This window comes from Bacteroides pyogenes DSM 20611 = JCM 6294 (assembly GCF_000428105.1).
Taxonomy (GTDB): Bacteria; Bacteroidota; Bacteroidia; order Bacteroidales; family Bacteroidaceae; genus Bacteroides; species Bacteroides pyogenes.
Map to the genome: position 1 here is coordinate 1 of NZ_ATZH01000038.1, position 44,343 is coordinate 44,343.

Genomic DNA, 44,343 nt, shown 5'->3' on the forward strand with positions numbered 1-44,343 from the left:
GGGCTTTGATGAGCGTCTCCGATAAGCTCTTGCTCAGAAAGAGGGCTATTATAGAAACCGTGAATGATGAGCTGAAGAATATTGCACAGATAGAGCATTCCAGACACAGATGCTTTGATAATTTCATCGTCAATCTGCTCGGTGCTATTGCTGCATATTGCTTGTTCCCAAAGAAGCCGTGCATCAATGTACAGAGGACACTGGATACACAACTTGCACTATTCTAAATTCGTCGAACTCACGTTAATATACGGAAAATCAATAGCCTTATTTTTATTCTGTATAAATTCTAACGGATTTTTCCTTATTGGTGCAAGAATAACTCATATATATCTTCTTTTTCACCCACTACCCAAACCACATCACCTTGCTCAAAGGGAGCATTTACGTCGGGACTCATAAGTACTCCGTCTTCGCGTTCGACACCGGCAACCAAACAACGGAACTTATCGCGTATTCCCGAATTTCGAACAGTTTTTCCCAAGAAAATGGAGTTTTCGTCAATCAAAAGCTGCTTCAACACCATTTCGCTTTTTTCGTACACATCAGTATCGATAGCCGCCCCGCTAGACATCGCCGAGCTAAATACATTGAGCAATTCGTCGGTACCTATGACCTGAATTTTATCGAAAGGAAAAAGACGAACCGAACCTCCCGGAATATTTATCCTTCTTTTTCCACGAAGGATTGAAACGATATGAATTCCGTATCTCTTACCGAAGTTCAAATCAGCCAGAGTTCGCCCTGCCCAAGGCGACTCTCCCGGTATTTCCATATCTGCCAGGTGCAAATCGTGCGACAACAAACGTCCCGCATAAGCCGGTTTTTTTTCTCCCAGATATTCAGCGCGTACTTCTCTTGAACGCAGGTTTTGAAAGAAACGGCGTTCAATCAAAATAGACTGCTTCTTCAGCCGGCGCGACCATACCATAAGCAAAACAGTCAACACCGCAACTCCAATCATCAGCCCGACAGAAGCCTTAAACAGGCCCGCTATAACAAAAGCGACAAACAAAGCGGCTATTACTACCCGAATAACAATGGTAGCAATCAGAGGCGCGCGGTTGGCACGATTATCATGCCACAAAGTCGTAAATTCAACCGAGTGGTTTTTCTTTACCATAATGGCACGCAGAAAAGGCGAAATACAGAGAATAATAAAAACAGCCCCCAATAACGAAGCCCAGAAATGAGGCAAACTATTTTTAAATAAAGGAACAACAAAACGAAAAGAGAGTGTGATAACCGAAATGCTGACAATAGAATAAACCACTGTAATGCGTGTCATAGCCAAGAGCAGATTTTTCCACAAACTTTCATGATTGAGTACGGTTTGTGACCCTGAAGAGTAGCGTCTCAACACTCTTTGCCACGATACCGGCAAATGATTGTCAACGAAAGTAGAGACCGGATCGGCTATACGAATCATGTATGGAGTAAGAAATGTGGTAATGACAGAAACTGCAACTACTACAGGGTACAGAAAATCACTCGTTACCCGCAAAGAAACCCCGAGAGAAGCGATAATAAAAGCAAACTCCCCGATCTGTGTCAAACTGAAACCGCACTGCATTGCCGTCTTCAGAGGTTTCCCCGACAAGATTACTCCCAGTGTCCCGAATACGGCTTGTCCCAGAATCACGGCAACAGTTATCACAAAAATAGGCAACGCATATCTTATGATCATTTCCGGATCTACCATCATTCCCACAGAAACAAAGAAAATAGCGCCGAAAAGGTCTTTCACGGGCTTCACCAATCGTTCGATAGACTCCGCTTCAATCGTCTCGGCCAAAATAGATCCCATGATGAACGCCCCGAATGCCGCAGAGAATCCGGTATGTGAGGCCAGTACCACCATACCGAAGCAAAGCGCCAATGAGGTAATCAGCAGAGTCTCTTCGCTCATCAGCTTTCTGGCACGCCTTAAAAGCAAAGGAATGAGATAAATGCCCACCACGAACCATAAAATGAGAAAGAAAACGAGTTTTGCGATGCTCCCCAGCATTTCGGAACCCTCGAAGTTATGACTGGCTGCCATCGTAGAAAGCATTACCATTAAGACAATAGCCAGAATATCTTCTAAAATCAAAATGCTCAAGACCAGGCCTGTAAATTGCTTCTTTCTTAATCCCAAATCATCAAAGGCCTTGTATATGATAGTAGTGGAAGACATCGCGATCATGCCGCCCAGAAAAAGACAATCCATGCGATGCCAACCAAAGCTCATTCCCACACCGATACCCAACAGTATCATGCAAAAGATAATCGTGCAGGCGGCTATGACAGCAGAGCCGCCTACTTTCACTATCTTCTTAAAACTAAACTCCAGACCGAGTGCGAACAACAAAAATATAACACCGATATCCGCCCATATCTTGATATTTGCAGTATCCATTACCGAAGGGGTAAAAGGCATATGGGGACTTGCCAGAAAACCGGCGACCACATACCCCAGCACCAAGGGTTGTTTCAACTTCTTAAACAGCAGTGTCATGACACCCGCACAAATCAAAATCAGCGCAAGGTCGGCTATAAGTGTAGGCAAATGAGACATGCAGGTTTTATTTTCTAAAAGGAGGCTTCACAACCATTGCTTTCAATTTCCGTCCGCGCAAATCTATATAGATTTCGGTTCCAGATTTACTGTATTCAGGTTTCACATATCCCAGTCCGATTCCTATTTTTCGAGTCGGAGACATGGTTCCGGAGGTTACAACTCCGATTTTTTCTCCTTCCGCATTTACCAAATCATAATCTTTGCGGGGGATTCCGCGGTCGATCATTTCGAATCCGACAAGCTTACGCAAAACTCCTTCCGCTTTTTGCTTCTCGAGCATCGGGCGATTGATGAAATTCTTACCTTCCACAAACTTAGTGATCCAACCCAACCCGGCTTCTATCGGCGAAGTTGTGTCATCCAGATCGTTGCCGTACAAGCAAAATCCCATTTCGAGACGCAATGTATCGCGGCAACCCAAGCCTACGGGTTTTATACCATACTCTTCACCGGCTTCAAAAACAGCATCCCATATTTTATCGGCGGCATCGGGATAGAAGTATAGTTCAAATCCTCCGGCGCCCGTATATCCGGTATTGGAAACGATGACATTCTTCTCTCCGGCAAATTCGAGTACCTTGAACGTGTAATAAGGTATGGATGCCAAGTCAATGTCTGTCAGTTTCTGCAAAGCCAGAATGGCTTTTGGCCCCTGCACGGCAAGTTGCGCCATGCGATCCGAAGCGTTTTCCAGCTCCGCGCCTTCCGTATTATGAGCAACACACCAATCCCAATCTTTTCGGATATTGGCGGCATTTACCACCAGCAGATACTTCTCCGGCTCGTACTGATACACCAGCAAATCGTCTACGATTCCGCCTTTATCATTGGGGAAACATGTATATTGCACCTTGCCGGGCGCAAGAGCGAAAACATCGTTCGATGTAATCTTCTGCAGGAAAGCCAATGCATTCGGTCCTTTCACCCAGAACTCTCCCATATGCGACACATCGAACACGCCTACGTCCTGACAAACCGTCAAATGTTCGTCGATGATACCGGAATATTCGATAGGCATGTTGTAACCTGCAAATTCATGCATTTTCGCGCCGAGCGCAATGTGTTTCTCTGTAAACGGAGTGGTTTTCATGATTTAAGTTTTTTGATTTTTGATTTTTAAGTTTATCTCATTGTTATCAGGGATCTTTATTACCGGCAAACAAACGGAACGCTGCCCCGAAACGCCGGAAAGCATCCCGTCCTACATTGTTCGCTATCAGCGGGCTGCTACCAGTTCGGCTATTTTCACAATCACTGCCATTGCTTTTTCCATGCTTTGCACGGGAATGAATTCGTAGCGCCCGTGAAAGTTCAGCCCCCCCGCAAAAATATTCGGACAAGGCAAACCTTTGAAAGAAAGTTGGGCTCCGTCCGTACCTCCCCGAATGGGTTTCACGTTCGGCTTCACACCAACCGCCTCCATCGCCGCGAAAGCGACATCGATGATGTGCATCACCGGCTCGATCTTCTCGCGCATGTTATAATATTGGTCACGCATCTCCAGAGTAGCCGTTGTTTCTCCGTACTCGGCATTGATCCGGGCAACGAATCGCTCCATTTCTTTCTTGCGATGTTCGAACTTATCACGGTCGTGGTCGCGGATAATATAACTTACCGTACTTTGTTCCACTTCGCCCTGAACACCGATGAGATGATAAAACCCCTCGTAGCCGGAGGTATGTTCGGGAGCTTCTTGTGCAGGCACCATTTCGATGAAACGTTGAGCGATCCGGATGGAGTTGATCATCTTGTTTTTGGCATAACCGGGATGTACGTTACGTCCTTGAAAAACTATTTTAGCAGAGGCCGCATTGAAGTTTTCAAACTCCAGCTCTCCAACTTCGCCGCCGTCCATCGTATACGCCCATTCGCAACCGAACTTTTCCACATCGAACTTATGCGCACCCAAACCGATTTCTTCATCGGGATTAAAGCCGACACGTATTTTCCCATGTTTAATTTCAGGATGCTCTTTCAAGAACTCCATAGCCGATATGATTTCGGCAATTCCCGCTTTATCATCAGCTCCCAACAAAGTTTTGCCATCGGTCACAATCAAATCTTCTCCCTTATGGGCAAGCAATTCGGGGAACTGCGCAGGAGAAAGAACAATGTTTCCTTCTGCGGAAAGAGCAATGTCTGTCCCGTCATAATTTTCGACGATACGCGGAGAAACATCCTTGCCCGTCATGTCGGGGCTGGTGTCCATGTGGGAAATAAATCCGATGACCGGCACTTCTTTCTCAACGTTCGACGGCAGAGTGGCAAACAGATAACCGTGTTCATCCAACGTTATTTCTTCTAAACCTAAAGCCTCTAATTCGGCTTTCAGATATTCCGCAAACACCATTTGCTTGGGAGTACTGGGGGTAACGCCAGTCGACTCGTCAGACTGCGTATCGAAGCTTACGTACTTCAAAAATCTATCTACTAAGTTCATGTGATCTCTATTAAAATTAAGCGTTTTATATGTTTACAATGCCGTAAAGTTAGTAAAAGAGCTGTGAACTGACAAGCAATTCACAGCTCTTTTTTATAATGAGACTGTTCGTTAAAAATGGCTGCTGGCATCGAAACAGTGTGTGCATACTTTGCATTTAGGCAACCCGATTGCTTCTATCAAAGTTTCCAGCGTATTGAATTTCAAAGTAGTGAGACCGAAACGTTCGGCAATAATCCCTACCATTTTTTTATATTCGGGTGAATCGGTCGTTGCGTATTTTTCAAGATTCTTATTTTCGTCCCCTTCCAACTCTTTGATTATCCGGCGAGTAATCAGTTCCAAGGCATTCTTGGAAGCCGTAAATCCTAAGAACGGACAAGTGTAGATCAAAGGCGGACAAGCGATACGCATGTGAATTTCTTTTGCTCCATAATCATACAACACTTTTACATTGTCGCGCAACTGTGTACCCCGAACGATGGAGTCGTCGCAAAACAGCAAACGTTTGCCCTGCAACATGGAACGATTCGGTATGAGTTTCATTTTAGCCACAAGCGAGCGGAGTTCCTGAGTGCCCGGTGTAAAGCTGCGAGGCCACGTAGGCGTATATTTCGAAATGGCCCGATGATACGGAATACCTTTCCCTTCGGCATACCCCAACGCCATACCGACTCCCGAATCGGGGATGCCGCAAGCGCAGTCCACCTCCGATTCATCTTTTCGTCCCATCTTCACGCCGCTGTTGAAACGTACTTCTTCCACATTAATTCCTTCATAGCATGAAGTAGGAAAGCCGTAATACACCCAAAGAAAAGAACAGATCTGCATTTCTTCGCCGGGTTTTCGGAGCTGTTCCACACGATCGGAGTAAAGACGGATAATCTCTCCCGGTCCCAAAAACGTTTCTATTTCATAGCCGAGATTCGGGAAACAGGTCGACTCACTGGAAACAGCATACGCTCCTTCTTTCTTTCCAATCACTACAGGTGTGCGCCCCAAGCGATCACGGGCTGCGATCACACTGCCGTCTTCAGTCAACAAAAGCATGGAGCATGAACCTTTGATGTATTTGAAAACATTCTCGATGCCTTCGACAAAAGTTTTCCCCTGAATGATGAGCAAAGCTACCAACTCCGTAGGATTGGTATTTCCCATACTCAGCTCCGCAAAGTGCATATTCTTCTTCAGCAGTTCCTCTTCCAGTTCGGCAAGATTGGCTATTTTAGCTACGGTAACAATAGCGAAGCGTCCCAGATGAGAGTTGATAACGATAGGCTGTGCATCTGTGTCACTGATGATACCAATACCGGCATTTCCCTTGAAGTCGACAAGTTCACCTTCAAACTTAGAGCGAAAATATGCACTTTCCAGGTTATGAATGGAACGGATAAATCCCTGTTCCTCACTATACGTTGCAAGTCCTCCCCGCTTGGTTCCCAGATGCGAATTATAATCTGTACCGTAGAATAAATCAGTCACGCAGTTTTTTTTCGAGACTGTTCCGAAAAAACCTCCCATGTTATTTGTTTCTCTTGTTTATATTTTCAATATCCTCGTAAAACGATATTTTTAAAAAGATGGTACAAAAGTATAAAAAAGAATTTGTCCTGTAAAAAAAGTAACCTGCGAAGTTTCAGATTTTCCGTTCAGTTTTTTCACATAAAGAAAAAAGGCAAAGAAATTACCATCAAAATTAAAGAAAAACCAAATATCTATGTTCGTTTTCTTGCAAATTTCTAGAAAAAATCCTATTTTCGAGATCTATGATTAAGAAGTGTAGCAATGTAGATGATATTTTCTTGTTGCATCGAGTATCATTAAAGTTTGAATATTAATCAATAGTAAAAAGAATATGAGGAGCTCTCAAAAAACTGATCATAGCAATGGCAAACCTCTTCGGTTTGGTCGATGAGGATATCTATGATGTTATGATTAACAGATCGGATGAGATGAACCATATCTACGATATTTGCAAATTAAAACTAGCAGGTTGAACTTGCGAAACTTAAATCAATAAAGGACTAAATCTTTTATTTCTATATTGTTTAATTCAAATTTATGCATCATGAAAAAGAAAATGTTATTATTGCTCTTAATTACAGTTTGTTGTGCTTGTGATAACTCTAAGCATTCAATTTTGGATAATGTTCAACTTGAAGTGAATAGCACTGCTCAAATGTTTCAAACTTTCAATGATTCTCTTCTCAACGCACCCCATTCTTCAACTGATTATGTCTCAACTAGAGGTTTCTGGGATTCATTTAAAAAAGCGTTAATTGTTACCGGGGCTGACATTGCGGGTGCAGGTGCAGGTATTTCGGCAACGAAAGAAATTGCAGGATTAATAGGGATAGCGACTGGAGGTACAGGTGGGGTTGTTGCCTGTGCTGTAGGAGGAATTATATGCGGAGCAGGTGCTTCTTTTGCTGCTTTTGATGCTGTTGCCAATAAAGCCTCTATATCAAACTTTTCTTCTAGCATACTTATGAATGCATATGCTCAAATAAAAGAAGAAAAAATTACTTATATTAAATTGGACTTTCCTGAAAAATTCAAATATATTAATATTATGGGCGGCTTACATAATTCAATCTTAGAATATACAAATGAAACTCCAGCTATCATTACGAGATGCTCAACAACGACCAATCCGGCAATACAACTGGACAATGAAAGTCTTTTGGTACACGAAAGCCTTCAAACTACTACAAATGTAGTTTCTAATGATTATCAGAAAATGGAAAGTGCAGTATTAAAAAATGAGCACTTTTCTCAATTATGTGACAATGTTATGAATGAAGTCTCGACCTCTTATGTTAATAATACATTTGAAAGTAGTACTCTTTTTGAAGATACTAATACATTATTAACTGAAAACGAAAAAATTATATATGATTTATATACAGAAATATATAATACTTATCCTAGCAATATAAATGAAGTAATTTTTATTGCAAATAGTTATATTAAGAGGATAGAGAGGTTGGAAAATTTAACGGATACAGAAAAAGAAAAACTATATATGATGATTTCTGTATCTGTTAATAGTGCCTATTTCTGGAACAAGTAAGTAACTCTTATGAAAGACAATGTTTGGCATAGAATTATGAAATTATTCCTATACTGGAGTTTTTTGGGGATTATAACAACGTTTCATGGTACTTTTTTCATTGTGATCACAATAGTTTTAGGTTTCATAATTATTGGATTAACAATCAAACAGTTGTTTCTAAAAAGAAAAAACTAACAATGTTCTTCTTCAAATTGGCACTATAAAATCTTTTGTGTAAATGGGAAATACTGCCGTTAAGGATGATACATTACTCTTCGCACTGCAACAGCTTACTCTTTTTATAGTAAAAGTTATTCGTCTGCCGATTGTGTCCCATTCGTCTTTCGTCTGTGTTTTATTCGTCTCTCATTCGGCAGACGAATAAAACACAGACGAAAGACGAATGAATTGTTTAAGGGAACGTCTTGATTTTACTAATGCAACGAAAACAAAAACTCTCTTTTACCGTTATTTATATAGCGCGACTAACCATATATAATGAAAGCGAACGAAGACAATACCTATTTATAGTGATTTGCACCTCGCTGTTTAGCCCGTACTTTTGCAAGAAGTTTTATTAAAAACAATAGAAACGATGAAAATAGAAAAGATTGTAGCCCGGGAGATTCTCGATTCGAGAGGCAATCCCACAGTAGAAGTGGATGTAATGTTGGAATGCGGTGTGATGGGACGCGCGTCTGTCCCGTCAGGTGCTTCCACAGGTGAACATGAAGCGCTAGAACTCCGCGACGGCGACAAAGGCCGTTATTGCGGAAAAGGCGTACAAAAAGCGGTTGAAAACGTGAATAAACTGATTGCTCCGAAACTGGCGGGCATGTCGTCACTCAACCAACGCGCCATCGACCATGCCATGCTGGCTTTGGACGGCACGCCGACGAAATCGAACTTGGGAGCCAACGCCATTCTCGGTGTATCTTTGGCAGTAGCCAAAGCCGCCGCCAACTATCTGGACATTCCTCTTTACCGTTACATCGGCGGAACAAACACATACGTAATGCCTGTTCCGATGATGAATATCATCAACGGAGGTTCGCACAGCGACGCTCCTATTGCCTTTCAGGAGTTTATGATTCGCCCTGTAGGCGCTTCTTCTTTCAAAGAAGGGCTGAGAATGGGCGCCGAAGTTTTCCATGCCTTGAAGAAAGTGTTGAAGGACCGCGGACTGAGTACGGCCGTAGGTGATGAAGGTGGCTTCGCTCCCGAACTGGAAGGAACAGAAGATGCCCTGAACTCTATTCTCGCCGCTATCAAGGCAGCCGGATACGAACCGGGCAAAGACATCATGATCGGTATGGACTGCGCTTCTTCGGAATTCTACAAAGACGGCATCTACGACTACAGCAAGTTTGAAGGCGCCAAAGGCAAGAAACGTACGGCAGAGGAGCAAATCGACTTCCTTGAAGAACTGATCAACAAGTATCCCATCGACTCCATCGAAGACGGCATGAGCGAAAATGACTGGGACGGATGGAAGAAACTGACAGAGCGCATCGGTGACCGTTGTCAGCTGGTGGGCGATGACCTGTTCGTAACCAATGTGGACTTCCTGGCAAAGGGTATTGAAAAAGGTTGTGCCAACTCTATCCTCATCAAAGTAAACCAGATTGGTTCGCTGACAGAAACGCTGGATGCCATCGACATGGCTCACCGCCACGGCTATACGTCCGTTACTTCGCACCGTTCCGGCGAAACCGAAGACGCTACGATTGCGGATATCGCCGTAGCAACCAACAGCGGACAAATCAAGACCGGTTCGCTGAGCCGTTCAGACCGTATGGCGAAGTACAATCAATTGCTCCGCATCGAAGAAGAGCTCGGCGATTTAGCTGTGTACGGATATAAGAGAATCAAGTAAATCCGCTTCTCCTCACATTAGAAGAAGATAAATCTATCGATTATATTCTTCAGACTGCCTCCTGTCAAAAAAGACGGAGGCAGTTTTTTTATATATTTCGTATATTTGAGCGTTCTGCAATCGACTTGTCGCATTTTACCGCGTATCATATAATAGAGAAGAACAAAAAACGATGAATCAGGAAAAAATACAAGAGCTGATAGACCGTGGGAGGAAAGGAGACAAAAAAGCATTCGCTTGTTTGGTTGCCGAATACCAAGCATTGGTATTTGGGTTTGCTTTCCGGTTACTTTGCAACGAAGAAGAAGCCAGAGACGCCGTACAAGAGACTTTCATAAAAGTATGGCTCGCTTTGAAAACATACGACAGAGCATACCGATTTTCCACTTGGATCTATAAAATAGCTTCCAACACCTGCTACGACCGCTTACGTTCATACCATCGTTTTCCCATAGAACCGGAACATTCTTTTGCCTCCGTTACAAACATTCCATCGGGCGATGACATCGAGGAAAACCTCCACAACCGACAATTGAAAGAGCTCATTTTGCGATACACCGGCGAGTTGCCTCCCCGACAAAGACAAATTTTCATTCTGCGCGACGTCGAAGAACTCGAAGTGCAGGAAGTAGAAGCCATCACCGGATTATCTGCCGAAAAGATAAAAAGCAATTTATATCTGGCTCGGAAAAATATACGCGAAAAAATGAATCAACTATCTATGGACATATGAAAGAGAAAAAAGAACAATATGAAATCTGGCTGTCCGAAATCAGAAACAGACAGCCTGTGGTAAAGAATCCGGAGGAGCTGATAAAAAGTATTTCCGACGCTATTTCCCGCACAGATGAGAAATGCAAGAAGCGGAAGCTTTTTCTTACCGCAAGTTGGATAGCGGGCATAGCCGCAACACTATTGATATTGCTGTTTGTCCATGGCGTTTGCTTCCCTCCGCTTTCGCTCGATATAGAGAAACAAAGCATACAAAACTACAGGAGAAGCAATCCGGGCATTTCTTTACCGACCAATTGGCAAAAGATGAAACTTGTGGAAAAAAACTCTTACCTGTGGGAGCGATATGCACAGCAGCACAAACTGCGCGAAACACAGAAAAAAATCTTTTTAAAAGAAAACCGTTTAAAACAGGAGGACAGATGAAAACGAATATTCTTATCACAGCTACATTGTTATGCCTTATGGTTTCGTGCGACACTCACTACCGGATGGTTTCACGAATAGCGGGCGACGGAAGCATGTATAGAGAGGTGTACACACATACCGATTCGGTTCGCCAAACAAAAGAAGGGGTCCACAATCCATTTCTGTTTCAAACAGGAGCCAATTGGCAAGTAGAAGGTTTGGATTCCGGCATTGTATTCGATTTTTGGGGAGCACAAGAGAAATTGAATATAAAAGCATATAGAAAAATCTCCGCAGTAAACGGACAATGCTTTTCCGTATCTAAGGACAAAGAATATGCGTATCCATTGGCAGTTCCGCAAGAACAACTAAAAAAAAGATTCAAATGGTTTTATACCTATTATACATATACGGCTACCTACAAAGAACTTCCCGACAAAGGTCCGGTTCCTCTCGACAACTATTTGAACAAAGCGGAACAAACTTTATGGCTTCGAGGAGACAATACATTCTATACCAGTTTAAACGGCATGGAAGCAAACGAGCATTTGAGCCATATCGAATCGAAGTTCATGGCATGGTATATCCGAAACCTTTATGAAATCAGTAGTGAAGTCATTCGTCACTTCGCGCTCGCCCAAAACGATACCACATATACGCATCAATGGGAAAAGCTGAAAGAAGTTGTTTACAAAAAGCATCTGGAAGGAGTAGATCAGTTGGAAAAAACAGCACCTGAAGCAATATGTGGTTTTCTCGATCAAACCTGCCAAACAGACTATTTCTCCCGACTTTATAAGGTCAAACAAGAAGAAATAGAGACAACGTATGAAAAAAGAATCGGTTTCATCAATGTCTTCTATCACAATATACGATTCGAGCTAATCATGCCCGGCAAGCTTATTTCCTCCAATGCCGGGATTATAGACAAAGATACGGCCGTCTGGCGAGTAAACGCTTTCCGCCTTTTGGCAGGCGATTATATGCTTACAGCCAAGTCGAGAGTGGTTAACTATTGGGCATTCGGGATTACATTACTTATAATACTGGCAGCCTTAGGTGTTTTCATAACATTATACAGGCGGTGCACATAAAAAAACAGTTTACATAAAAAAGAAGAGAGAAGAAAATAACGGAATAATACGAAAAAAGCATCCCGATACATTCGGAATGCCTTTTTTGAGCCTCTTGTCGGATTCGAACCAACGACCCCGAGATTACAAATCACGTGCTCTGGCCAACTGAGCTAAAGAGGCGGGTGGGTAAGCTGACTATATCGCGCCGCTACAACCAACTACCTTTGCTGCGATCAAGCCCTGGAGGATTCGAAGGGAGCTGGCCGTATAGGACTTACCCGTTTTGCGGTTGCAAAGGTAGACATTTTTCTTTAAATTGCAATACCTTTCGTTCATTTTTTCATCTTTTATAAACTAATCAATTACTTTTCAACCGATTAAAGAAAATAAAACTCTCTCAATGCCCTTTAATATCTGTCTGTCAACTTTAATAAGCATATTTTTCTCATCAACCGATATTATTTGTATCTTTGTGCCCTATTCAAATAATTAAAGATGACAGAGAACAGAAGCCATTTACAAAAATATGCCATGCATTTCGGCACCTATATGGGAGTGTATTGGATACTGAAATTCACCTTATTCCCCTTAGGATTCCATATTCCTTTCCTCTCTCTTTTATTCATAGTGCTTACTCTGGCTGTCCCATTCATCGGCTACCATTATGCCAAAACATATCGGGATAAAATATGCGGAGGAGTAATCACTTTCACCCATGCCCTTCTCTTCAGCTTATTCATGTACATGTTTGCTTCATTGCTTGTCGCAGTAGCACATTACGTTTACTTGCAATTCATTGACCATGGATTTATTATCAATTCCTATGCTCAGCTATGGGAAGAGTTGGTGATAAAAACACCCGCTTTGGCAGAACATAAAGAAATAGTAGAGGAAACAATCAATACAGTAAGTTTGCTCACCCCCATCAATATCACCATGCAACTTTTATCGGGCAATCTGTTTTGGGGGAGTATATTGGCCATTCCTACCGGATTGATGGTGATGAAAAAAAAGCAACCGGGTAACAGCAAATTGCCACATAATTAATTCCCTTGCAACTCACGTTTTCTAGAAATAAACGAATAAACAGTAATTAGCCCAATGGATATATCAGTTGTAATCCCATTATTCAATGAAGAAGAATCGCTTCCCGAACTATATGCTTGGATAGAACGAGTAATGAATGCCAACGGCTTCTCATTCGAAGTAATCTTTGTAAATGATGGAAGCACAGACCATTCGTGGAACGTGATAGAAAAACTTAAAGCAAATTCTGATCACGTAAAAGGAATCAAGTTTCGCCGTAACTATGGCAAATCACCTGCTTTGTTCTGTGGATTTAAGGAAGCGAAAGGCGATGTCGTAATCACAATGGATGCCGACTTGCAAGACAGTCCGGACGAAATACCCGAGCTATATCGCATGATTGTTGAAGATGGTTTCGATTTGGTTTCGGGATGGAAGCAAAAGAGATATGATCCGTTGTCGAAAACGCTGCCTACCAAACTTTTCAATGCTACAGCACGCAAAGTATCGGGTATAAAAAATTTGCACGACTTTAACTGCGGTTTGAAAGCTTATCGAAAGGAAGTGGTGAAAAACATCGAAGTATATGGCGAGATGCATCGTTACATTCCCTATTTGGCAAAGAATGCCGGATTCAAGAAGATTGGTGAAAAAGTAGTACATCATCAGGCACGAAAATACGGAACGACTAAATTCGGGCTAAACCGCTTTGTAAACGGATATCTCGATTTGCTTTCTCTTTGGTTTCTCTCGAGATTCGGAATCAAGCCGATGCACTTTTTCGGTTTATTAGGCTCACTGATGTTTATTATCGGTGTGATCTCGGTCATCGTTGTAGGAGCCAGTAAACTATATGCCATGTATAACGGACTTTCTTACCGATTGGTAACCGATTCTCCTTATTTCTATCTGTCACTTACGGCCATGATTATTGGAACTCAACTGTTTCTTGCCGGATTCTTAGGCGAGTTAATTTCACGTAACTCTCCGGAACGGAACAAATATCAAATAGAAAAGATAATTTAAAAATTATTCGTGGCGACAAGAAGATTGTGGATTATGGATTATAACTTAATAATTGGTACACTGTAATTATGATGAAAAACCTAACTTATCTATTGCTGTGTTTGCTCATCTTCCCGGGCATTATGATTATCAACGGATCGTGCTCGGACGAGAATGACTGTTCACTGACCGGACGCCCGATGATGTACTGTGCACTATACACCATCGACCCTGAGACACAAAAGGTTCTGAAGGACACACTCGAACAACTCACTGTTACCGCTTTGGGAACCGATGAAGTGATTATCAACCAAGAAAAGAATGTACACAAATTACAGCTTCCTTTACGATATACCGGTAACACTACGGTATTTGTTTTTCATTACGATCCTGCACAACCCTCTCTCTATACAGATACATTGTATATCACCCAACAAAACACTCCCTACTTTCAGTCGATGGAATGCGGCTATATGATGAAACAAAGCATTCTTACTGCCCAAATAACAAATGGAAAACAAGCCGACCAACCGGAGAAAATGGAGTCAGTGGAAATAAAAAACAAAGAAGCTAACACCAATGAGATACAGAATTTGCAGATTTTCTATAAGTACCGCGATCGTGCCGAGACTAATTAGTTTTCTGATCATCTTATGGATAGGCCTTCCGGCGACCGGACAACAACGTTACCAGAACCCGACGCCTAAAAGAGACCAAAAGAATAAGAAAAAAGAAGTTGCAGCAGTCGATACCATTCCGTTATATAACGGTATATATATGGGTGTCGACTTGTATGGCATGGGCGCAAAACTTTTAGGGAGCGACTTTATCAGCTCCGAAATCAGCGTAAACATCAATCTTAAAAACAAGTTTATCCCTGCTTTTGAGTTTGGTATGGGAGCCACAGACACATGGAACGAAACGGGAATACATTACAAAAATAAACCATCGCCTTTCTTCCGCATAGGTATAGACTACAACACAATGGCGAAGAAAGCAGACAAAAGCAGCTTTCTTTACGCAGGATTCCGTTATGCTTTCAGTTCTTTTAAATACGATGTATCAAGCATGCCCGTCGATGATCCGATTTGGGGAGACGAACTTCCGAATCCCGCACTTGAAGATGAGATCTGGGGCGGAAGCGCTCCTTTCGACTATCAGGGAATGAAGGGATCTATGCAATGGTTGGAATTCGTATTGGGAGTAAACGTTCGCATATACAGGAACTTTCACATGGGGTGGACTCTCCGGATGAAATACAAAACGACGGTTTCTTTCGAAGAAAACGGCAACCCATGGTACATACCCGGTTATGGCAAATACAAATCGAACAATATGGGAATAACATATTCTCTTATCTATAAACTGCCTTTTTAAACAACAATGAGAGGATTGGAAATATGGCTGCTTGCAATAGGCTTGGCGATGGATTGTTTCGCTGTATCTATTGCAAACGGAATTCTGTTGAAACGTATCCGATGGAAACCGATGTTGGTTACGGCTTTTTCATTCGGGCTGTTTCAAGCCGTCATGCCTTTCATCGGCTGGATGTGCGCCCGAACATTCAGCCACTTGATAGAAAGCATAGATCATTGGATCGCATTTATTATCCTCGCATTTCTGGGAGGAAGAATGATTTACGAATCTTTCAAAAACGAAGAATGCCGATATGAATTCGACCCTACAAGTTTAAAACTGATATTTACCATGGCTGTAGCAACCAGTATAGATGCTTTGGCAGTCGGTATTTCATTTGCCTTTTTGGGGATTCGAGATTACAAGGCAATCGTCCCTCCTACCCTTATTATCGGTTTAGTTTCATTCATTATGTCTCTTATCGGAGCATCTTTCGGCATTCTATGCCGAAACGGATATGCCCGAAAAATAAAAGCAGAACTATGGGGCGGGATTATTCTTATCTTTATCGGAATTAAAATATTAATCGAACACCTATATTTACAATAAAAAGAATATCTTCTAAATAATAAAAACAACAGGTATGAAAAGTAAGAAAAGTTTTCTCTGGTTGGCTTTCCTGATTTTGGCAAGCATATGGATATTAGTTAGAAAAAACCGTGAAGCAGATTACAAAAGCATCACCGGGCTTATATTCGGCACTGTATACAATATTACCTACCAAGACCGAAACGATCTCAAACCCGAGATTGAAGCTGAATTGAAACGGTTCGACCAATCGCTCTCGACTTTTAACGACAGCTCAATCATCAGCCGAATCAACCGTAACGAGGACGTTGTAGCAGACAGCCTTTTCTTGAATTGCTTCAACCGTTCTCTTGAAATCTCGCGCGAAACCGAAGGGGCTTTCGATATCACGGTAGCACCCTTGGTCAATGCATGGGGATTCGGATTCAAAAAAGGGAATTTTCCGGATTCATGCACGATAGATAGTTTACTACAAATCACCGGCTTCCGGAAAGTTGAGCAGAGAGAAGGAAAAATCATCAAACAAGATCCCCGGGTGATGCTCGATTGCAGTGCTATAGCCAAAGGATATGCAGTAGATGTAATAGCAGATTTCCTCAACAGGAAAGGCATAAAAAATTTCATTGTAGATATTGGCGGGGAAGTCGTGGTGAAAGGCAAGAACCCCAAGAACGGATTATGGAGAGTAGGTATCAACAAACCGATAGACGACTCTTTATCAGCAAAACAAGAGATTCAAACAATTCTGGAGCTAACCGACCTCGGCATGGCTACATCGGGCAACTATCGTAATTATTATTACAAAGACAAGAAAAAATACGCCCATACTATCGACCCGCTGACCGGCAATCCGGTACAGCACAGCCTTCTATCTTCAACCGTAGTTGCCAAAGACTGCATGACGGCAGACGCGCTTGCCACAGCTTTCATGGTTATGGGATTAGAAAAAGCCATGGTTTTCTGTCAAACTCATCCGGCAATCGAAGCCTGTTTTATTTATAGCGACGAAAATGGGGAGTTAAAAACTCACTTTACGGAAGGAATGAAGAAGTTTGTATCCGTTGCTAAATAAGTCGGATCTTCATCATACCGACCAATCGGTTCCTTCACAAATCAATCTCTTCGCGCGGCATTAAGCGACTAAGCTTTCATGCCGCACGAAGAGACCGTTTTACCCAAATCCGTTATTGAAATATTTATCGATAACGACTTATAGCCGCAATAACAGCTCGGGGCTTGCCCGTAATCCGTTATTTGCAGTATTTACCAATCAGATCATCCGTATTCGTATCGCCCAGTTCTTTGGCTTTCTTAAAGTTGGCGCAAGCCTCATCCATGCGCTTCAGCTGCACAAGGCAAACCCCTATCAGACGGTAAGCTTCGGCATACTGGGGTTCCGCTTTCAGCACACGGTTGAGCATCTCTATGGCTTCTTCATAGCGACCTACCCGCAGATTGATCACCGCCTGATCTACCTGATAAGCCAATTCTTTGGGATTCAATTCCACCGCCTTCGCTATATCGTCCAACGCTCGTTGGTACTGACGGGCTTTCATGGCTGCCTGATGGCGGTAATAATAAAAAAGGTCGTTCACAGTGCCGTTCACCGCCTTATGGTATGCGTCGTAATCAGCCAGCGCGTCCCTTCCCCGTTCGGCGTTCATGTACATCGCCGCCCGTTCGAGCAGATAAGGAGCCTCATCGGCGGTGACCGGCTGCGGGCAACGAGCAATGCAACTGTCCATCAATGCTATTACCTCTTTCGGATCGGCTTTCAACAACTCTTTCGTTTTAGCAGCGCTAAAGAAAGTGGCGGGCGAAGCAAGATTGCCGGCATTCACCCTCTCGTAGCAGGCCAATGCCCCCGCATAATCCTGTTTTGCAAACAGGATATCCCCTTCCAACTGAACGTAAACGGGCAGATCGTTGATAGCCCGCGCTTCACGCACATTCGCCAGCGCCGTGTCGTATGTCCAGTCTTTATACGTTTCCTCAGGCTTGCCCAACCGGTAGCCATACTGTAGCTTGGCGATGCCGTAATACACATCATCTTTCTTTCCGGCAGTCTTCAACGCCCGTTCCATATCCGCCGAAGCTTTATCGAGCAGCGAGGGATCGTTCTGCGCGTTTCCCGCATAGTAATTCGCTCGACGCATATAGCCGTCCGCGCTGTTGGGATACTGAAGCACAAAATCATCAAGCACCGCCTCATACTCCGGAGCAGAAAGTTGCGTAGACGCCATAAACAGATACACCAACGCCTGATCCTCCGTGTCGGGCAGTCCCTTGCGGATGCCGATGCTTCTCAGCGTAGCGTCTGCCAATGACAGAGCGTTGGTTTTCTGCGCCATCGCAAAGTCTGTCCCTACGGCATAAGACACGGTAGCAGTATCCGCTCCCGATGATTTTTGGGCAATGCCGAACACGCGACCGGCGGCATCGACCACCGGACAGCTCACCATTTTCTCTTTCAAAGGCAGATCCAGCGTATAGTAATGATATTCCCCGCCGACTTTGCTCACCTCTTTCACCTTACCCGAAACACAGGCAATGCTTTTCTGCGTAGAATAAGGAAGCAACCATACAGCCGCCCCCTCAGCGGGCATATCCTCTGCCGGTTTCAACGCCGGCACTTTCTTGCCGACAATATCGACGCGGAATTTAACGACATCGTACATGTCATCCGCCCCCAGAATCCGGCCGACGGGCATCTGCTTTCCTTCGGCAGAGATGATAACGGCACGCTCCGCACCTTTGAAAAGTGTGTAGTCGGACAAAGCCAACCCCTCTTCCGATACGAAAAAACCGTTGCCGGTATTCAGGATTTTACCCTCTTTATCGTAAGTCACTACCGAAAAAACCGCTTGTTTCGCCTTTTCCACCCATTTGGGAGTTTGCGCGTGGCTCCCCTCCGCCAAGAAGAGAAGCACAAGAGGCAACACCAATAACTTTCTCAACTTTATCATAATCATTCCATTCTTTGTTTCACAGCTTCATAAATCAATATACCGGCAGCTACCGATACGTTCAGCGATTCGATACTCCCCAGCACCGGAATCTTCACCCATTCATCGCACAAGGCCAGATTATCGTACGAAACTCCTGTATCCTCTGCTCCCATGATGATGCACAGCGGACCTTTGTAATCAGCTTTCGAGTAGTCGTAGTCGCCTTTTTCGGTGGCAACCACAATGCGGAAACCACTATCCTTGAGGTATTGCAAGGTAGTGCGTAGGCTCTGTTCACGGCACACGGGAAGCGTATGCAACGCCCCGGCCGAAGTCTTCACGGCATCGGCATTTACCGTCACACTTCCGCGCGCGGGAATAATCACGGCATCCACAGCCGCGCACTCGCAAGTGCGGGCAATAGCTCCGAAATTGCGCACATCGGTCACACCGTCGAGCATCACGAAGAAAGGGTTCTTTCCCTCTTCAAACAAGAACGGCACGAGGTCTTCCGTCTTCTGATACGTCACGGAAGAGATGAAAGCGACCACTCCCTGATGATTTTTCCGGGTGATACGGTTGATCCGCTCCACCGGTACGCGCTGAACGGGAATCAGCGTTCCCTTCAGAGCGGCAAACAGTTCTTTCGACAAATCGCTTTGTATATCCTTCTTTACCAGAATCTTGTCTATCTCTTTTCCCGCCTGAACCGCTTCTATCACGGCACGTACGCCGAATATCATCTGCGGTTCCTCATGGCTGCGAAGCTCCCCTTTCACCTCTTTCGAGGATCCGGCAGACGAGTTACTTTTGTTGTTTCTTTTATATTCCATATATCTATATCCTTAATTTTTTATTATTTCACTCTTACCGGACCATTTGTCCGCAGCCTCTCAAAGTGTTGTTCTTGCGGCAGGCGGATTTTCCGGCTACCGAAACAAGATCCTGGCTTTCAGCAGGTTGAAAGGAAGACCATTATCACCTCACTGCAAATACATCGCCGGCAACATCTTACACCGGATTTACACAAAGGGCCTCCCGCTTTCATCAAAAAGGAGAGTCAGTCTCAACACACTGCAAATACCTGCCTGACAACATTCTGCATCAGCTCCTTCGAAAGACTTCCCGCTCTCATCAAAAAAGAAGAAGCCGGCCTCCTCCCCTCTGCATACGAACCCGGAATCTGCGAAAAAACATATCGCTTTTGAGGACTTTCAATCCCTAACCGAGTTTCAACAATGCTCTCGCGTTATCGAGCGCGGCGTCCGTCAACGTCGCCCCGCTCAGCATGTGCGCGATTTCCTCTACCCTTTCTTCATCGGTCAGCCTGCGGATGTGGCTGTTTGTTTCCGTATCGCTGTCTTTCTTATATACTTTGTAGTGCGCCGAACCCCGCGCCGCTATCTGCGGCAAATGCGTAATGCTGATCACCTGACGGTTGCTGTCGCCCATCTCCTGCATAATATCCGCCATGCGGTCGGCTATCTCGCCGGAGACTCCGGTATCTATTTCATCGAATATGATCGTTGGAAGCTTCACGGCTCCCGCAATCATCGCCTTGACGGAAAGCATCACACGAGCTATCTCGCCCCCCGAAGCCACGGAAGAGATATTCTGCAACAAACCGTTCTTGTTGGCAGAAAACAAAAACGCCACCGTATCCTCCCCCTGCATGCCGGGCTCTTTCCTGAGTCCCATCTCCACTTGGAAACGTACGTTGGGCATACCCAACGGAACGAGCCGAGCAGCCAACTGCCTCTCCGCCTCACGGGCAGCTTCCGTGCGCGAGCGAGTCAGCAACGCCGCCTGCGCCTTCACTTGTCCGTACTGCGAGTCGCGAAGCGCGGTAAGCTCCGCAATGCGGTCGTCATACGAAGTGATGTCCGACAACCTCTTACGGTATTCGTCCGCCAGCGCCATCAACTCCTCCAGCGTTTGCACCCGGTGCTTCTGCTGCAACGAATAAATCAGGTTCAAACGTTCGTTCGCCTCTGCGAGCCGTTCGGGGTCGAACTCCACATTCTCCGCCCGTGACGATATTTCCTGCGAAAGGTCTTTCAGTTCGATGTAAGCGCTTTCCATACGCCCGTGCAATTCTTCGGCGGGCTGATACACCTTCCGCAAACCATGCAGTGTGTTCAGGTTTTCCTTCAACAGAGAAAGCATCCCTCCCTCATCCGAAGCGAACATCTGTTCAATGCCGTAAAGCCCCGCCTTGATTTCTTCGGCATGGCTCAGCAATTCCACCTCCTGTTCCAATAATTCCTGCTCCCCTTCCGTCAAACGGGCTTCATCGAGCTGCTCCAATTGGAAACGGATATAATCCTCGTCCGCCCGGTTCTGTCCGGCAAGCGCATGCAGTTCCGCCAATTCGCGCTCCGTCCGTTTCCATTCTCCGTACAGCGAACGGTACTTCTCCAACACGGCGTCATTGCGCGCCAATATATCGAGCACATTCAACTGGAAACCCTCCTGATTGAGCAACAGGTTCTGATGCTGTGAATGCACATCGATCAAGAGTTCGCCCAACTCCTTCATCTGTGCCAGTGAAGCCGGCGTATCGTTGATGAACGCCCTGCTCTTGCCGGAAGCCTGAACTTCGCGGCGCAAAATACACTCCCCGTCGTACTCCAGTTCGTTTTCTTCGAAGAAAGGACGCATCCCGTAGGCGGAAATGTCGAAACGCGCCTCGATGACACACTTCGACGCACCCAGACGGATGGCTTTCACATCGGCACGCTGGCCGAGCAGTAAGCCGATGGCTCCCAGCATGATGGATTTTCCCGCTCCCGTTTCGCCCGTAACAACCGAAAAACCGGAATCGAAACCGATATCCAGCTTTTCTATCAACGCATAATTTTGGATGTATAATGAACGTAACATACACTCTGCACCGTTAGAACGACTTTACCAAACGGTCTATAATATCCCGCGCCACTTCTTTTTTGCTCTTCAAAGGATAATCCGTCCGCCCCTCCCTGTCGATGATGCTGATGCGGTTGGTATCGTGCCTGAAGCCCGCGCCCGCATCGTTGAGCGAATTGAGCACGATGAAGTCGAGGTTCTTGCGCTCGAGCTTTCCTTCGGCGTTCCGCTGTTCGTCATCGGTCTCAAGGGCAAAGCCCACCAGCAGTTGGTTTTCCTTTTTCTCCCGTCCCAGACAGGCGGCGATATCCTTTGTCGGCTGAAGATGAAGCGTCAGCTCTCCCTCCTTTTCCCGTTTTATCTTCTTACCCGCTGCCTCAACGGGACGGAAATCCGCCACTGCCGCACAGAGAATAGCCGCGTCCGACTCCCGGAAATGCTCCGAAGCGGCTTCGTACATTTCGGCCGCCGACTCCACATCGATCCGGCGAATGCGCGAATGACGCGCCTGCATCTGCACGGGGCCCGCAATCAACGTTACGTCGGCTCCGCGACGGGCACACTCTTCGGCGAGGGCAAAACCCATCTTACCGGAAGAGTAATTGCCGATAAAGCGGACAGGGTCTATCTTTTCGCAGGTCGGACCTGCCGTAATCATCACCTTCTTGCCTTGCAATTCGGGCGTGGCGGAGAAAAATTCATCCAGAACACGAATGATGTTTTCGGGTTCCTCCATCCGCCCCTTTCCCACCAAGTGGCTGGCCAGTTCGCCCGTACCCGGTTCGATGATACGGTTGCCATAAGAACGCAGTGTATCGAGATTCTTTTGTGTGGAAGGATGCGCGTACATGTCGAGATCCATAGCCGGCGCCACGAACACGGGCGCTTTGGCTGAGAGATAAGTCGTAATCAGCATATTGTCGGCAATTCCGTTCGCCATCTTGCCGATGGTGGCTGCCGTGGCAGGCGCAATCACCATTGCGTCCGCCCATAAACCCAGATCGACGTGACTGTTCCAAGTCCCGTCGCGCTGAGCGAAAAACTCGCTGATCACCGGTTTGCTCGTCAACGCCGAAAGAGTAATGGGCGTTATAAATTCTTTTCCTGCCGGAGTAATAACGCCCTGTACCTCCGCGCCCTCCCTGATGAGCCCGCGAATAAGGTAACAGGCTTTATAAGCGGCAATACTCCCGGAAATTCCGAGAATGATCTTTTTTCCTTTAAGCATTTTCAGTTCGCAGTTTTACGTTCTCCGGTTCATTTCGTAATCAGATTGCTCATTTCACGCAAACGTATCTTCGTAAGCATCGCCTTCGTGTGGAGCGTAAAGTCGCTCCCCAGTATCCACCCGTAATATCCGGGATCTTTCTTCAACACCTCGGCTACGGGCATTCCCTTGTACTTTCCGAAGTTGAATACCTCCACCCCGTTGTCGTCGTAAACCATCCGTCCGGCAAAATCCACATTCCGCGTAAAGTTGGAGTACTCCGCCAGAAACGCCATATCGTTCTGAAGTTCGGGGTAGCGGTCGAGCTGTGCTTTCAGCACCTCATAGGTCGCCCGTGTGTCGGCTTCCGCCGTATGAGCGTCCTCCAGACTCTTGTTGCAGTAAAACTTATAAGCGGCGGAAAGCGTGCGTTGCTCCATCTTGTGGAAAATGACCTGCACGTCGATGAATTTACGCTTCGACATGTCGATGTCCACTCCCGCGCGCAAGAACTCCTCCGCCAGTACGGGAATGTCGAAGCGGTTGGAGTTGAATCCCGCGAGGTCGCACCCCTCTATATCCCGGGCAATGTTCTTCGCTACGGCTTTAAAAGTGGGGCAGTCGGCCACATCGGCATCATAAATGCCGTGTACGGCGGAGGCTGACTCCGGAATAGGCATTTCGGGGTTGATGCGCATCGTTTTCGATTCTTCGTTGCCGTTGGGATATACCTTGAGATAACAGATTTCAACGATACGATCTGTATTAATGTTGGTTCCGGTGGTTTCCAGATCGAAAAAAATGATCGGGTTCTTCAGATTTAGCTTCATATTCGGGTATTTGATTTTATGCTCTTATCAGAGCAACGCAGAGTTCCGCTAAAGAGGAAAGGGCTGATGACCGGATCTGCCGAACAGCAGGCAATCGCCTTTGCGCCGGAACTCCGGCGCCATTCCTTCTTGGTGGAACTCTGCGTCAGTTTATGAAAAATATTGTATAATACACTTAGTCATTCAACATCATCGGCATCAACAGCATCAGCAAGTCTTCGTTCTCTTCCTGTTCCACAGGAATGATAACTCCGGCGCGCGAAGGATCGGCAAGTTCGATCACGACCTCCTCCGCCGAAATGTTGTTCAGGATATCGATGAGGAAGGTCGATTTGAAACCGATGCTCATCGGAGTTCCGTCATACTGGCAAACCTGCGTTTCCTCAGCCGAAGTAGAGAAATCGATGTCCTGCGCCGAAATCACCATCCGGTTCTCCTGCAGGCGCAGCTTAATGAGGCTGCTGGCTTGTGAGGAGAATATGGATACACGGCGCAACGCTCCGAGCAGTTGGAGGCGGTCGATGGTCGCCTTATGCGGGTTGTTCTGCGGAATCACGGAGTTGTAGTTCGGATAACGCCCTTCGATGAGGCGGCAGACCATCCGGTATCTTTCGAGCATGAACACGGCGTTCCGCTCGTCGAACTCCACAACCACCGTTCCCTGCTCTTTCGGAAGCAGGTTTTTGAGCAGTGTGGCAGGTTTCTTCGGAAGAATAAACGCCGCACGTTCGTTCCCTTTGGCAGCCAGCGTCTTGTACCGGACAAGCTTGTGTCCGTCCGATGCCACCATCGTAATATCTTCGGTCGTAATATCGAAATAAATACCGTTCATCACCGGCCGTAGTTCATCGTCGGCGGTAGCGAACACCGAACAGTTGATGCCGTTCATCAGCACCTCCGCTTCCATCTCCACGCGCACGGCGTTCTCTCCCAGAGAAGCCGCTTGCGGAAACTCGTCGGCGTTCTGCCCCATCAGGCTGTACTTACCGTTCTGATACTGTACGGTAATCTCGTATGTATCCGGATTGATATCGAAAGCCAGCGGTTGCTCCGGAATCTCTTTCAAAGCATCGAGCAACGTTTTCGCCGCTACGGCGAACCGTCCGCCGGTATCGCTATCGGTCACCTCCACCGTGGTCACCATCGTCGTTTCACTATCGGAGACTGTTACAGACAACGTTCCGTCTTCCAACTCGAAGAGGAAGCAATCAAGAATAGGCAGCGTATTTTTGGTGTTTATCACACGACTGACAGCCTGTAAATGGCTGGAAAGCGCAGTACTTGAAACGATAAATTTCATATATTTCCCGATATTTAAGTTTTAAATGTTCAATTGCACAAAGTTACGAAAAAAGATTCGGGCATCACAACAAAACGGAGAAAAAACCGCCATAATATCAAGGATATTCCCAAAAAATCGTAACTTCGCCGCAGAATATTAAATTTATTGCAATGGAATTTACTGGAAAAATTATCGCTATCCTGCCCCCGAGAGGCGGAGTATCAAAGACAAGCGGCAACGAATGGAAATCACAAGAATACGTTATCGAGAATCACGACCAATATCCGCGTAAAATGTGCTTCGACGTATTCGGCGCCGATAAAATCGAACAATTCAATATCCAAATGGGCGAAGAGCTGACCGTATCTTTCGATATCGACGCCCGCCAATGGAACGACCGTTGGTTCAACAGCATACGCGCATGGAAAGTAGAGCGTGTAAGCGCAGGCGCAAGCATGGCTCCGGGCGCTCCGGTTCCTCCTCCGCCCCCTACCTCCGTTCCGGAATTCACTCCGGGCGACGAGAAAGACGATCTTCCTTTCTGATGTTTGCGCGGCAGGTCGGGTAAACACGAAGAAAAGCCTGCCGAAAGAAAGTGTTTTTGTCCGCCGGACGGTTGCCGCCTATCTGCACGGCAATCGCCCGGCGGATGCGTATAAACGCTTCGCTTCCGCCTGCCGTTTACAAAAACAGAGGCTCCATCGATGCCAAACAGAGGTTCTATCGGGGCGAAACAGAAGCTCTGTCGAAAAGAAACAGAGCCTCTAATCGAGACGAAACGGAAATCTCACCCGAACGAAACAGGCTCTCTCCAAACGTTTGCGGCACTGCGCCGAACGGCTGTGCCCTACTCCGCCTGATACTTCAAAACAATATTCGGATACACCATCCCGTCGGAACAGCTGATCTGTCCGAAAAGCAGGAAGTTGCGGAAGAAGTCGGCATTGCGGAAGAAGAAATCGGGCACAAGATGAATCCCCTTGTCGAACCGGCGGAATATTTCGGTCAAATCGGCCATTACGATGAGTTGGTACGAATCCGACAGACCGTCCATTCCCGCCCGATAAGCCGACGATTCATCCAGGACTTCGCCCTGTTCGAGCATACGGACATACTCCGAAAGGCTCTCTTCATCGGGCGCCAGCAACAGGCAACCGGCATGAAATGTGGCGTAGACCTCCGATACCCTGTCGGCAAAATGGGTCAGTTGGCCCAGAAACTCCGTACACGACAAGCGGTAGACCGGATAGTACCTCCCCTGATGATAGAAGTAGCGGATACGGGAGGGCTTCTCCATAAACGACCTCAGGAAGCTGTCCGCATCGGCTGCATCGGGCATGGAGAGGCTCGACACCATAGCGCATCCTTTCAAAGTATCCGTTCTCTGGAAAAGACATGTAAAAAGCTCCTGCCCGTCCTCGGCCGTCAGGTGCGACAAAAGTTGCCCGTGCCGGATCCGGCTGTCTTCGCGCAAATCGGCCAGCAATTCTTTCATCTTTCCGTTTTGGGCGGACAAAGAAGTCCAGTCACTGACTCCCTGTTTGACGAAATAGAAAGCGGTGGAAGGTATTTTCTTTCCGGGAAATCCCTTGACAGGCTCCTGCCTGTTGAGCATGTGGATAAAGGTAAAGCAAGAGTCGGGCTGCGGAGTGGTTCCCGAAAGGTAGATAAATTCTTCCCTCAGCTTCATGTCGAACTCCGTCCACCCGATCACTCCGTTCAAGCGGGCATAGAGCGTGGCCGTCGAAGTGCTCTTTTTAGGCGTGCATACTTTCCTGAATTCGGGGTCGGCAGCCAGCGAACGTCCCGCTTTATAGGCGTCGATCACCTCTTCAACCAACTTCTTTTGATAACTGATGGCCAAAAAGTCGGATTTCAGGTAACAAGCCAGAAAATCGCCGTCGAGCATCGGATAAATCACAATATCTTCGCCTTGATAACGAAAAGTTTTGGGAGAGTAGGACGAAGATACGTATTTCTGTATAAATGTGCCGATCAGTTCCGAGTCTCCTTTGCCCAGCGTACAGTAAAGCACCTGATTGCGATCATTGTCCGGTTCGTGGAAACTGATGATGACTTGGTTCATCTGGCGGCTCAATCCGTGCGGGGTATCCTCGGCAAGCTCATAAAGATACTTCTTAAGATAAGAAAAGAGTTTGGACACACGAAGGTATTGCCCGTTCTTGCTGCACGCCAGCCCGTCTACTTCTTCGACAAGCTCGGCGGCGTCGTCCGTCATCAATACCACGGAGGCAGAAGGGGGAACCAGAGAAAAAAGATTGAAATCCTTATTGCTTTCGGCGGCAGAAAGCCTGAAAAAAGAGTATAGGGCGAAACCTGCGCACAAAAGTACCACAGAAGAAGTGATTGCTATTTTCACTATTGTACGAAGTTTCATAACGCTCTTGATTATCTTTACCGACTGTCGGACAAAAATAATAATTTCTACAAAGAAAACAAAACTTTTGCAAAAAAAGATTGGAGATCAGAGAGATATTTCCAAACCGTCGGATGCCAAGCATACATTTTCGGGGAGCATTTTCATTACTTCGGCATGCAATCCCATATCATGGCTCATGTGTATAAAATAAGTTTTCCGGGGGCCGATACGCGTCACGACATCCAATGCCGCCTGCAAATGCTGATGAGTGGGATGAGGCGTGATGCGCAAAGCATTCATTATCAGAAGATCCACCCCTTCCAACAGTCGGTAAGAGTCTGCAGGAAGCGTCAGCATGTCTGTGATATACGCCATTTTGCCTATGCGATACCCCAAGATAGGCAAACGCCCGTGCATCGCTCGTAAAGGCAAAATCTCCGTTCCACAGACAAGGAAAGGCTGTCCGGGCTTTATCTTTTTCAGAAAAATATCGGGCACTCCGGGATAATGATGATCGATGAAACAATAGGGCATACGCAGGGAAAGGGCCCGCGCAACACTATCCTCCGCAAAAACGGGAATCGGGCCGAAGCGACAGAAAGGGCGCAAATCGTCCAATCCGCCTACATGGTCGTAATGCTCGTGGGTGATAAGCACGGCGTCTATCTTTTCGAAAGGCATGCCAAACGCTTGTGCCCGGAAGTCGGGGCCGCAATCGATGAGGATGCGGGCATCTTCCGTCTCCACAAGAGCGGAAGTACGCAACCGCCTGTCCCTGGGGTCGTTCGAAGTACAGACAGCGCAAGTACAGCCGATCTGGGGTACGCCTGTCGATGTTCCGCTTCCCAATATCCTGATTTTCATTCCTCGTCAAATAAAGTTTACCTCCGGATGAATTTCGATTCCGAACTTTTCGAAGACGGAAACCCGTATGGCATCCGAAAGTGCCACGACATCGCTCCCGCTTGCCCCGCCGAGGTTGACCAGCACCAGCGCCTGTTTATCGTGCACAGCCACCGGTCCCAACGCTTTTCCTTTCCAGCCGCAGCAATCGATCATCCAACCCGCCGGAATCTTCACCCTTCCGTCTTCCAGGTCGTAGTAAGGCATCTGCGGATATTCCTTCTGCAAGCTTTCCAGTTTCTCACGCCCTACGACCGGATTCATAAAGAAACTTCCGGCATTTCCCCTCACTTTCGGGTCGGGCAGTTTGCTCTGCCGTATATCTATAATCACCTGACGGACGACAGGCAAAGAAACTGTCGGGTATTTCGCCAACTCCTGCCGGATGCTTCCGTAATCGAGCATATAGCGTTCCTCTTTGCCGAGCCGGAAGTGGACGTATGTGATAAATACGGGTTTGTTTTCGGGGCGTTTGAATATGCTGTCGCGATAGGCATAGCCGCATTCCTCTACCGGGTAAACGCGCTCTTTCCCATTGATATCGACTGTTTCCACAGATGTGATGAGGTCTTTTACCTCCACGCCGTAGGCTCCGATATTCTGCACCGCGCTTGCCCCCACCTCTCCGGGAATGAGCGAAAGATTCTCGGTCCCGTACCAGCCTTTCGCCACGCAGTAGGCTACGAAATCATCCCAAACGACTCCGGCCCCCACTCTCACCTCCACATGCTTTTCCGTCTCTCCGGTCACCTCGATGCCTTCGATGCGCGAATGGAGAACCACCCCGTCATAGTCTTTGGTAAAAAGCAGATTGCTGCCGGCGCCTATATGCAGAAAAGGGTTTGTAACACTCCCTCCGGAGATGTGTTTCTTCAGCTCTTCCACCGAAGCGTACTCCAGAAAACGGGCGGCATTCGCATCGATGCCGAAAGTATTGTGAGGTAATAGAGAATACATATACAGATTATAAAATGATTATACAAGATTATAAGGAAGCCATGTTGCCGGGATTACACCTGCGCAGCTTCCCGCAATTTTCTTTCCAAGCACTAAATGCTGGTATCTTCGAACTTATAGAGTTCCCACCCTCCGTTTTTCCGGCGGAAATAAAGGATGTTGGAGAATCCGTTTCCGATACCTTTCAATGCAAGGATTTTGATGGGCGACCGGTCGTCATTCCGTTGCCCGTAACTTATGTTAGAAAGGCGTTCGGTAGGCAATTCGGGTTTGAAAGCAAACCATTGGTTCAAATCGAGCGTGGTTTCCAAAATGGAGAAATCATCGTCCGGATCGGTAGTGACAAAAGCCAACGGCTTTTGTACACGCTGGCTCTGGAAAAGGCTGTCGGAGGCAAAACGGACGAAAAACTCCACGAAACCCTCGCCTTCGCCCCGCTCAGCAGGACGCATATTGACGGCTTCGAGTATCCACGCTCCCTTGATACGTTCGAAATAATACTTCTTCACCATCTTCGTTGCCATAAAAATCCATTCCACCTGCACGGAAGTGAGGGACGTATCTCCCACCAAATCCATGTCTTCTTCTCTGTCGAACAAGAGCGTATAGTAACTTTGTCCGGCAAACAAACTGTCGTGCTTCCAATACCGTTCCTCTATCTTAATCTTCTCGTCGCCCTTGTAATAAGACAAAGGAAACTTTATCCGCTTACGCTGCAACTCGTCATCGGAAGCAAAATTGTAAATAAAATCGTCGAAAGACTCGTCCGCCTCCGTCGGCTTCGGTTCTTCAGGCAATTTCTGTTGGCGGACGGTATCGGCCTTATGCCGGATAGAGTCCACCTCACGGGTAATAGATGCAAAGGGGTCGACGTTTGCTTTTTTGTTCCCGCAGGCAACAAGAAAGCCCAACATTGCAACCCCTGCAATTATTTTTTTCATTGTTTTAATTTGGCACTTAACTTTTCGAGCATATCCACCGTCATACTTTCCAAATCGTAAGCCGGCTTCCACCCCCATTCTTCACGGGCGCAAGTATCGTCCAGGCTATCGGGCCAGCTATCGGCAATGCGTTGTTTCAGCGGATCCACATCATAGATCATCTCAAAATCGGGCACATGCTTTTTGATAGCCTGATAGATGGCTTCCGGATCAAAACTCATGGAGGCGATATTGAAAGCATTGCGGTGTATCAGTTTCGACGGATCGGCCTCCATCAGCATAATCGCCGCGTTCAACGCATCGGGCATGTACATCATATCCATTAAGGTGCCTTTTTGAATAGGACACACAAATCTTTCCCCTTTCACCGCAGAGTAATATATGTCGACTGCATAATCGGTCGTTCCGCCTCCCGGAGGAGTCACATTGGAAATAACGCCGGGGAAACGCACCGCCCGGGTATCTACTCCGTATTTATTGAAATAGTAATCGCTCAGCAACTCTGTAGTCACTTTAGTGACACCATACATCGTCCTCGGCCGTTGAACGGTATCCTGAGGAGTTTTGGTATGCGGAGTGCTTGCGCCGAAAGAGCCGATGGAGCTCGGTGTAAAGACAGCGCAATTCTGTTCGCGCGCTACTTCCAAGACATTCCACAAACCGTCGATTCCTATTTTCCAGGCAAGCTTCGGCTTCGATTCGGCAACTACCGAAAGCAAAGCGGCCAGATTGTAGACAGTATCGATGCGGTATTCTTTTACCACCTTCGATATCATTTCTCCGTTTGTGACATCAACGACCGCCGACGGCCCCGAATCTTTCAATTCGCCCTTAGGCTCTGCTCCGGGTATATAACCGGCCACAACATTCGTGTTCCCATAGCGGTGACGTAGTTCCATCGTCAGCTCCGATCCAATCTGTCCGGTAGCTCCAATAATCAAAATGTGTTCCATTCTTTCTTTGTACTAAAGATATTAAGCTAAAATAGTGCACAAAGTAAATACTTTTTTTTCAGATTTAAATCAAAAAGATATTGTTTATTCCAATAAAAATAGTGTCCTTTGCATATAACTTAATAACTCAAACACTATGTACGGTAGAATGCAGAAACATCTCAGCCAGACATTGGCTGAAATAAAGGAAGCCGGGCTTTATAAAGAAGAACGGCTCATTGAAAGTTCACAACAAGCAACAATCACTGTAAAAGGGAAAGAAGTGCTTAACTTTTGCGCCAACAACTATTTAGGTTTATCCAACCATCCCCGCCTGATCAAAGCCTCGCAAGAGATGATGGACCGCCGCGGATACGGGATGTCGTCCGTCCGTTTCATCTGCGGCACGCAAGACATACATAAAGAGTTGGAAGCCGCCATCTCCGAATACTTCCGGACAGAAGATACCATTCTATATGCCGCCTGCTTCGATGCGAACGGAGGAGTATTCGAACCCCTGTTCGGCGAAGAGGACGCTATCATCTCGGACTCTTTGAACCACGCTTCCATCATCGATGGCGTACGGCTTTGCAAAGCGAAGCGTTACCGCTATGCGAACGCCGACATGCAGGATCTGGAAAGATGCCTGAAAGAAGCGCAAGCGCAACGTTTCCGCATCATCGTCACCGACGGGGTGTTCTCAATGGACGGTAACGTAGCTCCTATGGATCGAATCTGCGACCTTGCAGAAAAATACGACGCGCTGGTAATGGTGGACGAATCGCACTCGGCAGGCGTGGTGGGCGCTACCGGACACGGAGTAAGCGAATTGTTCAAGACTCACGGACGCGTGGACATTTACACCGGAACGCTGGGCAAGGCTTTCGGCGGCGCATTGGGCGGTTTCACCACCGGACGCAAAGAAATCATCGACCTGCTGCGCCAACGCAGCCGTCCGTACCTCTTCTCCAACTCACTGGCACCGGGCATCATAGGCGCGAGCATCGAAGTTTTCAAGATGCTGAAGGAAAACAACGACCTGCACGACAAGCTGGTAGAGAATGTGGCTTATTTCCGCGATAAGATGACAGCCGCAGGATTCGACATCAAACCGACTCAAAGCGCTATTTGCGCCGTCATGCTGTATGATGCCAAACTGTCTCAGGTTTTTGCGGCGCGGATGCAGGAAGAGGGAATTTATGTGACCGGATTCTATTATCCGGTGGTTCCGAAAGAACAGGCTCGAATCCGAGTGCAGATTTCCGCCGGACACGAAAAAGAACATTTGGATAAGTGCATAGCCGCATTTATCAAGGTAGGCAAAGATCTCGGAGTGCTATAACGCGAAGCTCCGGCAACATGAGCATACGGCAAACACGGGTGTCTCCCGCCTTCGCCGTATACTCATTATTTAATGTATCCGCCGAAACTCATATCCAAACCTCAAAAAAACGAACTCAATGGAAGAACTTACCCTCACTACCCCCGCACTTCTTTTTTCGGCAGTTTCGCTGATCCTGCTGGCATATACCAACCGGTTTCTATCTTATGCGCAGTTGGTTCGGCAATTACGCGACCGCTACATGGAAGATCCCGCAGACATTACGGTGGCGCAGATCGAGAACCTGCGGAAACGCCTGAACCTGACACGCACCATGCAAGGACTGGGAATAGCAAGTCTTTTCCTCTGTGTTGTCAGCATGTTTCTCATCTACATAGGACTACAAATCCTTTCGGCTTACGTGTTCGGAATCGCGCTGATCCTGCTGATAGCCTCCTTAGGAGTATCTTTTCACGAAATACAGATATCTACCCGCTCTTTGGAAATCTATTTGGGAACAATGGAAAAAGGGCAAACCAAAAAGCGTAAATAAAAAAAGCTGCCCGGAATTTCTTCCGGACAGCCCTATATAAATCATTCGTACTTAACGCGTCATCAACGTTGCGCCAGCTGTGAGTCGACAAAGAAGATACCGGCATCGCCCGCTTTCTTAATTTTGTCGACAATACCTTGTACAGTAGCTTCTTCTTCCACCTGCTCCCGAACGAATCCCCACAAGAAATCCTGGGCAGCCTTATCTTTCTCAGCTGCGGCAACATCTACCAACTTGTCTACCAATTCAGAGATGTGGCATTCGTGTTTGTACACGTGCTCAAACACTTCCAAGGGAGTGCCCCAACCGGTAGGCACCACGTCTATCTTGTCCAATTTGGCAGTACCTCCACGCTTGATAAGAAAATCGGCCATGGAGCAAGCATGCTGTACTTCTTCAAAATATTGTTTTCTCATCCAATGAGCGAAACCGCTATAGCCTTCTTTATCAAAATAGAAAGACATTGACAGATACAGGTTTGCAGACCACATTTCCATCGTGATCTGTTCATTCATTGCATTTTGTAACTTTTCTGAAATCATAATCGTTTTTATTTTAAAATTATCAACAATTCCTTTATTTGAACTAATTACAAAAGTAACAAGGTTCCAAAAAGATTTGTTTCATCTCATCCTTTTTTTTAAACTACATTCACATCTTCATATCAGTTCGGCAGAAGTATAGCTTTGGGGCAATTTCCGGCAATTGTAACCGGAAACCATCGCTTCTCCGTAAGCTCCGGCAGAGCGAATGGCGATCAGGTCACCCCGCCTTACCTTATTCAGGTCTATCGCCTTGCCAAACACATCGGAAGTTTCGCAAACAGGTCCCACTACATCATACGCTTGCACAACATCGTCGGAGGTAAGATTCTCTATCTTATGATACGCCTGATACAAAGCAGGGCGAATCAACTCCGTCATACCCGCGTCCAAGATAGCGAACTTTTTCTTCGTTCCCTGCTTGACATACAACACCTTCGATATCAATGAACCGCACTGACCGACAACAGATCGCCCGAGCTCGAAGTGCAACGTTTGATAAGGACGGAGCTTCAACTGCCCCGCATAAGTCGCGAAGTAATCTTTGAAGTTGGGAACGGCCTGGCGGTTAGGATGTGCATAATCAATGCCCAAACCGCCGCCGACATTGATATGCTCTACCAGAATACAACGTGCCTCCAACTTGTCTTGCAGCTCATTTACTCTGTTGCATAAAGCAATAAAATCGCCCATATCCATAATCTGAGAACCGATATGGAAATGAAGCCCGATAAACTTCACGTTCTTCATCTCCAAAGCCGTGTCGACAACCCGGTCCATATCTTCCATACTTATTCCGAATTTATTCTCGGCCAGCCCCGTTGTAATATTAGCATGGGTATGCGCTCCCACGTCCGGATTGATACGAAAAGCCACTTTCGCCACTTTATTCTGTGCGGCAGCCAATTCGTTGATCACTTCCAGTTCGGGAACAGACTCTACATTGAAGCAGAAAATGCCGTGCTCCAGCGCGAGATTGATTTCCCAATCGGCCTTGCCTACACCGGCAAACACAATCTTATCGGCAGAAAATCCGGCACGGATGGCGGCACGGATTTCTCCGCCGCTCACGCAATCGGCACCCAATCCGCTTTCACGAATCACAGAAAGCAGTTTGGGATTGACGTTCGCTTTCATGGCATAATGCACTGCATAATTCGGATATTTGATTGTCTCCCGGTGAATGGCAGCCAACGTATTGCGCAACACGTCCGTATCGTAATAATAAAAAGGAGTCGGTAAAGAACGAAACTTATCAAGAGGAAACACTCCTTTCATTGCCTGATATTTATTTGATTCATATTAATAAAGGTATGGCAAATCACACTCAAAAATCCCTATCCTACAAAGACTTATCGTTAAAGAGCATATCACTCAACGATTGCAGCGCCTTTTTCTTGTCACATTCACGAACAAGAAACGAAATATTGTAATTGCTGCCACCGAACGAAATCATCCGCACCGGAATATCTCTCATCGCATCCAACGCCCGGGCTTCAAAACCGACATTTTCCCATTCCAGATCGCCCACCACGCAAACAATGCACATGTCCTCATCCACAGTCACCGTCCCATATTTCTTCAGGTCGTCGAGTATCTCATTCAAATGCTTCGTATTGTCTACAGTCACGGAAACCCCTACCTCCGACGTACAAATCATATCGATGGAAGTCTGGTAGCTTTCGAATATCTCGAAGACCTTGCGCAAGAAACCATGAGCCAGCAACATCCGACTCGATTTTATTTTGATCGCCGTAATGTTTTCCTTGGCGGCCACCGCCTTTATCTTGCCTTTTTCCGTATCGTTGGATATCAATGTCCCCGGAGCTTCCGGCGCCATCGTATTCAACAGACGCACGGGAATATTAGCATATTTGGCAGGCTGCACGCAAGTAGGATGCAAAATCTTCGCGCCGAAATAAGCCAACTCTGCCGCTTCTTCGAAATGCAACTGACGAACCGGTGCCGTTTTATCCACAATCCTCGGATCGTTATTGTGCATGCCGTCGATATCCGTCCAAATCTGAATTTCGGACGCACCTACCGCCGCGCCTATCAGAGAAGCCGTATAGTCGCTCCCTCCCCGCTGAAGATTATCGATCTCACCATATGCGTTGCGGCAAATAAATCCCTGAGTAATATAAATTTCCGCATCCGGATAAAGCTCCAGCTGCATGTTCAGTTTTTCCTTAATATAGACAGGATCGGGCTCCGCATTCTTATCGGTACGCATATATTCCAAAGCCGGCAACAACACAGAGTTTACTCCACACTCCTGCAAATAAAAGTTCATCATCGCCGTAGAAATCAACTCACCCTGTGCCAGCACCACTTTCTCTTCAAATAAAGTAAAGAGGTCTTTGGTATAAGAGCGTATATAATCGAAATGGGCCTTGACGGTATCCATCCCTTTCTGTTTATACTCCCGAGTGGCGTAAAGCTCATCAACATGCTGCTTGTATTTAGCTTCCAGCTTATTGATAATCTCGTTGGCACCCTCCGGATTCTTCTTATACAGATAGTCCGAAATTTCCACCAATGTATTTGTAGTTCCCGACATGGCAGACAGAACCACTATTTTTCTTTCACCATCGGTAATCAATTTGGCTACTTCCTTCATGCGTTGAGCAGAACCTACGGAAGTTCCTCCAAACTTTAAAACTTTCATTTTCGTTACTGTTTTAATTATCTATATTTAAATCTATCTCTATGGTTTTCAACTCCGGAATATATTCGTCGGTCACATCGGTTATATAATGTTCCTTACAACAATATACCCTGCCGGGGTATTCTTTGAGCAACTGGAGATTATGCGTAGTGATAATGACAGAAGATCCCGTCTCACAAATGTTATGAAGTATGCCGACAATAGCCCTTCCGGTCTCTGCGTCCAGATTCCCCGTCGGCTCATCGGCAAGGATGATCTCCGGCGAATTGAGCACGGCCCGTGCTATCACAATTCGTTGCTGCTCGCCTCCCGAAAGCTCGTTCGGAAGTTTATACCCTTTATTCGACATTCCCACCAATTGCAGCACTTCATCAATTCGGTCTTTCATCTCCTGCTTGTTTTTCCAGCCGGTGGCCCGAAGCACAAACTCAAGGTTATCATACACCGTACGGTCTGTCAATAACTGGAAATCCTGAAATACAATACCCAATCTTTTTCTTAACTGCGGAATATGTTTCCGCTTAATAGAGCACATATCATACCCCAGCACTTCCGCTTCGCCGCTCAGCACATCCAGTTCGCCGTACAAAGTTTTCAGCAGACTTGTTTTTCCCGATCCTACTTTCCCTATCAGATAAACAAACTCTCCTTTATGCAACTCCAGATTGACCTCCTTCAGCACACAAAGTTCCTGCTGATGAATCTCTACATCTTTATATCGAATCAATGTCTCTTCCATGTGTCACTATGCCTGTCGCTCAACTCCCGGGCAAGGTCTTCAATGCGATACCCCTTTGAAGCAAGTAATACAATCAAATGATAAATCAAGTCGGCTCCCTCATAAATCAAGCGTTCATCGGTTCCGTTCGTGGCCTCAATCACTGTTTCCACAGCCTCCTCTCCTACCTTTTGCGCGATTTTATTTATTCCCTCGCGAAACAGGCTGGTGGTATAAGAGCCCTCAGGCATTTCTTCACGGCGTTTATCGATAAAGTCTTGCAGCAGTTTTAAAAACATGAGAGGTTCCTCGTTTTTCTCCCCCCAACAAGTATCCGTACCCGTATGGCAAACAGGACCCGCCGGGTTTACCTCAATCAAAAGCGTGTCATCGTCACAATCGGCTTTCACTGAAACCACCCGAAGGAAATTGCCGCTTTCTTCCCCTTTTGTCCACAAACGCTTTTTAGAACGGCTATAAAAAGTTACCTTCCCGGATTCCATAGTCCGGTCGTAAGCCTCCCTGTTCATGAACCCCAGCATCAGAACTTTTCTTGTCTCACTATCTTGTATGATAGCCGGGATGAGTCCATTCATTTTATCGAAATCCAGCATGCTATATTTACTATTTATAAATTACCGACGATGGATCACCGTTCGGCCATTTTGTTCTTATCGGAATATTCTGTGCGCAAAGATAAGATTTTAATTCGGGAATTTTTATTTCTCCGAAGTGAAAAACGCTGGCAGCCAATGCCGCATCCGCTTTTCCAATTACAAACGCGTCACGAAAATGCTCTTTGGTTCCGGCTCCACCCGAAGCAATCACCGGTATAGACAGTTGCCCGGCTAAAGCAGCAAGCACATTGTTGGCATATCCGTTCTTTACCCCGTCATGGTCCATACTTGTGAACAGCACCTCTCCTGCTCCCCGACCCTGCGCCTCTTTCGTCCATTCGCACAATTCCTTATCCGTCTCTATCCGTCCCCCGTTCAAAAAACATTTCCAACCCGAATCGGTTTGTTTGGCATCGACAGCCAACACACAAACCTGCGAACCGAAATGTTTGGCTATTTGGTCGATCAAGTTCGGATTGCGAATAGCGGAAGAGTTTATGGATATTTTATCCGCCCCGGCATTCAGAAGTCGGTCTACATCGCCAAGCTCATTAATTCCTCCTCCCACAGTAAACGGTATATTTATATTGGCAGAAATCCGCCTAACCAAGTCCGTAAAGGTTTTACGCCCTTCATGTGTGGCAGTGATATCCAAAAAGACAAGTTCGTCGGCGCCCTGTTCGCTGTAAGTGCGCGCCAATTCCACAGGATCGCCCGCATGCCGCAAATTCACGAAATTCGTTCCTTTTACGGTTTGCCCATCCTTAATATCCAAGCAAGGTATGATTCTTTTTGCTAACACGGTTTTATTTACATTTTATATTTCATAAAAATAATCCGGGACATCCGGAACAACTTATAAGAAAACACGTAAGTCTTTCAAAGAAATGCGACCCTCGTATAGCGCCTTTCCGAAAACAACCCCGGACACCTTCATCTCATTCAAAGCAATGATGTCATCCACTCTGCCCACTCCCCCGCTGGCTATCAGATAAAGTTCCGGGAATCGTTCCAACACTTCCTTATACAGATCGACGGAAGGTCCTTCGAGCATACCGTCGCAATCTATATCGGTACAGATCACTTTACGGATTCCCTCATCTACATAATCTCCGAGAAACGGCAAAAGTTCACGTTCGCTTTTGTCTTTCCATCCGTTCACTGCAATTTGGCGTCCCTTCACATCGGCTCCGAGGATAATCCTTTCACTTCCATAGACAACCAGCCAATGAGAAAAACACTGAGGGTCTTTCACCGCTATACTTCCTCCGGTAACCATCTGAGCGCCACACTCAAAAGCAATTCTTAAATCTTCATCGCTCTTTATCCCGCCGCCAAAATCAATGACCAACGATGTATGCGTGGCGATTCGTTCCAACACCCGGTAATTTACGATATGACGAGAAGCCGCCCCATCCAAATCGACCAAATGCAGCCTGCGGATACCATTTGCCTCAAACTCCTTGGCAACCTCCAACGGATCTTCATTATATACTTTTTTAGTATCATAATCTCCCTGAGAAAGGCGCACGCACTTCCCCTCGATCACATCAATAGCCGGAATAATTTCTATCATCTATACATCTATCGTTTATACTGTTTTGATTCAATAAACCGTTCCTTCTTTTCTGCAAAATCTATTTTTGAAAAAATCAGAAACCGGATCGCAATTACAAAGCCAGAAAGTTCTTCAAAATCCGTTCGCCCACTTCACCGCTTTTTTCGGGATGAAACTGGACAGCATAGAAATTGTCCTTATGCAACGCTGCGCTGAACGGATGGATGTAGCCGGTCTCGGCAACGGTAAATTCACAAACCGGTACATAAAAACTATGCACGAAATAAACATACTCTTCGTATCCGAATTTGTCGAACAATCGACAGTTGACATTCCGGATGGTATTCCATCCCATATGCGGCACCTTGTCTTCATGCTTCTGCGGAATGAAACGCCTGACATCGGCACCGAAAATATCAAGACAATCGGTCTCTCCTTCCTCTGAATACCTGCACATCAATTGCATACCCAGGCAAATTCCTAAAACCGGTTGGCGCAAAGACTTTATCAACTTGTCCAAGCCCGATGTCCGCAGATATTCCATAGTTGTTCCGGCCTCTCCCACACCCGGGAAAATCACTTTATCAGCAGACCGGAGCAATGCCTCGTCCGCTGTAATCAGAGTTTCCACTCCCAACCTCTTTAACGCGCAATCAACCGACCGTACATTTCCGGCGTTATATTTCAATATAGCTACTTTCATGAGCTAAATATCATTATTTTATCATTAGATATCACACACTCCGACCTATTCTGTCGCAAAAATAACAAATTATTGCTAAACAAGACATCTCCGAATCATAAAGTTGAAATAAACCCGAGTAAATCTTACGATTCGGAAGAAAACATTCACAGATATCCTAATCCGATACCCATCAAAGCCAAAAACTTTTTTCATAACAATATACTCAAAATGAGATAATAAACTTTTCTCTTATTTTCTTTCTAAAAAACTTTCTTTAAAAACGTTTGCAAATTTGCAAGAAATAGCTACCTTTGCACCCGCAATCGAGAGAGATTACTAAACAAAAACTTTTTGGTGCGTTAGTTCAGTTGGTTAGAATACATGCCTGTCACGCATGGGGTCACGGGTTCGAGTCCCGTACGCACCGCTCTAAATGAGAATCTAAAACATTTAGAAAGCTTCATTATTTTTGGGTGCGTTAGTTCAGTTGGTTAGAATACATGCCTGTCACGCATGGGGTCACGGGTTCGAGTCCCGTACGCACCGCTCTCCTTTCTTTTATGAAGCATACAGGAAACTCAGTACAAATAGTAATAGGCGACATCACCCAATTGAAGGTAGATGCCATTGTGAATGCTGCCAACACATCTTTACTTGGCGGCGGCGGAGTGGACGGCGCTATCCATCGAGCTGCCGGTAAAGAACTTCTGGAAGAATGCCGTACATTAGGAGGTTGCAACACAGGCGATAGCAAAATGACTGATGCCTACAAACTGCCATGCAAGAAAATAATCCATACCGTTGGTCCTATATGGCATGGCGGTAATTATAACGAGGCTGAACTGCTCGCTTCATGCTATCACACAGCGTTGCAGCTGGCAGAAGATAACAACCTACAGAGCATCGCCTTTCCCTGTATCAGTACCGGTATTTACCGCTATCCACGCGAAGCCGCGGCCAAAATTGCTTTAGATACCATCTTTAGTCATATCAAAAACGGGACTTACAAAGGCAATGTTATTCTCTGCTGCTTTATGGAAGAGGATGCAAAGATTTATAGGGAATTGCTATACAACATGTAAAACTCTTTTTTATTCTCCTAATTCAGACATACTTTTGAAACAGTATCCCGGATATACTTTATAAAGAAGAATACGGCCCTGATTATCCGCGTCGGCCCATACAAAACCCCGAGGTTGTGCCGGCATTTTGACTTTACCTTTGCATTATCACAACCTCCAACCAATCCGGTTTGGCAGTTGCCCGGCTTAGTCCATCGGCGGTGAAATATCGGGTCGTCCAAGGTAGATCGTCCAAGATACAGCCTCCGGAGCTCCTCCACTCTTGTGTTTATATTTCTCATGTCCTTTGGCGGAATTACATTAAGCACTGACAATCTTTCAATCTATTAACCACAAAAATGGGCAACCCGTCGGAAGAGTGAAAAATGACAGTGTTCCCGGTTTTTACAAAAGAAAGAAAAACTTAATCTTAAAAAGACTAACAAAACATACAAATCGACTGACAAATCATAGAAAGAAACCGTAGGGCTATCAACAGATATATAAAACAAACTTTGGAGAATCAGCTTAAATTAGCAGATTGATTTCATTAAAGTCCATATTGAACACTGATAAATTAGTTTCCGTGCTGTTTATTCCATTGCTTAGGGGTGAGTCCCGTATGTTTTTTAAAGATCCGGTAAAAAGACACTTCGTTTGTAAATCCGGACATTTCAAAGATTTCGAATGTTGAATATATTGGGTCTTTCGAGGTAAGCAATGATTTGGCATATTCCACTCTGTAGGTGTTAATAAAGTCGGAAAAAGAAGTGTTCAGCTCTTTGTTGAGGTAATTGGAAACATATGTACGATTGCTTCCTGTGAGCTTGGCAACATCTGTAATGAGCAGCCCTTTTTTACGGAACAGCTGTTGGCTTTCTACAATTTCACAAATCGTCTCTCCAAGAAGAAAAGAATCCGGAATTTCGGTGTCATTGACCACAAGGCTGTCATCATGTACATCTATTATATCTATGGCATTTGGAGCAGCCGGCATAATTTTAGATTTCCTCATTTGTTCGTCCCGGCAGAAGTCTATTGCAGTAAACTTCTGCCTGAACCCGATGTATGCCACAGAAAAAATCATGGAAGTGAAAATCACCGAAGGAATGATAACCATCCATGACTTTTGAATGAAAAAATCGCGTCCAATGTAGTTGGCTATGGACGACAAGAGAGCGAAGATTAAGAATACGGTTAGCAGCGAACGTATGGGAGCCAATGTCTTTCCCTCAGTGTTGGCATAGAAGTTTTTGACCCGGTGATTGAAATGTGTGAGTTTTTTAAAACCAAAATAGCATACCAAAATCAATTGGAGGGCAAAGAGGAATTTCATAAAGAGTAGTCTGTAACATTGTGCTTTAGCAGCAGATGAGAAAGTAGCGGATAATGAGGTATTCCCGTAAAAGCGGCTTTCTACAAAAGAAATTCGTTCGTCTCCCATGATGATATAAAGCAGTGCGGCAGTCAGACTCACAATAAGGGCGGGAAGCAATACCCAATAGTGACGGATGCGGAGAGGAGTGTCTTCCGTCAATTTACAAATGTATAAATAGTATAGCGGATAGACTGCCAACATGCAAAATGCATAGATACTCTCAATGATTGAGAACAGGTGACTATTCTTGTTGAAATAAACCGCATGAGAGAAATAAAGCACGGTACACACCAGCATGAAGCCGGTCAATAATCTTTTGGCCGGATCTGCAGTTCGATATTCTTTGAGAAAAAGCAGTGACCAAAAGAGGCACACTCCGAAAGGGAGAGTGGAGAATATGGCGTTTATCATTGTTTCGATTTTTGAATGGAACAAAGATAAATATAATATTAAAAAAAACAAAATATAGAAAAAGAAGTACACCGGATTCTTGACTCTTTCTCTGTTCGGTACCGGAGAATGACAATGTGCAAATTGATACGCGGCGCCAATGCGGACAAACCATGTCCTATTCCCGTCATCTTGTTCACTCTGTCCATGCAGTAGCTAACAAAAGAATTCCGGAAAGTATCTTATGAATCTACAAGGTGTATTTTATCAGACGCTTACGATAATTTAAAGTTTTCGCAAAATAGTTAAAGGGAGTTTCGTACATTCTTCTATCAAGCTTATTTCAATACCTTTTTCTTTCATCTTTTTTGCAATATCCAACGTTTTTATATCAAAACCAGATACATTGTCAAAAAAGTAGTTTCCCATAAATTCAAGAGCATTACAAATTTGCTTATGGCCTATTTCCGAGTTTACATCTAAGCCTGCAAAAGGAGTACGGTCTGCGTGCATAACAAGATAGTAAATACCTCCGATAAGAAGTGCGGAGACAACTTCTATTTCAAAAGGTGCATCTTTGAAAATCCGTTGATATTTCTCTACGAGTGGAATGGTGTGCAACTCTCTGAGTCTTGCCGTACGACGCGTTGTTTCATTATCTTCAAAAAGCTCCCAACGAAGCAACTGTTGCATTTCCGTATTTTCTTTCAGCGAAACAAAAAGATTTTTCAGAATATGGAGATATTCTTCTCTATCACTAACAGGTAAAACGGTTTTTGTTACCTCAGTAAACCAATAATCATACTTTTTTACAAACTCATCAATAAACTCTTCTACGTTACTATAGCGGTTGTAGAATACAATCGCTTCCATTTGGGCTTCTTCGGCAATATTCCGAACTGTTAAGTTAGAAAATCCAGCTCTTTTCACAAGTTGAACAGCCGCCTTATCAATGACATTTTCTATCTCTTGTTTTGTCCTTCTTTTTCTTCTCTCTTTTTTCATTTTTAGATTTCAATTAAAGATCATAAAGACTTTTCCATGCCAATGATAAACTTCTCTGTAAGTTTATCCAAATATTCTCTATGATGAGAGGTTAATACGCTTATTCGTAATTGGCTTCTTTAATATGAACGGCAGGATATGCGATTCCGATGGTAAAGATATTATTTTCTTGCAGAAGCCTTGCCATTTTCATATACTTTTTTTGGCCCTATAACGAATCGTGTGGGTAGGCCATGTCAAGTTTACCCGACATGTAGTAGATCATTCTTATGAAGTTGTCTACGTTGCTGTATCCCCTAGCTCTTCTTTTGGCCAGTTGAATTTTAGAGTTAATACCTTCTAGCACACCATTGGTAACGCCTCTATTCTCAAAATAAGAGACTATACCAGACCAATGTGCTTTGATGGTGTTTACAAATTTGCGAAACGGTTCTAACTTGGCATCAATGGCAACATCGCACCAAAATGCCAAATAGCCCT

General features: G+C 45.6%; 42 protein-coding genes and 3 tRNA genes. 18 read left to right on the plus strand and 27 right to left on the minus strand.

What is annotated here, in order from left to right; genetic code table 11:
* Positions 1-227 (plus strand): transposase (locus C234_RS0110390; protein ID WP_154656409.1); only part of this gene is annotated, 227 nt, incomplete at its 5' end.
* Between the two features lie 77 nt (positions 228-304).
* Here the strand turns inward: C234_RS0110390 and C234_RS0110395 are convergent.
* The 4 genes from C234_RS0110395 to C234_RS0110410 form a co-directional block, all read right to left on the minus strand.
* Positions 305-2,557, minus strand: coding sequence for a monovalent cation:proton antiporter family protein (locus tag C234_RS0110395; RefSeq protein WP_027325715.1), 2,253 nt, complete (start codon positions 2,555-2,557; stop codon positions 305-307).
* A gap of 7 nt (positions 2,558-2,564) precedes the next feature.
* Complete coding sequence (gene gcvT / locus C234_RS0110400; protein WP_027325716.1) at positions 2,565-3,650, minus strand: glycine cleavage system aminomethyltransferase GcvT; 1,086 nt, start codon at positions 3,648-3,650, stop codon at positions 2,565-2,567.
* A gap of 126 nt (positions 3,651-3,776) precedes the next feature.
* The gene (pepT, locus tag C234_RS0110405; protein ID WP_027325717.1) at positions 3,777-5,000 is read right to left on the minus strand and encodes a peptidase T; all 1,224 of its coding nucleotides are present in this window, start codon (positions 4,998-5,000) and stop codon (positions 3,777-3,779) included.
* A 111-nt stretch (positions 5,001-5,111) separates the two neighbouring features.
* Entirely contained in the window at positions 5,112-6,521 is a 1,410-nt protein-coding gene (locus C234_RS0110410) for an amidophosphoribosyltransferase (protein ID WP_027325718.1), read from the minus strand.
* A gap of 547 nt (positions 6,522-7,068) precedes the next feature.
* Between C234_RS0110410 and C234_RS0110415 the strand changes: the two genes are divergently transcribed.
* The 5 genes from C234_RS0110415 (at position 7,069) to C234_RS0110440 (ending at position 12,165) form a co-directional block, all read left to right on the plus strand.
* On the plus strand, positions 7,069-8,073 hold the full coding sequence (locus tag C234_RS0110415) for a hypothetical protein (protein WP_027325719.1): 1,005 nt from the start codon (positions 7,069-7,071) through the stop codon (positions 8,071-8,073).
* Positions 8,074-8,650: 577 nt separating this feature from the next.
* Positions 8,651-9,931, plus strand: a complete 1,281-nt coding sequence (gene eno / locus C234_RS0110420; protein ID WP_027325720.1) for a phosphopyruvate hydratase — start codon at positions 8,651-8,653, stop codon at positions 9,929-9,931.
* Positions 9,932-10,103: 172 nt separating this feature from the next.
* Positions 10,104-10,664 carry an RNA polymerase sigma factor gene (locus C234_RS0110430; RefSeq protein WP_027325721.1) on the plus strand — a complete coding sequence of 187 codons (561 nt, stop codon included), beginning with the start codon at positions 10,104-10,106 and terminating at the stop codon, positions 10,662-10,664.
* Entirely contained in the window at positions 10,661-11,089 is a 429-nt protein-coding gene (locus C234_RS0110435) for a hypothetical protein (protein ID WP_027325722.1), read from the plus strand. Before C234_RS0110430 ends, C234_RS0110435 begins: the two co-directional genes overlap by 4 nt.
* Positions 11,086-12,165, plus strand: coding sequence for a hypothetical protein (locus C234_RS0110440; RefSeq protein WP_027325723.1), 1,080 nt, complete (start codon positions 11,086-11,088; stop codon positions 12,163-12,165). The genes C234_RS0110435 and C234_RS0110440 overlap by 4 nt, the downstream gene beginning before the upstream one ends.
* 88 nt (positions 12,166-12,253) lie before the next feature.
* Here C234_RS0110440 and C234_RS0110445 read toward each other — a convergent pair.
* Positions 12,254-12,327: transfer RNA gene (locus C234_RS0110445), tRNA-Thr, on the minus strand.
* Between the two features lie 315 nt (positions 12,328-12,642).
* On the opposite strand from C234_RS0110445, the gene C234_RS0110450 reads away from it, so the two are divergent.
* From C234_RS0110450 to C234_RS0110475, 6 genes are all read left to right on the plus strand, one after another.
* On the plus strand, positions 12,643-13,194 hold the full coding sequence (locus C234_RS0110450; protein ID WP_027325724.1) for a DUF4199 domain-containing protein: 552 nt from the start codon (positions 12,643-12,645) through the stop codon (positions 13,192-13,194).
* Between the two features lie 54 nt (positions 13,195-13,248).
* Positions 13,249-14,199 (plus strand): glycosyltransferase family 2 protein, encoded by a 951-nt coding sequence (locus C234_RS0110455; RefSeq protein WP_027325725.1) that lies wholly within the window; start codon positions 13,249-13,251, stop codon positions 14,197-14,199.
* A 71-nt stretch (positions 14,200-14,270) separates the two neighbouring features.
* Positions 14,271-14,816 carry a DUF6452 family protein gene (locus C234_RS0110460; RefSeq protein WP_027325726.1) on the plus strand — a complete coding sequence of 182 codons (546 nt, stop codon included), beginning with the start codon at positions 14,271-14,273 and terminating at the stop codon, positions 14,814-14,816.
* On the plus strand, positions 14,758-15,555 hold the full coding sequence (locus C234_RS0110465; RefSeq protein WP_034537463.1) for a DUF6048 family protein: 798 nt from the start codon (positions 14,758-14,760) through the stop codon (positions 15,553-15,555). The genes C234_RS0110460 and C234_RS0110465 overlap by 59 nt, the downstream gene beginning before the upstream one ends.
* A gap of 6 nt (positions 15,556-15,561) precedes the next feature.
* Positions 15,562-16,143, plus strand: coding sequence for a manganese efflux pump MntP (locus tag C234_RS0110470; protein ID WP_027325728.1), 582 nt, complete (start codon positions 15,562-15,564; stop codon positions 16,141-16,143).
* A 34-nt stretch (positions 16,144-16,177) separates the two neighbouring features.
* A complete protein-coding gene (locus tag C234_RS0110475) occupies positions 16,178-17,194 on the plus strand; it encodes an FAD:protein FMN transferase (protein ID WP_027325729.1) in 1,017 nt (338 codons plus the stop codon).
* 178 nt (positions 17,195-17,372) lie between these two features.
* Here the strand turns inward: C234_RS0110475 and C234_RS0110480 are convergent, their stop codons facing one another.
* The 6 genes from C234_RS0110480 to dnaN form a co-directional block, all read right to left on the minus strand.
* Positions 17,373-19,079: a serine protease gene (locus C234_RS0110480; RefSeq protein WP_027325730.1), complete on the minus strand. Its 1,707-nt coding sequence runs from the start codon at positions 19,077-19,079 to the stop codon at positions 17,373-17,375.
* Positions 19,080-19,090: 11 nt separating this feature from the next.
* Complete coding sequence (rlmB, locus tag C234_RS0110485) at positions 19,091-19,813, minus strand: 23S rRNA (guanosine(2251)-2'-O)-methyltransferase RlmB (RefSeq protein ID WP_034537472.1); 723 nt, start codon at positions 19,811-19,813, stop codon at positions 19,091-19,093.
* Positions 19,814-20,291: 478 nt separating this feature from the next.
* Complete coding sequence (gene recN, locus C234_RS0110490; protein WP_027325732.1) at positions 20,292-21,953, minus strand: DNA repair protein RecN; 1,662 nt, start codon at positions 21,951-21,953, stop codon at positions 20,292-20,294.
* A gap of 13 nt (positions 21,954-21,966) precedes the next feature.
* Entirely contained in the window at positions 21,967-23,163 is a 1,197-nt protein-coding gene (coaBC, locus tag C234_RS0110495) for a bifunctional phosphopantothenoylcysteine decarboxylase/phosphopantothenate--cysteine ligase CoaBC (RefSeq protein WP_027325733.1), read from the minus strand.
* A 29-nt stretch (positions 23,164-23,192) separates the two neighbouring features.
* On the minus strand, positions 23,193-23,972 hold the full coding sequence (locus C234_RS0110500) for a 3'-5' exonuclease (protein WP_027325734.1): 780 nt from the start codon (positions 23,970-23,972) through the stop codon (positions 23,193-23,195).
* 175 nt (positions 23,973-24,147) lie between these two features.
* Positions 24,148-25,272 (minus strand): DNA polymerase III subunit beta, encoded by a 1,125-nt coding sequence (gene dnaN / locus C234_RS0110505; protein WP_027325735.1) that lies wholly within the window; start codon positions 25,270-25,272, stop codon positions 24,148-24,150.
* Between the two features lie 152 nt (positions 25,273-25,424).
* Between dnaN and C234_RS0110510 the strand changes: the two genes are divergently transcribed.
* Positions 25,425-25,799, plus strand: coding sequence for a DUF3127 domain-containing protein (locus C234_RS0110510; RefSeq protein ID WP_027325736.1), 375 nt, complete (start codon positions 25,425-25,427; stop codon positions 25,797-25,799).
* A gap of 302 nt (positions 25,800-26,101) precedes the next feature.
* On the opposite strand, the gene C234_RS0110515 is transcribed toward C234_RS0110510, so the two are convergent.
* From C234_RS0110515 to C234_RS0110535, 5 genes are all read right to left on the minus strand, one after another.
* Complete coding sequence (locus C234_RS0110515; RefSeq protein ID WP_027325737.1) at positions 26,102-27,652, minus strand: DUF3352 domain-containing protein; 1,551 nt, start codon at positions 27,650-27,652, stop codon at positions 26,102-26,104.
* 87 nt (positions 27,653-27,739) lie between these two features.
* Positions 27,740-28,498, minus strand: a complete 759-nt coding sequence (locus C234_RS0110520; protein ID WP_027325738.1) for an MBL fold metallo-hydrolase — start codon at positions 28,496-28,498, stop codon at positions 27,740-27,742.
* A gap of 6 nt (positions 28,499-28,504) precedes the next feature.
* Positions 28,505-29,494 (minus strand): UDP-N-acetylmuramate dehydrogenase, encoded by a 990-nt coding sequence (murB, locus tag C234_RS0110525; RefSeq protein ID WP_027325739.1) that lies wholly within the window; start codon positions 29,492-29,494, stop codon positions 28,505-28,507.
* A gap of 92 nt (positions 29,495-29,586) precedes the next feature.
* Entirely contained in the window at positions 29,587-30,435 is an 849-nt protein-coding gene (locus C234_RS0110530) for a DUF4348 domain-containing protein (RefSeq protein WP_027325740.1), read from the minus strand.
* Positions 30,432-31,388, minus strand: coding sequence for an NAD-dependent epimerase/dehydratase family protein (locus C234_RS0110535; RefSeq protein ID WP_027325741.1), 957 nt, complete (start codon positions 31,386-31,388; stop codon positions 30,432-30,434). The genes C234_RS0110530 and C234_RS0110535 overlap by 4 nt, the downstream gene beginning before the upstream one ends.
* A gap of 136 nt (positions 31,389-31,524) precedes the next feature.
* Between C234_RS0110535 and kbl the strand changes: the two genes are divergently transcribed.
* Together kbl and C234_RS0110545 are read left to right on the plus strand one after the other, a co-directional pair.
* Positions 31,525-32,709, plus strand: coding sequence for a glycine C-acetyltransferase (kbl, locus tag C234_RS0110540; protein WP_027325742.1), 1,185 nt, complete (start codon positions 31,525-31,527; stop codon positions 32,707-32,709).
* A gap of 118 nt (positions 32,710-32,827) precedes the next feature.
* On the plus strand, positions 32,828-33,241 hold the full coding sequence (locus tag C234_RS0110545) for a DUF2721 domain-containing protein (protein ID WP_027325743.1): 414 nt from the start codon (positions 32,828-32,830) through the stop codon (positions 33,239-33,241).
* A gap of 62 nt (positions 33,242-33,303) precedes the next feature.
* Here C234_RS0110545 and C234_RS0110550 read toward each other — a convergent pair whose 3' ends face one another.
* The 8 genes from C234_RS0110550 to hisH all read right to left on the minus strand — a co-directional run bounded on the left by C234_RS0110550 (position 33,304) and on the right by hisH (position 40,047).
* On the minus strand, positions 33,304-33,783 hold the full coding sequence (locus C234_RS0110550) for a ferritin (protein ID WP_027325744.1): 480 nt from the start codon (positions 33,781-33,783) through the stop codon (positions 33,304-33,306).
* Between the two features lie 117 nt (positions 33,784-33,900).
* A complete protein-coding gene (lysA, locus tag C234_RS0110555) occupies positions 33,901-35,061 on the minus strand; it encodes a diaminopimelate decarboxylase (RefSeq protein WP_027325745.1) in 1,161 nt (386 codons plus the stop codon).
* A 64-nt stretch (positions 35,062-35,125) separates the two neighbouring features.
* Positions 35,126-36,451, minus strand: a complete 1,326-nt coding sequence (locus tag C234_RS0110560) for an aspartate kinase (RefSeq protein ID WP_027325746.1) — start codon at positions 36,449-36,451, stop codon at positions 35,126-35,128.
* A 13-nt stretch (positions 36,452-36,464) separates the two neighbouring features.
* Positions 36,465-37,190 carry a cell division ATP-binding protein FtsE gene (locus tag C234_RS0110565; RefSeq protein ID WP_027325747.1) on the minus strand — a complete coding sequence of 242 codons (726 nt, stop codon included), beginning with the start codon at positions 37,188-37,190 and terminating at the stop codon, positions 36,465-36,467.
* Positions 37,175-37,783 (minus strand): bifunctional phosphoribosyl-AMP cyclohydrolase/phosphoribosyl-ATP diphosphatase HisIE, encoded by a 609-nt coding sequence (gene hisIE, locus C234_RS0110570; protein WP_027325748.1) that lies wholly within the window; start codon positions 37,781-37,783, stop codon positions 37,175-37,177. The genes C234_RS0110565 and hisIE overlap by 16 nt, the downstream gene beginning before the upstream one ends.
* Positions 37,784-37,793: 10 nt before the next feature.
* Positions 37,794-38,588 (minus strand): imidazole glycerol phosphate synthase subunit HisF, encoded by a 795-nt coding sequence (gene hisF, locus C234_RS16330; protein WP_051290244.1) that lies wholly within the window; start codon positions 38,586-38,588, stop codon positions 37,794-37,796.
* A gap of 54 nt (positions 38,589-38,642) precedes the next feature.
* Positions 38,643-39,362 (minus strand): 1-(5-phosphoribosyl)-5-[(5-phosphoribosylamino)methylideneamino]imidazole-4-carboxamide isomerase, encoded by a 720-nt coding sequence (gene hisA, locus C234_RS0110580; protein ID WP_027325749.1) that lies wholly within the window; start codon positions 39,360-39,362, stop codon positions 38,643-38,645.
* A gap of 94 nt (positions 39,363-39,456) precedes the next feature.
* Positions 39,457-40,047 (minus strand): imidazole glycerol phosphate synthase subunit HisH, encoded by a 591-nt coding sequence (gene hisH / locus C234_RS0110585; RefSeq protein WP_027325750.1) that lies wholly within the window; start codon positions 40,045-40,047, stop codon positions 39,457-39,459.
* Positions 40,048-40,382: 335 nt separating this feature from the next.
* Here hisH and C234_RS0110590 point away from each other — a divergent pair.
* The 3 genes from C234_RS0110590 (at position 40,383) to C234_RS0110600 (ending at position 41,111) form a co-directional block, all read left to right on the plus strand.
* Positions 40,383-40,456, plus strand: a tRNA-Asp gene (locus tag C234_RS0110590).
* 45 nt (positions 40,457-40,501) lie between these two features.
* A tRNA-Asp gene (locus C234_RS0110595) sits at positions 40,502-40,575 on the plus strand.
* A gap of 14 nt (positions 40,576-40,589) precedes the next feature.
* The gene (locus C234_RS0110600; RefSeq protein ID WP_027325751.1) at positions 40,590-41,111 is read left to right on the plus strand and encodes an O-acetyl-ADP-ribose deacetylase; all 522 of its coding nucleotides are present in this window, start codon (positions 40,590-40,592) and stop codon (positions 41,109-41,111) included.
* Between the two features lie 556 nt (positions 41,112-41,667).
* On the opposite strand, the gene C234_RS0110605 is transcribed toward C234_RS0110600, so the two are convergent.
* The 3 genes from C234_RS0110605 to C234_RS0110620 all read right to left on the minus strand — a co-directional run.
* On the minus strand, positions 41,668-42,879 hold the full coding sequence (locus tag C234_RS0110605) for a helix-turn-helix domain-containing protein (RefSeq protein ID WP_027325752.1): 1,212 nt from the start codon (positions 42,877-42,879) through the stop codon (positions 41,668-41,670).
* A gap of 264 nt (positions 42,880-43,143) precedes the next feature.
* Complete coding sequence (locus C234_RS0110610; RefSeq protein ID WP_027325753.1) at positions 43,144-43,863, minus strand: TetR/AcrR family transcriptional regulator; 720 nt, start codon at positions 43,861-43,863, stop codon at positions 43,144-43,146.
* 208 nt (positions 43,864-44,071) lie between these two features.
* Positions 44,072-44,343: transposase (locus C234_RS0110620; protein ID WP_027324930.1), on the minus strand; the 272-nt coding region annotated here is incomplete at its 5' end.

Coding starts and splice junctions, on each gene's coding strand:
- C234_RS0110515 (WP_027325737.1), bottom strand. CDS start 27,652: ATGAAACTTCGTACAATAGTGAAAATAGCAATCACTTCTTCTGTGGTA.
- eno (WP_027325720.1), top strand. CDS start 8,651: ATGAAAATAGAAAAGATTGTAGCCCGGGAGATTCTCGATTCGAGAGGC.
- dnaN (WP_027325735.1), bottom strand. CDS start 25,272: ATGAAATTTATCGTTTCAAGTACTGCGCTTTCCAGCCATTTACAGGCT.
- C234_RS0110465 (WP_034537463.1), top strand. CDS start 14,758: ATGAGATACAGAATTTGCAGATTTTCTATAAGTACCGCGATCGTGCCG.
- C234_RS0110470 (WP_027325728.1), top strand. CDS start 15,562: ATGAGAGGATTGGAAATATGGCTGCTTGCAATAGGCTTGGCGATGGAT.
- C234_RS0110450 (WP_027325724.1), top strand. CDS start 12,643: ATGACAGAGAACAGAAGCCATTTACAAAAATATGCCATGCATTTCGGC.
- C234_RS0110610 (WP_027325753.1), bottom strand. CDS start 43,863: ATGAAAAAAGAGAGAAGAAAAAGAAGGACAAAACAAGAGATAGAAAAT.
- C234_RS0110440 (WP_027325723.1), top strand. CDS start 11,086: ATGAAAACGAATATTCTTATCACAGCTACATTGTTATGCCTTATGGTT.
- C234_RS0110520 (WP_027325738.1), bottom strand. CDS start 28,498: ATGAAAATCAGGATATTGGGAAGCGGAACATCGACAGGCGTACCCCAG.
- C234_RS0110410 (WP_027325718.1), bottom strand. CDS start 6,521: ATGGGAGGTTTTTTCGGAACAGTCTCGAAAAAAAACTGCGTGACTGAT.
- hisA (WP_027325749.1), bottom strand. CDS start 39,362: ATGATAGAAATTATTCCGGCTATTGATGTGATCGAGGGGAAGTGCGTG.
- C234_RS0110560 (WP_027325746.1), bottom strand. CDS start 36,451: ATGAAAGTTTTAAAGTTTGGAGGAACTTCCGTAGGTTCTGCTCAACGC.
- C234_RS0110545 (WP_027325743.1), top strand. CDS start 32,828: ATGGAAGAACTTACCCTCACTACCCCCGCACTTCTTTTTTCGGCAGTT.
- rlmB (WP_034537472.1), bottom strand. CDS start 19,813: ATGATATTCGGCGTACGTGCCGTGATAGAAGCGGTTCAGGCGGGAAAA.
- lysA (WP_027325745.1), bottom strand. CDS start 35,061: ATGAAAGGAGTGTTTCCTCTTGATAAGTTTCGTTCTTTACCGACTCCT.
- C234_RS0110455 (WP_027325725.1), top strand. CDS start 13,249: ATGGATATATCAGTTGTAATCCCATTATTCAATGAAGAAGAATCGCTT.
- gcvT (WP_027325716.1), bottom strand. CDS start 3,650: ATGAAAACCACTCCGTTTACAGAGAAACACATTGCGCTCGGCGCGAAA.
- C234_RS0110565 (WP_027325747.1), bottom strand. CDS start 37,190: ATGGAAGAGACATTGATTCGATATAAAGATGTAGAGATTCATCAGCAG.
- murB (WP_027325739.1), bottom strand. CDS start 29,494: ATGTATTCTCTATTACCTCACAATACTTTCGGCATCGATGCGAATGCC.
- C234_RS0110430 (WP_027325721.1), top strand. CDS start 10,104: ATGAATCAGGAAAAAATACAAGAGCTGATAGACCGTGGGAGGAAAGGA.
- C234_RS0110500 (WP_027325734.1), bottom strand. CDS start 23,972: ATGAAGCTAAATCTGAAGAACCCGATCATTTTTTTCGATCTGGAAACC.
- kbl (WP_027325742.1), top strand. CDS start 31,525: ATGTACGGTAGAATGCAGAAACATCTCAGCCAGACATTGGCTGAAATA.
- pepT (WP_027325717.1), bottom strand. CDS start 5,000: ATGAACTTAGTAGATAGATTTTTGAAGTACGTAAGCTTCGATACGCAG.
- C234_RS0110475 (WP_027325729.1), top strand. CDS start 16,178: ATGAAAAGTAAGAAAAGTTTTCTCTGGTTGGCTTTCCTGATTTTGGCA.
- recN (WP_027325732.1), bottom strand. CDS start 21,953: ATGTTACGTTCATTATACATCCAAAATTATGCGTTGATAGAAAAGCTG.
- C234_RS0110600 (WP_027325751.1), top strand. CDS start 40,590: ATGAAGCATACAGGAAACTCAGTACAAATAGTAATAGGCGACATCACC.
- C234_RS0110535 (WP_027325741.1), bottom strand. CDS start 31,388: ATGGAACACATTTTGATTATTGGAGCTACCGGACAGATTGGATCGGAG.
- C234_RS0110530 (WP_027325740.1), bottom strand. CDS start 30,435: ATGAAAAAAATAATTGCAGGGGTTGCAATGTTGGGCTTTCTTGTTGCC.
- C234_RS0110415 (WP_027325719.1), top strand. CDS start 7,069: ATGAAAAAGAAAATGTTATTATTGCTCTTAATTACAGTTTGTTGTGCT.
- coaBC (WP_027325733.1), bottom strand. CDS start 23,163: ATGCTTAAAGGAAAAAAGATCATTCTCGGAATTTCCGGGAGTATTGCC.
- hisH (WP_027325750.1), bottom strand. CDS start 40,047: ATGAAAGTAGCTATATTGAAATATAACGCCGGAAATGTACGGTCGGTT.
- C234_RS0110435 (WP_027325722.1), top strand. CDS start 10,661: ATGAAAGAGAAAAAAGAACAATATGAAATCTGGCTGTCCGAAATCAGA.
- C234_RS0110460 (WP_027325726.1), top strand. CDS start 14,271: ATGAAAAACCTAACTTATCTATTGCTGTGTTTGCTCATCTTCCCGGGC.
- C234_RS0110510 (WP_027325736.1), top strand. CDS start 25,425: ATGGAATTTACTGGAAAAATTATCGCTATCCTGCCCCCGAGAGGCGGA.
- C234_RS0110605 (WP_027325752.1), bottom strand. CDS start 42,879: ATGATAAACGCCATATTCTCCACTCTCCCTTTCGGAGTGTGCCTCTTT.
- hisIE (WP_027325748.1), bottom strand. CDS start 37,783: ATGCTGGATTTCGATAAAATGAATGGACTCATCCCGGCTATCATACAA.
- C234_RS0110550 (WP_027325744.1), bottom strand. CDS start 33,783: ATGATTTCAGAAAAGTTACAAAATGCAATGAATGAACAGATCACGATG.
- C234_RS0110395 (WP_027325715.1), bottom strand. CDS start 2,557: ATGTCTCATTTGCCTACACTTATAGCCGACCTTGCGCTGATTTTGATT.